Origin of the sequence: Paenarthrobacter sp. AR 02, assembly GCF_021538675.1 — a bacterium.
In the GTDB taxonomy this organism is placed as follows: domain Bacteria; phylum Actinomycetota; class Actinomycetes; order Actinomycetales; family Micrococcaceae; genus Arthrobacter.
In genome coordinates this window covers 282,141-339,811 of the sequence record NZ_JAJUKH010000001.1, presented here as the reverse complement: position 1 = coordinate 339,811, position 57,671 = coordinate 282,141, and the positions used below count along the sequence as shown (strand labels likewise).

Below are 57,671 nucleotides of genomic sequence, written 5' to 3'. Positions count from 1 at the left end.
CCATGACCACGGTGACAAAACCGCGGCTCCGGGCGACGTCGTCTGCACCGCCAATGATGTTGCCATCGAAGGGGCTGACCACCACCTCGTCGGACAGGATGCCGATGACCCGGGACCGCTGGTTGCGCAGGCTCAGCGCGATGGCGTTGGGGGAGTAGTTGAGTTCCTGGGCCGCCTGGCGGATCCGGTCCTGGCTGTCCTTGGCCACATTGCCGTCGCCGCGGCCGTTCAGTACCAGCGAGACCGCGCTCCGGGAAACTCCCGCCCTCTTGGCGACGTCCAGGGCGGTGGCCTTGCGGTTCATGGGAACGTCCTTCCGTGCTCTGTTCCCTGAAGTCTATCTAACGCGTGTGAGGCTTCGGTTCTGCGGGACAGGCTCCGTTGATAGGGGGTACAGGTTGTGGCCCCCATAGTGAGGCGGGCCAGCGATACTGTAAATCCATGAACAACCTGCCTGACAACCGTGCCGACATCAAGGACTTCCTCGCTACGCGCCGCGCGAAACTCCTCCCGGAACAGGTTGGGCTTCCATCGGGCAGCAGGCGTCGGGTGCCGGGCCTTCGGCGCGAGGAAGTAGCCGTGTTGGCAGGCGTCAGCCCGGAGTGGTACGCCCGCTTGGAAAAGGGGAACATCAGTGGTGTTTCGGATGACGTCCTCTACGCCGTGGCCAGGGCGTTGCAACTGAACGAAGAGGAGCGGACGTACCTGTTCGAGCTCGCCAAAGCGGCCAGGACCACGAATCGCTCCGCTCCCAGGCGCAAGGACACGGAAGTGGCCGCACCCGTCCAATGGATGGTGGACTCCATCACCATGTCCGCGGCGTTCATCAGGAATGGCCGCCTGGACATCGTCGCATCCAACGCCTTGGGACGGGCGCTGCACGCTCAGATGTTCGCCAGCGAAACCACCACGGCGAATGGCCGCCCCAATTTTGCCCGCTTCCATTTCCTCGATCCGGCGTCACGGGACTTCTACATCGACTGGGAAGCCGGCGCCGCTGCCACGGCGGCTCTTCTACGCGCAGAAGCCGGACGGGAGCCCCACGACCGGGCCTTGCGCGAACTGGTGGGCGAGCTCTCCACCCTGAGCCCCGAATTCAGGGAGCTTTGGGGATCACACGATATCCGGTTCCGCCACGAGGGCATGAAGCGGTTGCAGCACCCCGTGGTGGGGTATCTGGAACTCACTTACCAGTCCCTCGCCCTGCCCACCCTGCCTCGGGCCGTCAACGAACTCAGCGTCTACACAGCGGAGCCAGGCACCGTCCACGAGGAACACATCAAGCTCCTGAGCAGCTGGGCGGCCACCACGGCTACGTTGTGAGCTGCGGGTGAGCTACGTGGTGACCGAGTAGCCGAGCTGGTTGTACATGGACTGCATCATGTTGGACGTCCAAATACCTGCAACCACCATGGTGAGCACGAACACGGCGATGGTGACCCAGATCGGCCACAGCCCCCGTTTCGGGGCAACCTTGTTGACGATCACCGAGCGGCCAATCACGTACACAGCGGCGTTGAGGAACGCCCACGCCCAATGGAACGGACGCTCGACGCCGGACTTCAGCAGGCGCTGACGGTCCAGATAGGCGAAAAACACCGAGAGGCCATAGGCGATGAAACCCGATCCCAGGCTGAGGAAATACGCCGGGGTATACATCGAGAACGGGTCCACAGTGGTCGCGCCACTGCGGGTGGTGATCATCCGGAACTCCGGCTGCCAGAACAGCAGGAAGATGACCGAGACCAGCGGCAACAGCGTGATAGCCCAGATGAAGGGGTTGTAAACAGATGTCCCCTCACTGATCCGCGGGCGTTGCGGCGTGAAGGCTGGCTGGTACTGCCCCTGGCGCGGGGCCTGGTTGGCTGTCCACGCGTGGCCGTCCCACCACCGGACAAACCTGGGGTCCGAAGGGTCCGGATACCAGCCGGCAGGTGTTGGTGAACCGGGCATTGATTGAGTCATGTTTCCCCCGCATTGAGTCGTGACTTTGAGAATATCGCGGTTGCCGTCCCTTAGTTGCCAGATGGCCCTCCCCAGGCGCCGCGTGGCGGTGTAAGCATGGAATATGAGCTTCTTCGACGACGTCCCGGAATTGCCGGAACGGCCACGCCAACCGCAGCCCATCCGGCCCGGATGGTTCGGCCCGCCGTCGGACGAGCTGCCGGGCATCCTGCCCATCGGAGCTTTTGTGTACCAAAGCGCCCACGTGGTGGTGGCGTTGAAGATGGCGGAGGTGTACTCCACTGGCTGTTTGCTGGACCTCAAGTGGTCCGTGCGACGCGTAGATGAGTCGGCCCAGGAATGGCGGGACATTCTGGAGCAAAGCTTCAGCCGTCCGGGACTGCCGGGAATCAAGGTCGGAGTCTCGCTCGCCGATGGGAGCAAGGCGATTGCCTCGCATCCCACGCCGGCAATGTTGGAGGACACCGAAGACGTCTCAGGGCCGGTCCTCACCCACCGGGGCGGCGGCGGAGGCAGTGCCGGGGATGAGCAAGTGGAGGGATCTGCGCAGTTCTGGCTATGGCCCCTGCCCGTGGAGGGTGATATCCGCATCGTGGCCAAATGGGACGAACTGGGGGTACCCGAAAGCTCTGTGGTCCTTTCCGGAGCCCGGTTGGTTGATGTCCTTGGAACTGTCCAAAACTACTGGGCCGTTTGAGATGTCCACATAGACCAACTGCCGCCGTGTGGCCCGCAAAGCCGCCGGTACAGTGGCACTATGCCTGCAAGCCTTCCTGCCCTCGAAGAACTCCTGGACTCCGCCCACGTTGTGTCGCTGCCCATGCGCGTGAAGTTCCGGGGCATCATGCAGCGCGAAACCCTGCTGCTTCAGGGACCTCGCGGCTGGGGCGAGTTCTGCCCGTTCCCCGAGTACGACGACGAAGAGTCCTCCCGCTGGCTCGCTGCCGCCGTGGAGGCAGGCTGGGTGGGGTTTCCTTCGCCATTGCGGCATGTGATTCCGGTTAACGCCACAGTTCCGGCAGTTCGGGCGGAGCAGGTACCGGACGTCCTGGCCCGCTTTGGCCGGGTCGATGCTGTCAAGATCAAGGTCGCCGAGAAGGGACAGGAACTGGCCGACGACTTCGCGCGGGTAGCAGCAGTACGCCGGGCCCTTCCCGAGGCCGCCATCAGGGTGGATGCGAACGGTGGATGGAACGTTAACCAAGCTGTGGAGGCGCTTGGGGCGCTGTCATCGCAGGGCCTCGAGTACGCCGAGCAACCCGTTCCCACCATCGAAGGTTTGGCCGAGGTCCGCCGTCGTCTTGCCGACGCAGGTACGCCGGTCTTGATCGCCGCCGACGAAAGTGTTCGCAAAGAGGATGACCCCCTCCGTGTAGCCAAGACGGGGGCTGCGGACCTCATTGTCGTCAAGGTAGCACCGCTCGGGGGAGTCAGGCGGGCGTTGGACATCGTCGGGCAAGCCGGGCTGCCTGCCGTCGTCAGTTCCGCGCTGGACACCTCGGTGGGAATCCGGGCCGGGCTCGCGCTCGCAGCTTCCCTTCCGTCCCTTCCCTACGCCTGCGGCCTGGGAACGGTGTCCCTGTTTGCCTCAGACGTCACCTTGGATCCGTTGGTTGCCGACGACGGCGCCATACCGTTGCGTGACACGCACCCCGATCCCGGACTGCTGGAGCAGTACGCGGCTTTGGCCGACCGCCGGGATTGGTGGCTGGACCGGCTCCGACGGGTGCACGACGTCCTGGCGCGCGACCACCACCCTTTGTTCACCCAGCCTTAACCCGAGCGACCTCCCGGATTCGGATTCCGCTGAAAAGCTCAACGGGAATCCCGTACACCCTCTGGAAGGTCATCCCCATGTCTGAAACCACCGGACGCACGTTCCCGCTGCTCCCCATGCTCGGCCACACCAAAGGCAAGCGCAGCCCAGTCACGTGTGCTCTGAAATGCGACAACGCCTGCTCTGGCGATGTCTGCAACACCAGCACCAACGGCTACTTCAGGGACATCGCCTCCACGGCCATGTCACGCCGCGCGGCTCTTGGCCTCGGCGCTGCGGGTGCACTCGCCGTCGTTCTTGGCAGCGCAGTGACCGGCACCGATGCCGCAGTCGCCGACTCCGGGAACGGACTCTCCGACGCTGCCAAGAAGGGCTTCGACAAGTCCAAGCTCAAGTTCACCGCGATCAAGCCGGTCGACGCCGCCGTCGACGAATTCACCGTCCCTGAGGGGTTCGGCTGGAACCCGATCATCCGCTGGGGTGATCCGCTGTTCAGCGACTCGCCGGCCTTCGACATCACCAAGCAGACTGCGGCCGCCCAGGCCCGCCAGTTTGGCTACAACAACGACTACACGGACATCCTTCCGATCCCCGATTCCAAGGATCGCCGCGCTGTCCTGTTCACCAACCACGAGTACACCAACGAAAACATCATGCTGCCGGTCGGCTTCGATGCTGCCGAGGGTCGTGCCATCGGTCGCGCCGCCCACGGACTCGCAGTGGTGGAGCTTGAGCGCAAGAACAAGAACAAGCCGTGGAGCTACGTCCAAGGCGCACCCCTGAACCGCCGCTTCCTCACCAACACCGTCTACGAGCTGACCGGCCCGGCTGCCGGTACAAACCTGGTCAAGACCATTGATGACCCAGCCGGCCGCTGGATCAAGGGCACGCTCGGAAACTGCTCCGGCGGCACCACCCCGTGGGGCACCATCCTCTCCGGCGAAGAAAACTTCAACGGATACTTCGTTGCGCCCGGTACGAGCGACTCGGACAAGCGCTACGGCCTCTCTGCCAAGCCCACCGCGCGGCAGTGGGAGCTGGACGAGCCCCGCTTCGACACCCGCAACGCCGGATACGCGAACGAGACCAACCGCTTTGGCTGGATCGTGGAAGTGGACCCGTTCGATCCCACATCCACTCCGAGGAAGCACTCGGCCATGGGTCGGTTCAAGCACGAGGGCGCCAACGTGATCGTTGCCCCCGACGGCCACGTAGTTGCCTACATGGGTGATGACGAGCGTTTCGACTACCTTTACAAGTTCGTCTCCAAGGGCAAGTACCAGCCCGGTGATTCGAAGGCTGCCCGCCAGAACAACATGAACCTTCTCTCAGAAGGCGACCTGTATGTGGCCCGCTTCACGGGTGACTCGCCCGCCGCCGAGATCGACGGTACCGGCAAGCTCCCGGCCGACGGCACTTTCGACGGTTCGGGCGAATGGCTGCCCTTGGTGGTTGGTGGCGTCTCCGCGGTTCCGGGTATGTCCGTGGCCGAGGTTCTTGTGTATACCCGCCTGGCCGCTGACAAGGTCGGACCCACCAAGATGGACCGTTGCGAAGACGTCCAGCCCAGCCTGCTCACGGGCAAGATCTACGTGGCCTGCACCAACAACTCCGACCGCGGCAAGGCCGGCAAGGAAGGCGCGACGGAGGTCAACCCCCGTACCCAGAACCGTGACGGCCACATCGTGGAGATCACCGAGGCGCCGGGGCAGACGGGCACCAAGTTCAACTGGACCCTCCTGCTTGTTGCGGGCGATCCGGCCAAGAACAAGTCCGCTTACTTCTCCGGCTTCCCGGCGGATAAGGTGTCGCCCATCTCCTGCCCCGACAATGTGGCCTTCGACTCGGTGGGCAACCTCTGGATCTCCACCGACGGTGCCCCGTCCACCATCGGCTACAACGACGGTCTGTTCAAGGTGACGTTGGAAGGCCCGGAGCGCGGCAAGGTGGAGCAGTTCCTGGCCGTACCGCGCGACGCCGAAACCTGTGGCCCGATCGTCCACGACGAAGAGCGCACGGTGTTTGTCGCCGTCCAGCACCCGGGCGAGGAAGGCACGTTCGACGCGCCGCACTCGTACTTCCCGGACTACGTTGCTGCAGGCGCCCCCGCTCCGGCCGGTGCCGTGCGGGCCCCGCGCCCCGCGATCGTGCAGGTCTTCCGCAAGTAGCACTGACCTTTCCGAACACCACGAATGCTCTCCCGCCCGGCCTCCGGGTGGGGGAGCATTCCCACACGGACGCTCTCTCACGTCCCGCCCCCTTCCGGCGGACGCTCTCTCACGTCCCGCCCGGTTCCGGCGGACGCTCTCTCACCGCCCCAATAGACTGGAGCGGTGACTTCCCAGGACTCTCTGACATCCATCGCCGCCGCACGGATCGCCGTAACTACGCTGCTCGACGGCGGTGTGCGGCATGTGGTGGTGGCGCCGGGTTCGCGGTCGGCCCCCATGGCCTACGCCCTCGCGGAAGCCGAAGCTGCGGGACGGGTCCGGCTCCACGTGCGGATCGACGAACGCGACGCCGGATTCACGGCCCTGGGGTTGGCGCTCTCAACGGAAGCTCCCGTCGCTGTCGTCACCACCTCCGGGACGGCCGTGGGCAACCTTCTTCCGGCCGTGATGGAGGCCAACCATTCGGCCGTGCCCGTGGTTGTCATTTCAGCGGACCGGCCCGAAGAACTCCACGGGACCGGGGCCAACCAGACCACGATCCAACTGGACCTTTTCGGCGAGCACGTGCGATTCGCCGTCGACGTCCCCGCTGGGGACGATCCGCAGAAGGCTGTTGCCACTGCACTTTATGCCGCGACGGGCGCGCTGGAAGACACCCCGCCCGGCCCCGTCCAGCTGAACCTTGCGTTCCGTGATCCTTTGGTTCCAGCCGCCAACGACGCCCTCCCGGAAACGCAGGGACACGGCGTGTTCCATTACGACGCCGGTCCTCAGGCACTGGACCTGCCGGCGGCGTCCAGCGAACTCCCCGAGCGACGCACCGTGGTCCTCGCCGGTCACGATGCCGGGCCCGTGGCCGAGGCTTTCGCGAGGGCGCATGGCTTGCCGTTGCTTGCAGAGCCATCATCCAACGCGCGCTTCGGCCCTAATGCAGTGGGCCCGTATCGCGTGCTGCTTCAGCACTTCGGGCCCGAATCTTCAATCCCGATCGACCGTGTGGTCCTGTTCGGCCGGGCAACGCTCTCGCGTCCCGTCGCGTCCCTGCTGGCGCGTGAGTCCGTACAGTCCGCGATCTACCAGCCGGTCCCGGTTGCCTGGTACGAGGCGGGACGGCGACGCGAAACGCCCATTGAAACACTCCCGGAGCTCGCGGATTTCGCGGGCCGTGGCTCCGCGGAGTGGCTCGACTCCTGGCTCCTCGCCGCCGCCGCAGCCCAGCATGGCTTGGACAGTGTGTTGGCGGGGGAGAGTGCTGCCAATGGCCCGTCCGTCGGGGCAGCGGTTTGGGAACACGCCCGCGGCCAGCTGGTCCTCGGCTCCTCCAACGGCATCCGCGACGTCGACCTCGCGGGGCAACCACACACCGCGCCTATCGCAACGGTTTACGCCAACCGCGGCTTGGCCGGAATCGACGGCACCATCGCCACAGCCACGGGAATCGCACTGGGCAGCGGCCGCGAAACTACTGCGCTCCTGGGCGATGTCACGTTCCTCCACGACGCCGGCGGATTGCTCATCGGCCACGGCGAACCAGTTCCGGATCTTCGCATCGTGGTCCTCAACGATTCCGGCGGAGCCATCTTCAGCCTCCTGGAACACGGCGCCGTTGAAGACTCGGGAGCGTACGGCACCGCCGTCGAACGCCTTTTCGGTACCCCGCACTCAGTGGACATCGCGGCACTCGCGGCCGCTTACGGCGTCGGACACCGAGCGGTAAGCACGACGGCGGAACTTGCCGAAGCGCTGAAGTCGCCGCTGAAGGGGCGCACCATTGTGGAGGTGCGCGTGGACCGGGTGGGCTTGCGTGGACTCCATGCCCGGATCAAGGAAGCCATCAACGCCGCCGTGGGCCACTGAAACTGACGAGAGCCACCGAAACTGACCAAGGCTACCCACATTCGGGTGTCGTCAGTCCGTTTTCCGGGCACCGGGCAGTTCGCGTGGCGATCGGGTGGTTATCCACATAGGACAACTCTTCCCTCGAAGTGCAACAGCGTCCGACGAAGACTGTTGGAATGCGAAGGCTACCCAAACTCATCCTTGCCAAGGATCTGACCATGCTCAGAGGCGATGCCAGGCCACTTTCCGTCGATGCGAGGGCCGGAAAGCTCGTTCGTATCAGGCACGGTGTCTACGTCGATGCCAGGCAATGGCAGAAGCTGGAGAGCTGGGAAAGGTACGCCCTGAACGTAGAAGCGGCAGCGGAGTGCTTGGCTGCTCCGACTATCTTCTCGCATCACTCGGCGGCGTCGATCCATGGAATCCCAACCATCCTGCGCCAGCAGCCTGTCCATGCCCTGACCACTTATGCCGGAGGTGGCCGTTCGCGTGCAGGGGTGAGACGGCACTTAGTAGTCGAAGGAAGCGAGCAGGTCCAGGAGGTCAACGGGTTCCTGGTCACGGACCGGGTTCGGACGGTATTGGACATCGCTGCGTCGGTTCCCTTTGCCGAGGCCGTTGTTCCGGTGGATTTCCTGCTGAACAGAAATCGAAACTCCCAGCCTGTAACCAAGGAGCAACTCTTGGACGGCATCAAGGGGACATACTCCAAAGCAGCGGACAGGCGAGTCACGGCGGCGGTGGAGTTCGGTGCCGGAGACTCTGGTTCGCCCGGAGAGTCCTATGCCCGGGCCTTGATACACGTCCTCGGATTCGAGGTGCCTCTGCTGCAGTATGCGGTGAAAACCATGAGGGGAACGGTGTACACGGACTACTACTGGAAGAGCGTTGGCTTGGTTGGAGAATTCGATGGCCGCGAAAAGTACATGAAGCCGGAGTACTTGAAGGGACGTACGCCTTCCCAGGTTGTGATCGAAGAGAAGGCCCGTGAAGACGCCATACGCGCCACCGGCCGAAGAGTGTTCCGGCTGGTGTGGAGCGACCTGTCGGTGAGCAAGCTGGAACGCGCACTTGAGGCAGCCGGGGTTCCCCGCCGCCGTCGTGCTTCTGCAGGCCACCCAAATTCGTAGCTGAACCAGAAACGGGAGGGCGACACCCAAATGTGGGTGTCGCCCTCCCGTTTCTGTGGCACCAATCAGTATGCGTGGAGCCAGCGTATATGCGTGGGCAGAAAGTTACGCTTCCTCGACGCCGATGTGTGTCGGATCCAGTACGCGGCGCAGGAATTCCTTGGTGCGCGGCTGGGTAGGAGCACTGATAACGTGCTCGGCCGGGCCTTCTTCCACCACGACGCCGGCGTCCATGAAGACCACGCGGTCGGCGACTTCGCGGGCGAAGCCCATCTCGTGCGTGACCACCAACATGGTCATGCCTTCCTGCGCGAGTTTGCGCATGACTGCCAGGACATCGCCGACGGTCTCGGGGTCCAACGCAGAGGTGGGCTCATCGAAGAGCATCAGTTGCGGGTCCATGGACAGTGCCCTGGCGATTGCGACACGCTGCTGCTGGCCGCCGGAGAGCTGGTCCGGGAAACGGTCGGCCAAGTGGCCCAGCCCCACGCGCTCCAGGTTGTGGCGGGCCACGTTGGCGGCCTCGGACTTGGAGCGCTTGAGGACCTTCATCTGTGAGATGGTGCAGTTGTCCAGCACGCTGAGGTGCGGGAACAGGTTGAAGTGCTGGAACACCATGCCCACGCTTTGGCGCATCTTGTTCAGGTCAACATCGGGATCCGTTGCTTCGAACTTGCCCACGTTGATGGTGCCCGCGTTGGGCTGCTCCAACAGGTTGACGCAGCGCAGGAGCGTGGACTTGCCCGAGCCGGAAGGTCCGATCAGGCAAACCACCTGGCCCGGTTCCACGGTCAGCGAGATGCCCTTGAGGACCTCGTTGCTGCCGTAGGACTTGCGCAGGTCCTTGATGTCCACGCCAGCGGCGCGAACGGTGCTGTTTACGACGTCGTTCATGACTGTCCTGCCTATCGCTTCGTCCGCGCGGAGCGGCTTTCGAACTTCCGTGCCAGGAGGCTCAAGGGGATGGTGATGACCAGGTAGAAGGCGCCGGCCACGAGCAGCGGGGTCAGGCCCGCGCCGAGGCTGGAGATGCCATCGCGGCCGAACTTGGTGAGCTCGTACTGGGAAGCTGTGAGGCCCAGGACGTAGATCAGCGAGGAGTCCTTGGTGAGCAGGATGATCTCGTTGGTCAGCGGGGGCAGGACGATCTTGAACGCCTGGGGAATCACGATCGAAACCATGGCGCGCCAGTGCGGCATGCCCAGTGAACGGGCAGCTTCCATCTGGCCCTTCGGCACGGCCTGAAGACCAGCGCGGAGGGTTTCAGCGATGTACGCGGATGCCACCATGCCCAGCGAAACCATGACCACGATGTTGACGTCCCACTGGACACCGAAGGCCAGGGGAACGCCGTAGCCGAAGGCGATGAAGACCAGCAGCGCAGGGACACCGCGGAAGAACTCGATGTAGCCCGTTGCGAGCCAGCGGTACAGCGGGAAGGAGGAGAGCTTCATCAGGGCAAGCAGAAGGCCGCCTGACAAACCCACTACGAAGGCCAACGCCGTGTAGATAAGGGTGTTCTTGAGGCCCACCAGGAAAATGTCCGGGAACATCGGCCCGATCTTGGCGAAGTTGAAGACGCTGTTCCCAACAGTCTTCCAGTCGACGGCAAGGATCACCGCGGCCAGGACCACTACGAAGATTCCGGCTTGGACGTACAGGCTGACTTTGGCTCGTTGACGTGCAGTCATTGCCATGGTGTTCTCACATTCGTGTTGCGCAGGTGGGCCCCGAAACAGCGTGTAGTTTCGGGGCCCACCTGTGTGGATGTCGGGAGCTACTTGGAGGTTTCGCCGAACCAGGTGCTCTGGAACTTCTTCATGGAGCCATCGTCCGTGAGGCGCTTGAGCGTGGCGTTTACGGCATCTGCCATGGCCGTGTTGCCCTTCTTGATGGAGATGCCCAGCTTCTCACCCGTTGCGTAGTCTTCAACGCGCTTGAGGTTGGAGTCATCCTTGATGGCGTAGCCGAGGACGGACTGGTTGCCAACAGCGGCGTCAATGGTACCGGCCTTGAGTGCCTGGACCAGGAGGCCGGAATCTTCGAACTGCTGGGCGTCGATTCCCTTGTCCTTGGCGTACTGGGCGCCGGTGGTGGCCTGCTGCACGCCAACCTTCTTGCCCTTTGCGCCGTCGATGTTGCTGATGCCCGAGGAGGACGTGGCAACTAGGGTCAGGTCGTCATCCAGGTACGGGTTGGAGAAGTCCATGACATTCTTGCGGACGTCGGTGATGGAGATAGAGGAGATGGAGACGTCGCAACCGGTCAGTGCGGTGCCGGTCTCGATGGCCTCGAAGGAGCTGTCCACCACGTTGAGCTCGGTCTTGGTGTCCTTGGCAATCTCGGCCGCGATGTCCATGTCGAAGCCAACGATCTTGCCGTTCTTCTGGAATTCAAACGGCTCGTAGGGAACATCCGAGCACACCGTGAGCTTGCCGGCGTTGATGAACTTGAGGCCGGAGTCGTTGGAGGCTGCCGGAGTGGACGAGCCGCCACAAGCGGTCAAGGCCAAGGCGCCGGCAGCGAGCACGGCGGCCATCTTGGTGCCGGACAGAACCGAACGGGAGATCTGCATGTTGTTTACCTTTTGTTGCGGTGGATGCTGAACTGAGTCGGTTTTAGTGTAGCGCCGAACATGAGATGTGCATCACAGGAAACGAAGTTTCACTATTAGATAACTAGTTTACGCACTTATCAACCGCCAAAAGGGAGTAGCTGTCCGGGATCCCAGATTCAGCGACGGATACCCAGCGCCTCAAGCATGGGTCGGAATTTGGCCCACGTTTCCGCCAGTTCCGCCTCCGGTTGCGAACCCTCCACAATGCCGCAGCCTGCGTACAGGCGGACCGTGTTGGCATCCTCAATGACTGCCCCGCGAAGCGCGATGCCCCATTCACCGTTTCCCGCAGCATCCAGCCACCCGACGGGCCCGGCATACGGGCCCCGGTCCAGGTGCTCAAGCTTGCGGATCAATGCCCCTGCTACCAGCGTCGGCGTTCCGCACACAGCCGCCGTTGGATGCAGCGCGTTGATCAAGGCCAGGCACGTGGGGACGTGTCCCTCGATATCGGCCAATTCCGCTTTTACGTCGGAGGCCAAATGCCACACATTGGGCAGCTCCAGGATGAACGGCTCGCTATGCGAATTCATTGCCTCGGAGAACGGGGCCAACTGTCGCGTCAGGGAGTCGATCGCAATCTCGTGTTCGTGCCGCTGCTTCTCCGAACCGGCCAGCACCCGCTCGGCGTACTCCATCGGAGAACCGTCCATGCCGTCAGCGTCGCGACGGTCCAAAGTTCCGGCCAGCACGCGCGCCTGCGCCGTGCGGCCTTCCACCTGAATGAGCATTTCCGGAGTGGCGCCCACCAGGCCATCAACTCCGTACGTCCAGCATTCCCGGTACCTGGCTGCGAGCTGGCGAAGAACCTCGGCGGCGTTGACGCCGTCAGGAAGGGTGGCTACGACGTCGCGGGCCAGCACAAGCTTCTCCAACTTGCCGGCGCGGATCTCCTCCACGCCATCGGCCACCGCCTGCATCCAGGCTTCTTCGCTGAGCGAACCGTGGCTCAGGTAACCGTCCGCGGCAACAGTGTCCGGTGAGAGTCCGACGCCGGACCCTCCTGCCGCTGAATCCTCGCCGTTCGGCTCGCCGCCGCTCAGCCAGTGGTCAACGGAGGCGAGGACACCGGCCTCGGTGAGGTCGCCGTCGTCGAACGTTAATTGGGTGGCCCAGGCGCGGCCGTCGCGGATGCCAACCACCAGCTCTGGCAGGATCAGGCGCGAGACGTGCGGGGACGTTTTGGAGAAGGCGAACGAGCCGAAAGCGACCGGCCCGGTGCCTGGCAGCTCCACCTGGTCAGTGATTTCGGCCTCAAGAATGAGGTGCCGCCACCACATATCGGCCTCAAGGAAACGCTCGGGACCGGTGGCGCTGAAGCGGGTCAGCTCACCGAAGCCCACCAGGCCGGCCTCGCGGCGGGACCAGCAGAGAACGTCATCCCGCACCAGAAACGACGGCAGCCCCCCGGAGGATGATTCAACATCGAGGGGGACTGTCAAGGTGCGCAGCGTGCTGGTCATGATGGAACAACAGTACTCCCGCCTGCAGCCAGAATCTGAGCCGACTTCTACAGCGCAGCAAAGTCGGCGGAATGTCTGAGACAATTACAGGGTGAACCGAGCATCCTTGGAAAAGCGTCCGGACGAAGTTGCGACGATGTTTGATGATGTCGCCCCAAAATACGACGTCGTCAATGACGTCCTGTCCATGGGGCAGACCCGGCGGTGGCGCCGGATCGTGGTGGACGCCATGGACGTCAAGGTCGGCCAGAAGGTCCTGGACCTCGCCGCTGGAACCGGTACCTCCAGCGAACCCTACGCAGACGCCGGCGTTGACGTCGTAGCCTGCGACTTCTCCTTGGGCATGCTCAAAGTCGGCAAGCGCCGCCGTCCGGACATCGACTTCATTGCCGGTGACGCCACCAACCTGCCGTTCGCGGACAACAGTTTTGATGCCTCCACCATCTCCTTCGGCCTGCGCAACGTCGTTGAACCGCGCAAGGCCCTCGAGGAAATGCTGCGCGTCACCAAACCCGGCGGCCGGCTGGTCATTGCCGAGTTCTCGCACCCGGTCGTGCCGCTGTGGCGCAACCTCTATACGGAGTACTTGATGCGCGCGCTTCCGGCAATCGCCACCAAGGTTTCCTCCAACCCCGATGCCTACGTCTACCTCGCCGAGTCCATCCGTGCCTGGCCGGACCAGGACCACTTGGCCCAGTGGCTCAGTGACGCCGGCTGGACTGACGTTACTTACCGCAACCTCAGCGGCGGCATCGTTGCCGTGCACCGCGCGCAGAAGCCCGCCGAGCACCGCGAAAGTGTCCCCGTAGCCAAGCTTCGCCGCCAGATAAAGCCGCGCCACCAGGCCGGCTAGCTCGTACTGCCTGCTGATTTAGGACGACGTGAAAGTACTGATTGTTGGCGCGGGCCCGGCCGGGTCCACCGCCGCGTATTACCTCGCCCAGGCGGGCATTGACGTCACGGTGCTGGAAAAGACCTCCTTCCCCCGTGAAAAGGTCTGCGGCGACGGACTCACCCCTCGGGCTGTCCGGGAAATCCAGAAGCTCGGCCTCCCGCACGCAGTCGAGGAAGGGTGGCGCCGGAACAAGGGCCTCCGCCTCATTGCGGGCGGCCGCACCATCGAGCTGCCCTGGCCCGAGGTCGCCGACTTTCCCACGTACGGCCTGATCCGGACGCGTCTCGGTTTCGACGAAGACCTGGCCCGTCACGCGCAGGCCGCGGGCGCCGTCGTGCTTGAACACCACAGTGTCACGTCGGCCCTGAAATCGGACGACGGCCGAGTCGTCGGCGTACGTGCCGCCATCCTTGACGAGTCCGGACGCAAGACGGGCGAAACGCGCGACTTCCATGCCGACGTCGTTCTTGCCGCAGACGGTAACTCCACGCGGACCGCCGTGTCGCTGGGTATGCACAAGCGGGACGACCGGCCGCTGGGTGTTGCCGTGCGCACCTATTTCACGTCGCCGCGGCACGAGGACGACTGGATGGAAGGCTGGCTTGAACTGCCGGATAAGTCAGGCAAGCCGCTGCCCGGTTACGGCTGGGTTTTTGGTGTTGGTGACGGCACCTCCAACGTTGGCCTTGGCATCCTGAACTCCTCCAAGCAATTCGGCAAGCTCGACTACAAGCAGGTCCTGCGCGAATGGACCGCCGGCATGCCCGCGGACTGGGGCTTCACTCCGGAGAACCAGGTGGGGGAGATCCGTGGTGCCGCGCTGCCCATGGGCTTCAACCGCACCCCGCACTACTCGCCCGGGCTGCTCCTGCTGGGCGACGCCGGCGGCATGGTGTCCCCCTTCAATGGCGAGGGCATTTCCTACGCCATGGAGTCGGCCCGCTTCGCGGCCGAGTTCATCATTGATGCGTCCTCCCGCTCCGCTTCGGCCGGCTGGAACACGCACGACGCCGATGCGCACCTTGCGCGGTACGCGGACTATGTGCGGGACCAGTGGGGATCGCACTTCACGCTGGGACGGCTCTTCGCTTCCTTGATTGGCAAGCCGGCTGTCATGAAGCTGGCACTGCGCACGGGAATGCCGATTCCGGTGCTGATGCGGTTCGTGGTCCGCATGCTCGCGAACCTCACCGATCCGTCAGCGAAAGGCTTCGAGGACCGCGTGATCCGGGTCCTCGAAATGCTGGTTCCGGCGACGTCCAACACTTCTTCGTCCGGCGCGCTCACCGCAGCCGGCTCCGACACCGCGGTTTCCGCAACAACTAGTTAGGGTTAACCCGTGACGAACTCTGCCGAACATAGTTGGACGCATGCCGGGCACGGCCTGCCTGACTCCAACGAGCCTTCCCTGAACACCACAGCGATTGCTACGGGACTGCAACTGCCCGCCGGTTTCGCTGCCATCGCAGGGGACGCCGAACTCGGCCCCGCCATCACCAACAACCTTGCCCGGGTGGAGAAGAAGCTTCGCGAAGCCATTTCCAACTCTGACCCCTTGGCTGACGCGACGTCGCGCCACCTGGTGGAAGCCGGTGGCAAGCGCATCCGACCGCTGCTCACACTGCTGTGTGCACACCTCGGTGATGCTTCGCGCCCGGAGGTTGTCCAGGCTGCCGTGGTTGTTGAGCTCACGCACCTGGCCACGCTCTACCACGACGACGTCATGGACTCGGCTCCGTTCCGTCGCGGGGCTCCCACAGCACACGAGGTCTGGGGCAACTCCGTGGCCATCCTCACCGGCGACCTCATCTTCGCCCGCGCCTCCATCCTTGTCTCCGAACTCGGCTCTCGTGCCCTCGGTATCCAGGCCCGGACTTTCGAACGCCTCTGCCTGGGCCAATTGCACGAAACCGTGGGGCCACGCGAGGACGAGGACCCCGTGGAGCACTACCTTTCCGTCATCGCGGACAAGACCGGATCCCTGGTTGCGGCCTCCGGGCAGCTCGGCGCGATCTTCGCCGGTGCCGATGAATCCTTTGAGGATTTGCTGGTTGAGTACGGTGAAAAGGTTGGCGTCGCGTTCCAGCTTGCCGACGACGTCATCGACGTCACCGGGGTAAAGGTCAAGTCCGGAAAATCCCCCGGCACCGACCTCCGCGAAGGCGTACCCACCCTTCCGGTGCTGTTGCTGCGCCGCGATGCTGCCGCAGGGGACACCTCTGCTGCCGAACTCCTTGAACTGATCGACGGCGACTTGTCCTCCGATTCGGCTTTGGCTGAGGCCGTTGCAGGTCTGCGCGAACACCCCGTCACCAGTGAGTCCTGGAAGATCGCGCGCCAATGGTCTGCCGAGGCCGTTGCTGCACTCGCTCCGTTGCCGGAAGGCGTGGTGAAGGCGTCGCTGACGAACTTCGCCCACGCTGTAGTGGACCGCAGCAGCTAAGTTCTTCCGTGCTGTGGCTTCCTGACCCGCTTTAGGCGCTTGACGGCCGCTTTGCACCCTTTTCGGGTTGCAAAGCGGCCGTTTTCGTTCCAAAGAAGCTTGGATCGCCACGGCAGACGGTCGAATCACGACGCCGGCACCCACTTTGGTGTCCACCGCGACGGTCCGAAGTGCCCGGCTTCCCTGTTACCCAGCACGATGAGCACTTCAGCCACCATCTTCCCCGGATGGTGGACGTGGGTACCGCCGTCCAGCTCGATCACCAGGCAATCGTTGATCAGGCAGTCGACTTCACCAACCCCGGGTAGCTGCACGTGCATCTTCACCCTGAGTCCTGCCCTGGTGAAGTGGACATGAGCCAGGACTTCCAGCAAAGAATCTGCCCTGGGAAGGACCAACCCCACAACAGCCCGCGCCCGGCCATTGCGGGGACCCGCCAGTTTGGACCTTAGGTAATCCGGACTGAGCAGCGCCTGGCTCACAGCACTCTGGACCATGACCAGCGACTCCAGCTCCGGCCGGCAACGAAGGGCGTGAATGAGAACGTCAGCCACGCCTGCAACAGGTAGATAGGGATGCGGGGGATGGGCCATGCAGGCGTGGTCAACAACCTGCGGCTTGGGCAGACCGTTGCCGCAGCTTAAGTGCGAAGTTTCTGGTTCGCGAAGTATCCAAAGTCCGTAGAACCTCGCTGCCGAGATACAGGTCAGGCGGCCATTCGCGCGAAAGGCGGCTACGACGTCGGGGTCTGCTCCTTTGGTGACGTAGACGCCTCGCTGCAATCGGGTGATCACCCCGTTGTTCAACGCCGATGCCAGTGTTCGTTCAGAGAACCCGGCCCGCTTCAAGTCTGCGGTTCTGGCCGCGCCGAGTCTGGATCGGAGGAATTGGGTGAGGTCCATCAGGCTATGGTTGCGGCGTTGGAGACTCTCCAAAGCCTGCTTTTCGGCCTATGTGGATAACTACACCGGGCCGTAAAAACGCAACGGCATCTTTGAATTTACGTTGACGCTAAGAGTTGCGCTTGTGACAGGCTTGTCATAAGCTATTCACGGATCCACTAAATGCCTCCGGTGGGTCTGATGCGAACGGAGATTGTGGTCCCGGTTCGGTGCAGCGTATGACTCGTAACGTTGCAGCGAGCCGGGGCCATTCCGTTTAAGCCCGGAAACCCGTGGCTTTGTGACCTTCTTTCAATGCAAAACAGCCCCCATGCAATCAATCAAGGTTGCATAGGGGCTGCGTGTCGTTCAAACAGGGTCAGGAAGCCACGGGGGCGCCCTGAAAAAGGACCTAGTCTTCGTCGTTGAACGCCCACTCGAACATGTCGAAGACGAACTCGGAGAACGTTCCTTCTTCGCTCTTCCACTGTCCGCGGGCGTTGTTGCGCCGCCAGACAATGGGATCGGGGATGCCAAGATCAGCGGTGCGGAAGCCCCAGGTGAATTGCTCGTCCTCGTCCTCCAGGAACATGAGGAAACCTTCGTCGTCGACTTCGAGTTCCTCGGGATCCCAGAAGTAGTGGTAGGCCTCCATGAGGTCTTCGCAACCGCCGATGGCGAGGTAGAACTCGCGGAGAACCAGCGGGATGGTGAAGGAGTGGTCGGCAAGGGCCTCGTCCAGTTCGGAGGGTGTGAGGCCATCCTCTTCCTGCCATTCATCCTCGAGATACTTTGGGACCAGCGCGCGGAACTTCTCGAGGAACATGTCAGTCATGCTCTTATCCTAGCTAATCCCGGGCACCCGAAATTGCGCCCGTTCCGCGGCCGGGCCGGTGCCATCCACGGACCGCGAGCGGCACGCGCCAGCTGCGTCGCCAGGCAGTGACGCGGAAAGCGAAAACGACGGCGGCTACGACGCAGGCAGAGAGCCCGGTGAACAGCCCCAAATGCCACAGCAACGTGGTTAAGCCGGCACCAACAAAGGCCGGAAGGGCATAGAGGTCGCGGGCGTTGAAGAGTGTGGGGACCTCGTTCGCCGTAATGTCGCGCAGCAGTCCGCCACCCACGGCAGTGGTCACACCCAGCAGGATTGCGGCAACAGGATTTACGCCCGCGGTCAGGGCCTTGAGCGTCCCGGTGATGCAGAAGAGAGCCAGGCCGCCGGCGTCGAAGAGCGTTAAAAGGGAGGTGAAGCGCTGAACCGAGGAGAACAGGAAGTACACCAGCATTGCCGCCAGCAGGGGCGGGACCAGATAGGCGGGGTTGGTGAACGCGATCGGGGGACCGGCGTTGATGATGATGTCGCGGATCACGCCGCCGCCCAGCGCCACAATCGAGGCCAGGAGCACGGAACCCACAATGTCGAACTGTTTGCGGGCCGCCAACAGTGACCCGGAGACCGCGAAGAAAAACACGCCGAACAGGTCAAGCCACAGAAGAAGGATGTCGATGGAAATCAAGTGGACGGTTTCTTTCTGGGTACGGCTCTCAACAGATGCTGGCTCAACGTTACGCTAGCTCCCATGAACAGCCCCGTTTTGATCGCGTGCGCCCACGGAACCCGCAACGCCGAAGGCCAGGCAGCCATCCGCCAGGTCATGGCCGACATCGAGGCCCTTCGCCCCGGCTTGCGGGTGCTCGAGGCCTACGTGGACGTGCAGGAACCTGAGTTGGGGGGAGTGGTGGAGGGCCTGCCCGAGGGGACTGCCGCCGTCGTCGTCCCGCTTTTGCTGTCCACTGGCTTCCACATCAAAGTGGACGTACCCAAGGCGATCAAGAGTCGGCCCGAAGTGATCGCGGCCAGGCCGCTCGGCCCGGATCCGCGGCTGGCTGAGCTGCTTGCCGTGCATCTGCGGGCGGCAGGCCTGGAGGAGAACGACGGCGTGCTGGTGGCTGCCGCCGGCTCCTCGCTTCCGGACGGTTCGGTGGACTCGGAAGAGCAAGCGCGCCTGCTCGCTGAGCTGCTCCCCAACAAGGTCCGGGTCGCCTATGGCGCCAGTGCCAAGCCGACAGTGCCCGACGGCGTCGCCTCCTTGCGTGCCGAGCTCGCCGCCGATGGTGGGACGGGACGGGTGTTCATCGCGTCGTACCTCTTGGCGACCGGCTATTTCCACGATCAGCTGGCCAAGGCTGGAGCTGACGTTGTGGCGGCTCCGCTGCTGCCTTCACCGGTGCTCGCCGAGATCGCGTTGGAACGCTACGACGCGGTGCTGGCGAGCTGATTGCCTCCACATCCGCCTGCATATGTGGCGCCGCCGGACAAGGCCGTCGGCGTGTTCGTGACGAAATGTTTCCCTAGGTGACTCAACATTTCCAGACCTTTGCTGGCTAAATCTGGCCAGACCTACCCTCGATATATGACAGATACAGCTGTAGCCGGCGCGTCCGCGGAGACCGCCAAGCGCCCGGCGCGCACCCGCCCTGCCGCCAAGCCCCACGGCCAGTGGAAGGTTGACGGCACCGCCCCGCTCAACGCCAACGAAACCTGGAAGCAGGAAGACAACGGGCTGAACGTCCGTGAGCGCATTGAGTCTGTCTACTCAAAAGAAGGCTTCGACTCGATCGACGGCACGGACCTGCACGGACGCTTCCGTTGGTGGGGCCTCTACACGCAGCGCAAGCCCGGGATCGACGGCGGCAAGACGGCAACGCTTGAACCGCACGAACTCGAAGACAAGTACTTCATGCTGCGCGTGCGCATCGACGGCGGTGCGCTGACCACCGAGCAGCTGCGTGTCATCGGTCAGATCTCCGTTGACTTTGCCCGGGGATCGGCCGACCTGACGGACCGCCAGAACATCCAGCTGCACTGGATCCGCGTTGAGGATGTTCCGGAGATCTGGCGTCGCCTTGAAGGTATCGGCCTGTCCACCACCGAGGCCTGCGGCGACGTTCCCCGCGTCATCCTGGGCTCCCCGGTCGCCGGCATCGCCAAGGACGAGATCATCGATCCCACGCCGCTGATCCACGAGCTGGCCGAGCGGTTCATCGGCGACCCGGAGCTGGCCAACCTGCCGCGCAAGTACAAGACGGCGATCACCGGACACCCGTCCCAGGACGTGGTCCACGAAATCAACGACTTCGCCCTGGTTGGCGTTGTCCACCCTGAGCTTGGTGCCGGCTACGACCTCTGGGTGGGCGGTGGCCTGTCCACCAACCCGCGCCTGGCCGAACGCCTGGGTGTGTTCGTCTCCGCCGATGTTGCCGCTGAAGTATGGCTGGGAGTCACCAGCATCTTCCGCGACTACGGCTACCGCCGCATGCGCACCAAGGCCCGACTGAAATTCCTCATGAACGACTGGGGTCCGGCCAAGTTCCGCCAGATCCTCGAAGATGAATACCTGGGCTTCAAGCTTCCCGACGGCCCTGCGGCCCCGAAGCCGAACGCGCCGGGCGACCACATTGGCGTGCACGAGCAGAAGGACGGCAAGTTCTTCATCGGCGTCACACCCACTGTGGGCCGCACGTCCGGCGAAGCACTGGTCACCTTGGCCGACACGTTGGAGAAGCACGGTTCCTACCGGCTGCGCACTACTCCTCACCAGAAGCTGGTGATTCTGGATGTTGCCAAGGAACAGGTGGAGCCGCTCATCGCCGAGCTGGACCCCATGGGCTTTTCCGCCCGGCCGTCAGTGTTCCGTCGCGGCACCATCGCCTGCACCGGTATCGAATTCTGCAAGCTGGCCATCGTGGAAACCAAGGTTACGGCCGCCACGGCCATTGCCGAGCTGGAGCGCCGTCTGGCCGACCTCGTGGAGACCAAGCAGCTGCCGTCGGCACTGTCCCTCCACATCAATGGCTGCCCGAACTCCTGCGCACGTATCCAGACGGCCGATATCGGCCTGAAGGGCATGATGCTGCCAACGCCCGACGGCGACCCCACCCCGGGTTTCCAGGTCCACCTCGGTGGCGGGCTGGCCAATAACGAGCGCGAGGAAGCCGGCCTGGGACGTACCGTCCGCGGCCTCAAGGTCACGGTGGAAGACCTGCCCGATTACGTGGAGCGTGTGGTCCGTAAGTTCGTCGCCGTTGGCGCCGAGGGCCAGACCTTCGCTGAGTGGGCACACACCGCCGACGAAGGAGACTTACAGTGACCGTAGCTGTAGCACTCAAGCGCTCCAACGAGGAGCTCAAGGCCCTGGCTGAAGCCGGCGCCGCTGAGCTGGGTTGGAACGCCAGCGCCACCGAAGCGATCGCCTGGGTGGCCCGCAACTTCGAACTGCCCGCGGTGACGGTGGCCTGCTCCATGGCCGACGCCGTCCTGCCGGCTTTGGTGGCGGACCAGCTTCCCGGCGTCGACGTCTTGTTCCTGGAGACCGGCTACCACTTCAAGGAAACGCACCAGACCCGCGACGAAGTCGCGGCGAACCTGCGCGTCAACGTCGTGGACGTCCTTCCGGAAACCACCGTGGAACAGCAGGACCGCCTGCTGGGCAAAGACCTGTTCGCCCGCGACCCCGCCCAGTGCTGCGCGCTGCGCAAGGTCCAGCCGTTGCGCCGCTCCTTGGCTGGCTACGAGGTCTGGTTCACCGGTGTCCGCCGCGACGAGGCACCCACCCGCACCAACACGCCGATCATCACCTGGGATGAAGGCTTCGGGTTGGTCAAGGTGAACCCGATGGTCGACTGGACCTTCGATCAGCTGATCGAGTACTCCGAAGACAACATCCTTCCCGTCAACCCCCTCCTGAGCCAGGGTTACCCGTCCATCGGCTGCCAGCCCTGCACACGCCAGGTTGCCCCGGGAGAAGACCCCCGCGCCGGTCGCTGGGCAGGATCCGACAAGACAGAATGCGGACTACACACATGAGCAACTTCAGCACGACGACGGAAGCCTACGCCTCCGCAACAGATGCCGCCCCCGCCCCTTCGCTGGACGGCAATGCTGCAAGCAGCATTGCGTCCAGCTACGACAGGCCCGATGCCACTCCCGGGGCGGCATCCGCTGCTTCGGCTCTGGAATCGACTCGCCTTTCGTCGCTGGACACACTCGAGTCCGAGGCCATTCACATCATCCGTGAGGTTGTTGCCGAGTTTGAGAAGCCTGCGTTGCTGTTCTCCGGTGGCAAGGACTCCGTGGTCATGCTGCACCTGGCCACCAAGGCGTTCTGGCCTGGCAAGGTTCCTTTCCCCGTGCTGCACGTGGACACGGGCCACAACTTCCCGGAGGTCATCGATTTCCGTGACCGTACGGTGGAGCGACTGGGCCTGAAGCTGGTTGTCGGCTCGGTGCAGGAGTTCATCGACCGCGGTGAGCTTGCTGAGCGTGCCGATGGCACCCGTAACCCGTTGCAGACTGTGCCGCTGTTGGACGCGATCCAGCGCAACAAGTTCGACGCCGTTTTCGGTGGCGGCCGTCGCGACGAGGACAAGGCCCGCGCCAAGGAGCGCATCCTGAGCCTCCGCGACGAGTTCGGCCAGTGGGACCCGCGCAACCAGCGCCCCGAGCTGTGGAACCTGTACAACGGCCGCCACACGGTGGGCCAGCACGTCCGTGCGTTCCCCATCAGCAACTGGACCGAGCTGGATATCTGGCGGTACATCGAGCGCGAGAACATTGAGCTCCCCAGCCTGTACTACGCCCACGACCGCGAGGTCTTTGCCCGCGATGGCATGTGGCGTGCAGTGGGCGAGGTTTCCCAGCCGCTGCCGCACGAGGAAGTCATCACCAAGCTGGTCCGCTACCGCACGGTGGGGGACATGTCCTGCACCGGTGCTGTCGAGTCCGATGCCCGCACCGTGGCCGACGTCGTGGTTGAAGTCGCTGCCTCCACCCTGACCGAACGTGGCGCCACCCGAGCAGATGACCGCATCTCCGAGGCAGCCATGGAAGACCGCAAGAAGGACGGCTACTTCTAAATGAGCACCGAAACATTGGCTGCCGGGCTGGAGACAGCCCTGCCCACTACTCTTTTCCGTTTCGCTACTGCCGGATCGGTCGACGACGGCAAGTCCACTTTGGTGGGCCGCCTCCTTCACGACTCCCAGGCGATTCTTGCTGACACGCTCGACGCCGTTGCCCGCACCTCCGCGGACCGTGGCTTCGGCGGCGAAAAGGGCGGGATTGACCTCGCCCTCCTGACCGACGGCCTGCGTGCCGAGCGTGAACAGGGCATCACCATCGACGTGGCATACCGCTACTTCGCCACCGACCGCCGCAGCTTCATCCTGGCGGACTGCCCCGGCCACGTTCAGTACACCAAAAACACGGTGACGGGCGCGTCCACTGCGGATGCCGTCGTCGTGCTTATTGACGCCCGCAAGGGTGTCCTGGAGCAGACGCGTCGTCACCTTTCTGTGCTGCAGTTGCTGCGGGTTGCCCACGTGATCGTCGCGGTCAATAAGATCGACCTGGTGGATTTCAGCGAGCAGGTGTTCCGTGACATCGAAGCTGATGTGCAGAAGGTTGCCCGTGAGCTCGGTTTGGGTTCGGACGGTGTCGCTGACCTGCTGGTGGTGCCGGTGTCGGCCCTTGATGGCGACAACGTGGTGGACCGCTCGGAGCGCACCCCTTGGTACACTGGTCCTGCGCTGTTGGAAGTCCTCGAGACCCTCCCGGCCGCTGACGAGCTCGAGGCCGAACTGGAGAGCTTCCGCTTCCCGGTCCAGCTGGTGATCCGTCCGCAGGGTGCTCTTGCTCCTGACGCTGTTGCTGCCGGGCTCGATGTGGAGGCGTACCGCGATTACCGTGCCTACGCCGGCCAGATCACCGAAGGGTCGGTCAAGGTTGGCGACGAAGTGAGTGTCATCAGCCCGGGCCACGAACCGCGCACCACCACGGTGATCGGCATCGACTTCGCCGGCCAGTCCTTGGAAGAAGCAGCCGCTCCGCAGTCTGTGGCTGTGCGCTTGGCTGACGAGATCGACATCGCCCGCGGTGACACCATTGCCGCTGCCGGTACGGTCCGTGAAAGCACGGCTGACCTATACGCGTCGTTGGCTTGGCTCTCGCCGAAACCGCTCCGCGAAGGCCAGAAGGTCCTGGTGAAGCACGGTACGCGCACTGTCCAGGCGTTGGTCCGCAACGTCACAGGCAAGCTGGACCTGGCCACGTTCAACGTGGAGCCGGCGTCCACTCTGGAGCTTAACGACATCGGACACGCACAGCTCCGGCTCTCTGCTCCGCTGCCGTTGGAGAACTACCTGCACCACCGCCGCACGGGCGCGTTCCTGGTGATCGATCCCATCGACGGCAACACCCTTGCCGCGGGCTTGGTCAAGGACCACCCGGGCGACCACGAGGACGAACGTTACGTCATCTAGGGTCACACGTAGTCACAAAACCGCAGCTTGTTCGCGACTCCTCACGCTGTACGGCGGGATTTTCGAACAAGCTGCGGTTTTCTTTTGGGGAAGGACCCATGCCACAGAACACCACGCTCAGCACGCATTTGGCCGCCGGCAAGGACCTGGTTCTGGACGGCGCGTTAGCCACGGAATTGGAAGCCCACGGCTGCGACCTGGAAGACGCCTTGTGGTCCGCCAAGGTCCTGCTGGAACAGCCGTACCTGATCAAGCAGGTCCACCGCGACTATTTCGACGCCGGTGCGTCCGTGGCCATTACAGCCAGCTACCAGGCCACTCCGCAGGGCTTTGCGCGGCGTGGGCTGTCCGTGGAGGAATCGTTGGAGCTGGTGGCGTTGAGTGTCCGGCTGGCCGACGAAGCCCGTCAGGAATACCTCGCAGCCAACCCCGGGTCCCGCCCGTTGCTGGTGGCCGGATCTGTTGGCCCCTACGGCGCGTACCTTGCCGATGGCTCCGAGTACCGCGGCGATTACACGCTTTCTGCCGCGGAATTCCGGGACTTCCACCGCCCCCGCATCGCCGCCCTCGTGGAAGCTGGCGCGGACTTCCTGGCCTGCGAAACACTGCCGTCGTTCGCCGAAGCTGAGGCGCTGTTGGCGCTCGTGGCGGAGTTCGGCGTCGAATCCTGGTTCACTTTTACGCTGCGGGACAGCGGACATATAAGTGATGGGACGCCGGTTGCAGACGTGGCTGCGCTGCTCCGCGCGGAACCGCGGGTCGCCGCCGTCGGGGTCAATTGCGTGCCGTTGGAGCTGGTGACCCCAGCACTGGAGTCCCTCCAGGCTGTGAGCGACAAAGCCCTGGTGGCCTACCCGAATTCGGGGGAGACCTACGACGCCGTGACCAAAACATGGGGTCCGGCTGTGGGTGTTCAGGGGAGCGGAACACTGGCCGGCGCCGCTGCAGATTGGCACGACAGGGGAGCCCGTCTCATAGGTGGATGCTGCCGCACAACTCCGCGTGACATTGAAGGCCTCGTGGCCAATATGACGCCACGTGAACCTGCGTGAACCTTGATTTCTACGGGATTGAAGCCGAAATATGACAGTCCCTACTGTGAAGGCATGACCTCTCCGGAATGGTCCTTGCTTGCCCTCGACGGGCGATGTCACGGGGCCTGATCTTCGCCCCACTCGCATCCCGAATCTCCGAAGGACCCCTCATGTCGAACAACCCCGAGTCACCCAACACCGGTACCACCCGCATCGTCGCGGGTGAGACCGCCAAGCCCAAGCGCCGCCGCACCGTTGAGATCGCACTGGCCGTCGGCCTGGTGCTGCTCATCGGCGCAGGCGCCGCAGTTGCTTCCGCTGTTTCGCAGAACAACAACCAAGCCGCCCCGGCCCCCGCCACGACGCCCGCCGCCGAACTCAAGCTCGGCTACTTCAGCAACGTCACCCACGGTCCGGCCCTGGTGGGAATCAGCAAGGGCATCATCGCCAAGGAACTGGGCGATACCAAGCTCAGCACCCAGGTCTTCAACGCCGGTCCCGCCGCTATCGAAGCCCTGAACGCCGGCGCCATCGACGCCACGTACATCGGCCCGAACCCGGCCATCAACTCCTTCGTCAAGAGCAAGGGTGAGTCCATCAGCATCATCGCCGGGGCGGCTTCCGGCGGTGCCCAGCTGGTGGTCAAGCCGGAGATCAACTCCGCTGCCGACCTCAAGGGCAAAATCCTCAGCTCGCCGCAGCTCGGCGGCACGCAGGACGTAGCACTCCGCGCCTGGCTGGGCGCGCAGGGTTTCAAGACCAACGTTGACGGCAGCGGTGATGTGAACATCAACCCCACCGAAAACGCCCAGTCGCTGAAGCTCTTCCAGGACGGAAAGCTCGACGGCGCGTGGTTGCCTGAGCCGTGGGCGTCCCGCTTGGTCCTCGAAGCCGGAGCGAAGGTCCTCGTTGACGAAAAGGACCTGTGGGAGAAGGGCGACTTCACCACGACCATCCTGATCGTGAACAAGAAGTTCGCTGCAGAACACCCTGAAACTGTGAAGGCACTGCTCAAGGGCCACGTGGAATCCGTGAACTGGCTCAACTCCGCCTCAGCGGCAGACAAGGCAACCACCATCAACGCTGTCCTGAAGGACACGGCCGGCAAACCGCTTCCGGCCAACGTGATTGAGCGGGCGCTGCAGAACATCAAGTTCACCACCGACCCGCTGGCCGGAACGTACAAGAAGCTCCTGGATGACGGCGTGAAGGCCGGAACCACCAAGCAGGCCGACATTAACGGCATCTTCGACCTCCGCACCTTGAACGAGGTTGAAGGCAAGAAGACCTCGGCTGCAGGTCTCGGCCAGGACTAAGCAGTAACAGGCTGGTCCGCTTCCCTCCCCTTGGGCGGGAAGCGGGCCGGCCTTCAGCCACATCAGCTCTACCAATCAACATGAAGGACGGGACCATGCCAGTCGTACTCGAGAACTTGGGCAAGCGCTTCGGCGACGGCGCTCCGGTGCTGGACGACGTCAACGCCACCATCGCCCAAGGCGAGTTCGTGGCCCTCCTCGGCGCTTCCGGCTGCGGCAAGTCCACCCTGCTGAACATCATGGCGGGACTGGAAAAGCCGACGTCGGGCGCCCTCGAAGTCCCCAGCGACGGCGCCGCCTTCATGTTCCAGGACGCGTCCCTCTTTCCGTGGTTGACCGCCCGCGGCAACATCGAACTCGCGCTGCAACTGGCCGACAAGTCCAGCACCAAGGCGAGCCGGCGTGCCCGCGCCACGGAGCTGCTCGACCTGGTTCACCTGGGCGGCGCCGGCGACAAGCGCCCGCACGAACTTTCCGGTGGCATGAGGCAGCGCGTGGCGTTGGCCCGTTCCCTGGCCCAGGACCGGCAGCTGCTGCTGATGGACGAGCCCTTTGCTGCCCTCGATGCCATCACCCGCGACCTCCTGCACGATGAGCTGGAACGGATCTGGAAGGAAACCGGCCGGACCATCGTGTTCGTGACGCACAACGTCCGCGAAGCCGTGCGACTGGGCCAGCGCGTGCTGCTTTTGTCCTCCCGCCCCGGCCGTGTGGTGGCCGAGTGGGAGGTCACCGAGGAACACCGTACCGATGCCGGTCGCGCTGGGGAACTGACCGGAGTAATTACCCGCCGCCTTCGCGAGGAGATCCGCCGCCATGCCAAGTAACCCCCTCACCACCGAAGAGCGCACCCTTCCCGTGACCGAATCCAAAGAGCACATCACTTCGCCACTGCTGAAAGGCAACGCCTCGGAGCTCCGCGACCTTGAAGCCGGTCTGGACAATCTGCAGTCGGACAATGGCCGGAAGCGGGGCATCGAGTGGAAGCGGGTGTTGCTGCCCGTCGCCGCGTTGGTGGTCCTGATCCTGGCGTGGCAGCTCTACGTTTCCTTGGAGTTCAAGCGGCGCGACCTCGTGCCCGGGCCCCTTGACGTACTCACCCAGTTCGTGACGATGTGGGGAGAAGGCAAAGTCCAGGAAGCGGTGTGGACTTCGCTGCAGCGTGGTGTCATCGGCTTCCTGATCTCGGTGGTCATCGCGACCCCCGTTGGTCTTTTGCTCGCCCAGGTAGCTCCTTTGCGCCGCGCGTTCGGGCCGCTCATTTCCGGGTTGCAGGTCCTCCCGTCCGTGGCGTGGGTTCCGGCCGCCATCATCTGGTTCGGCCTGACCGATGCCACCGTCTACTTCGTGGTGTTCATGGGTGCCATCCCGTCCATCATCAACGGCCTCATCTCCGGTGTGGACCAGATCCCGCCCCAGTACCGGAGCGTCGGAACGGTGCTTGGCGCCAACCGGCTCCAGATGGCGTTGCAGATTGTGCTGCCCGCAGCACTTCCCGGCTACATCAGTGGTCTGAAGCAGGGCTGGGCTTTCTCCTGGCGCTCCCTCATGGCCGCCGAGATCATCGCGGTGGGCGGCACCATTGGCTTCGGGCTGGGCTCACTGTTGGATCAGGGCCGGCTGTTGTCTGACATGACCATCGTGATGTCCGCGATCCTGCTCATTCTGTTCGTAGGCATCCTGATTGAGCTCCTGGTGTTCGGGCCGATCGAGAAGCGCCTCCTGCAGCGCCGGGGTTTGCTGGCGGGCAGTTCCCGCTAGGGTTCCTTTGGTCGGCGCACCCGGCCTGAACGCAAGGGCCCGACGGCGACCTACCGCCGTCGGGCCCTTGCGTTACGTTGGCGTGAGGCTAGAGTCCAGCCAGGAGATCCTTCATTTCCTGGATCTCGTCCTCCTGCGAGGCCACAATATCCTTGCTGAGCTGGACGGCCTCAGGATTCTGACCCTGGCTGGTTTCGGTTTTGGCCATGGTCACGGCACCTTCGTGATGCGCAATCATCTGCGTCAGGAAAAGTTTGGCAGCTTCTGTGCCCTGTGCCGCTTCGAGTTTTTGCAGGTCGGCGTCGCTCATCATGCCGTCCATGCTGTGGGAGCTGTGATCGCCGGCTGCCATGGTGGCCGATTCATTCCAGCTTGCAAGCCACCCGGTCATTTTCTCGATCTCGGGGGCCTGCGCGGCCCTGATCCTGGTTGCCAGCTCCGTTACGGCCGCCGGGATGTCCTGCTTGGACAGCATCGCGTCGGACATTTCCACGGCTTGGGCATGATGGGGAATCATCATCTGCGCGAACATCGTATCCGCCGCGTTGTGGACCGGATCCGTGCTGCCCGCCGACGGGTTTGCCGATGCACTGGAGGTGCCGTGATCCATGCCCGGCATCGAGCCCGAGCCGGAATTGGATCCGCAGCCGGCCAGTGCGAGCAGGGTTGCCAAAGCGGTTCCCGTGACAATGTAGCGTGTTTTGTTCATCAGTGATTGGTCCTTTGCCAATTCAGGCGGCACCATCGTCTGCCGCCAAGGGTAAGCAGTTGGGCGCCCGGAGCCATAGGGGTCCGGGATGTGGCGAAGGGCTCGCATGTCGGCGGCCCGTTCCAGTGCTTACGTCCTGCTGATGCTGAGTTGCCCGGGCGTGGGCTGGACTGGTCGGTAGGACCAGGATGGCAATGGATCTTGGTACCCGGTGGCAGTGAGAGTGTACGTAGCCGCGCTTGCTGGGAGAGGCGCAACCAAGGAACCGGTTTTTAGCGACGGTGTGCAGGTGGCACCTACCGCCTCAGCGCAGGAACAGCTTCCGGACGTGCACTGTTCGACTTCCGCAGGATGACCTGCAGGGAGGGGTTTCGAAGTGTCGTGCACATGATGGGAAGTGACCTGCCCGTGAAGGGTGATCGTGTCAGTGGCTATAGGCGTAGCCGAATGTTCCCCATGGGATCCGCTGATCACATGCATTCCGAACAAGCCCGCAATGATCGCAGCTACGAGCATCAAGAGCGATCCTCGTCTGAGAAGGGGCGATGAAACCCGCGACGGTGACCCGCTCACGCGCACTCCTCCTTTGCGGTCCATACGCGACACTATACCCCTGGAGGGTATCGGCCTTTGCAACGCAAGGACAAGCACACTACTGCGGCAATTCCGCTGCGCTAACGCCGGCAACGGCCTAGAATCGGCGAATGGGCCTTCTCACGTTCAGCATCAACGTCACTCTGGATGGCTGCGTCGACCACCGGGAGGGGATCGCAGATGATGAGACCCACGCCCACTTCACACGCCTTTTGGATCAGAGCGGTGCGATGCTCTGGGGACGCACCACTTACGAAATGATGGAGGAGTACTGGCCCTTGGTGGCCCGGGGCGAGGTAGAAGCGCCGCCAGCCCTTCGTGAGTGGGCGATTACCTTGGAGGGGAAACCTAAGTACGTCGTTTCCACAACGCGGAGCGACTTCCCCTGGACCAACAGTCATCGGCTGGTGGGCGAACTGGGTACGGCCGTTCAGGAACTCAAGGACAGGACTCCCAAGGGGGTACTTATCGGCAGCGGGAAACTAGCAACAGAGCTGGACCGACTGGGCTTGATCGACGAGTACAAATTTCTCATCCACCCCATGATCACCGGCCACGGACCAACGCTGTACCAAGGCGGGCTGCCCAGCACCCGGCATCTTGAGCTGATTTCGGCCGAGCCGCTCAGTAACGGCGCGGTAGCCACGCATTATCGCCGGGCTGCTTGACGATTGTGGAGGCAACGTGAAAACGCCGAACCACTCTCATGAGCTCTGGTTTAGAAGTCCCCGCCCGGGTAGATGCCCTCGGGCAAAGTGAAGCACGGCGAGCCCGAATCGATGTCAATCTGGTTTGGGGCTAGGCCTTCGGCGACAATGTAGTTCTCCCCGCCTCCGCTGCGAGCGATTATTTGGACTTCATAGGAACCCCTGATGTCAAGCCTGTTCCTGACTCCAAAGAGGCCGCTCTGATAGTGGGCTTCTATGTCCTTCACGATCGGCTCAATGTTCGTTCCTTCGGCAACCGTGATGGTCGTGGAACCATTCCAGTTGTGTTGGGTTTTGTTGCAAGACAGAAGCATGCCCTTCTTCTTCTGATCGATCGAGATAACAGCGTCTTTTGGGATCAGAGCGGCAAGCTCCAGTTCCATTGCTTGGGCCTGGGTCTTAGCTTCCTGCCAGGTCAGTTCAGCTTTCATCGGTTCCTCCTGTGTTTTGGTCGCAGTTGGCACAGGTAACTCTGTCGAACCCGCGTTGGGTAGCCCGGCGCAACCCGCGAGCCCGATCGAACCCGTCAATAGCAACAACGCCATGGCACCGTGTCGCGCCCTCATCGAGCCACAATTCCGCGCATGTCTTTGAGTACTTGCTTGTTGTCCTCGCTGTTGGTGGCGATGAGGTTGTGATTTTCCATGAGGATGTTCCCTTCTTCGAGGGTGTTGATCGCACCGTTGATTTTGTCGTCGTCGGGGCCGCGGTAGTAGTGCTGTTCGAACTCATCGCGATAGATCGGGTTGTTTCCATCCCACACCAGCCCTTTATTCGTGATGAGGTTGGGAACTACCTGACCTTGGACGAGCAGATCATAGTAGTACAGGTTCGAATATTCCGTGGTCGGCTGTGGTTTCCAGTCCGGGAGCATGCCGGCCCCGGCGAGGGAGACCACCTTGTCGTATCGGGCCCCGGCGACTTCGGAGCTGGTGAGGTTTGCCAGGCCCCAGCTGTGCCCGATGCCGGTTTGTTCGGCACCGTTCAGGTAGGGATCAGTGCGCATCCCGGCCTCGAACGATGCCAGTTGCTGGCCGGACGTGCGTGCGAGTTTTTCATCGTTCGCCTCACCGATTCTCGCCATGTTGGGACCGCCGGCGGTGTCCTCCTCTCCGGGGAACCGCCCATCCTTATACACGAACGCCACCGTCCCCGGCACTTTGCTAGTGAGATATGTCGAGACCTGCTGTACCCCGCCTTCGTAGAAGATGTCCATCCCGGTGAAGGTTCCTGGGACGTAGGTGATCACGTGCCGTGTGTCGGAACCCGGAGTGCCGATCATTTCCACAATCCTGGACCGGTCCCGGTCATAGAGGTAAAGCTGTACCTCCCCGGCTACCACCTGCTTAAGATATGCCACCTCATTTTGCAGCATCTTTGTTCGGTTCGGGTCGTGGTGGCTTTGCCCGACCTCGGACAACTTCCGGGCTGTTTCCAGGTCTTTCTCTGCCGCGCGAAGCACGCTTGGCGCGTTCAACTGGTTCGCGCGGACCCTGGCCAGTGCGGGCATCCCGTCCAAAGCGCCGAACACGGACGGAGCAGCAGCCAACAGCAACTCCTGCACCCGCGAAAACCCGGGCACGCCCATGACGGTGCCGGCCCGAGGGTTCATTCCGGCCCACCAAGTCCCGATTTTCGATGGCTCGATGCCTTGCAGGGCCTGCTTCCATCCAGGCATTGTGGCCAACGCCTTCACGTCCGCCTCGGTGGCACTGGACAAGTAGCTCAGCAGCGCCGCGCCCGACAACGACATCGGTGCCGTGGCAAGCACAAGAAGGCCGTTCGATACCGTCACCTGGCCAACGTCCCCGCCGCCACCGGCAGCGCGGAACGTCGACGCGATGTCGGAAAGCCGGCTCGCGTCCTGATGGTTGTCTTCGAGGAACCGTCGTAGCCCGCCACGGACAGCGTGGAGGTCAGAGTGCACCCACGAGCACTTCTCCTCGAAATCGGACACAGCTGCACTGACTTTGTCAGCGGAAGCTCGGTCTGAGTCGTCGTGGATCCTGAAGGTCGACACTGCCGAGTCCAAGGTTTCCGGATCAGCGGAACTCGCCCCAGCAGTGCTTCCGCTCGCCCAGATACGCAACCCTTGCCGGGCCGTCTCCACGCTCACCACCGGGCGGTCAGTTTCCGCCGTCGACGGGCGGGGCCCTACATCCACCCCAAAACCGCCGCCAGCACGAGCCCAGCCGGAGGCGAGCGCCCACTCGGTCACGTCATCCAAGCGACGCTGCTCAACCTCGGCCGCGTTCTTCGCGTCCTGGACCTGACGGGCAACATCTTCCAACATATGGACCAGCTCGGACCGGGCCGCCCTTTCAGAGGCAACGTTTTCCCGGAAGCAGTCTGCGAACACGCCCCGAAATTCCGTGAGAGCAGCAGTCGAGGCCGATTCCCGTCCGCCACGTTGATCCTGCAACGCACGCGCTGCGTCCCGACATGCGGCGATCAGGCGATCAGCAGCATGAGCATCGAATTCCATAAAAACTCCATCGAATAGATAAAGCGTCCCCGACGCCTACTCTACCTAATCCCGCGGATCTATTTGCACAGGTAACGCGAAGTGACGGACTCGGGACCATGAGGGCGCGTACACCGTGCCAGTGGAATTTCCCCGGACCGTGAAGAGTTGTCCCGAACATGCACAACAAACGGATCGGTTTCCTCTCCTTCGGACACTGGGCCCGCGTCCCGGGTTCCCTCGTGCCAACGGCTGGGGAAGCCCTGAAACAGGGCATTGAACTCGCTGTGGCCGCTGAGGAACTGGGCATCGACGGAGCCTTTTTCCGGGTGCACCACTTCGCGAGGCAGCAAGCATCGCCCTTTCCACTGCTGAGCGCTATTGCGGCGCGGACCAGCCGGATCGAGATGGGCACCGGCGTCATCGATATGCGCTACGAAAACCCGCTCTACATGGCTGAGGAGGCAGCAGCCACAGACCTCATCAGTGACGGCAGGCTGCAACTCGGCGTGAGCCGTGGTTCACCCGAACCCGCGCGGAACGGTGCAGCGAACTTCGGCTACGTTCCCGGAGACGGCGAGGACGGTGGTGACATGGCCCGCCGCCACACTGCCCTGTTCCGGAAAGCAATCACCGGGCACGGCGTGGCCGAAGCGGACCCACAGTACGCTGGCGGGGCCACAGGTCTGCTTCCCATCCAGCCCCAGTCACCCGGCCTTCCGCAGCGGATCTGGTGGGGTGCAGGAACCCGGAAGACCGCTGTCTGGGCGGCTGAGCAGGGGATGAACCTCATGAGTTCCACCCTCCTTACCGAGGACACAGGTGTTCCCTTCGATGAACTGCAGGCCGAGCAGATCAGCCTTTTCCGCGAAGCCTGGGCGGCCGCCGGGCACGACTTTGAGCCACGGATCTCCGTTAGCCGAAGCGTGATTCCGATCGTCGACAGCCAAGACAACCACTATTTCGGCCTCCGCGCCCAAGCGGACAGCCAGGACCAAGTAGGAATTCTCGACGGCGCGTTGTCCCGTTTCGGAAAGAGCTACATCGGCGAGCCCGATCAATTGGCAGACGAACTGGCGAAGGACGCAGCCGTGCAAGCAGCCGACACGGTCCTGCTCACAGTTCCCAACCAGCTTGGCGTCAACTACAACGCCAAGCTGCTGGGCAACGTGGCCAGGTACATCGCCCCCGCGTTCGGATGGAGTGCCAACAAGCCGGTGTAACGTGGCCGCGGGTGGAGGGCCAGAAAAGTGAAAGGCCGGTACTCTTGCTAGCTGTGCCCAATTGCGCCAACAGCGCAGCAGCACGTGCTTGCCCCTTCAACGGCGAAGGGGCAAGGCAGAGAGCAAAGGTTGCCCATGGACATTCAGAACCTCCTCGACGACATCGTCGGAGCAGTTCAACCGCATATCGGCCAAGGAAATGTGGCTGACTACATCCCCCAACTCGGTGCTGTTGACCCGTATCAATTCGGGATCTCGGTAGTTACCCGCGACGGTGAAGTCTTCTCGGCGGGTGATGCGCACGTGGAGTTCTCCATTCAAAGCATCTCCAAAGTGTTCGCCCTCGCCCTTGTGCTGGCTTCCGACGGTGACCACATCTGGAAGAGGGTCTTCCGCGAACCGTCGGGCAATCCGTTCAACTCCTTGGTTCAGCTGGAGAGCGAGGAAGGCATTCCCCGCAACCCCTTCATCAACGCCGGTGCAATAGTGGTGACGGACCGGCTCCTGAGCCTGACCGGCAATGCAGCGCACGCCGTGCGGGACCTGATGCGGCAGGAAACCACCAAGGAAAGTATCGACACCGATGAGCGTGTTGCCGGCTCGGAACTGGCCAATAGCCACCGCAACGCTTCCTTGGCCCACTTCCTTGCGAGCTGCGGAAACCTGGAGAATCCAGTCGAGGATGTCCTGGACTCGTACGCAAAGCAATGCGCGCTTGCCATGACCTGCGAGGATTTGGCGCTCGCCACCCGTTTCCTTGCCTCGAATGGCCTGGGCTCGGACGGAAACCTGCTGCTGTCTCCAGCCCAGACCAAGCGCATCAATGCCGTCATGCTGACCTGCGGAACCTACGACGCCGCGGGTGAGTTCGCCTACCGGGTCGGACTGCCAGGCAAGAGCGGGGTGGGCGGCGGAATCGTTGCCGTGGTTCCCAACAAGTGCTCCATCAGCGTGTGGAGTCCCGGCTTGGGAAGGTCCGGGAATTCGGTCGCGGGAGTAGCGGCACTGGACGAATTCACCACCCGCACTGGCTGGTCCGTGTTTTAGGCGCATGATGGAGGCATGACCCCCAAGGACGGAAAGGCCCCTAGAGACGGAAAGGCGCCCAAAGACGGAAAGGCCCGCAAGCCTGCCGCGCCCGCGCCGGGAACGCAGCCCACCGCCGTCGCGTTCTTGGAACGCCTGAAAATCCGTCAGTCGGACGTGGAGCAAGCTAAATACCAGCGGTATTTCAAGACCGGCAAGGGCGACTATGCCGAGGGCGATTTCTTCATGGGCGTGCGCATGGGTGAGGTTTTCACCCTGGCGAAGGAGTTCGCAGCCATGTCAATGGAGGACATCGAGCAGCTTCTGGAGCAGGATATCCACGAGGCCCGCGCCGGCGCCGTTAAAATTATGGCCCTGCAAACGCAGAAAAAGAAGACCACCGAAGAGCAGCGCCAACGCCTCTACGAGCTCTACTTACGGAAGCATGACCGGATCAATAACTGGGACCTGGTGGACCTTGGGGCAGGACGCGTGGTGGGTGGCTGGCTGATGGACAAGCCTCGTGACCCGCTCTACCAAATGGCTCGCTCGGAGAGCATGTGGGAGCGCAGGACGGCAATCGTAGCGACGTCTGCGTTCATCCGCGAGGGCCAGCTGGATGACACGTTCGCCATCGCCGAGGTCCTGCTGCACGACCCGGAGGACCTGATCCAGAAAGCCGTGGGCGGATGGATCCGTGACGCGGGTCGGAGCAGCCGCGAACGTCTTCTGGCTTTCCTAGACGAGCACGCAGCCACCATGCCGCGGACTACGCTTCGTTACGCGATCGAGCACCTCGGCAAGGAGCAACGGGCCTATTACCTGACCCTGAAAGACAGGGTTTTTCCGAACTAGAGCGGTAGATATGTGACGCCGGATTACCCAGCGTTACCGGGTGTTTCCGAGCCTTTGAAGCATATTACGAGCCCGCCCTACAGTTTTTTCATGGCAATACAGGACATTTACCCCACCGCGCTGCGGCTGCTCGGGCGCCCGGTGCTGGTGGTGGGCGGCGGACCCGTGGCTGAGCGCCGCGCCAAGGGACTGCTCGACGCCGGTGCAAAAGTCACCGTCGTCGCCCCCGTTGCCACCGAAAACCTTCACGGCCTGGCCGCTTCAGGGCTGCTCACCTTGGAGCAGCGCGAGTACGTAACGTCAGACCTCGACGGCGTCTGGTTCGTCCAGACGGCCACTGGCACTTCCGCTGTGGACACCCAAGTAGCGTCCGACGCCGAAGCGCAGCGCATCTGGTGCGTCAACGCCTCCGACCACGAAGCCTCAGCAGCGTGGACCCCCGCCGTAGCCGTGGTGGACGACGTCAAGATCGCCATCAACGCCGGGGGAGACCCGCGCCGCGCCATGGCTCTTCGAAATGCCGTTGCCACCGCCCTGGAAACAGGTGACCTTCCGCTGCGCCGTCACCGCAAACCGGACGCCTCCGGCACGGCTCCGGTTGGCTCCGTCGCCCTGGTGGGCGGCGGTCCCGGCGACTCCGGCCTCATCACAGTCCGTGGTCGGCGCCTCCTGGGCCAGGCCGACGTCGTGGTTGCCGACCGTCTTGGCCCACGCGAGCTGCTGAACGAACTGGCGCCGGATGTCCGTGTGATTGAGGTCGGCAAGACACCCGGCCACCATCCCGTCCCGCAGCTTGAGATCAACCGCATCCTCGTTGAGGAAGCCCTCAAGGGCAACCGAGTGGTCCGTCTTAAAGGCGGTGACCCCTACGTGCTGGGCCGAGGTGGCGAGGAAGCAGAATTCTGCCGGCAGAACGGCGTCGAGGTTGAAGTGGTGTCCGGCGTGACGTCGGCCATCTCGGTCCCGGCCGCAGCGGGCATTCCTGTCACGCACCGCGGACTGGCCAAAGGCTTCAGCGTGGTGACCGGCCACGAAGAGCTGTCCGAAGTCCCCGCACGCCCTGACCACACTGTGGTGTTGCTCATGGGAGTAGCACAATTGCGCGATTCCGCGGCTGCCCTGGCAGGCTCGGGTCTGCCTTTGGACACGCCAGTAGGTATCGTAGAGAACGGGTATTTGCCGGATCAGCGCGTCACCATCGGCACCTTGGGTACCATCGCGGACCAGGCGGAAGCCGTTGGCGTGGCCAACCCGGCAGTCATCGTGATCGGCGATGTTGTCCGTGTCAGCCCCTTTGCGCCGCAGCTTTTCAAGACCGCTGACTACAGCACCATCACCCCCAACCGTCCCCGCGTCCGCAGTAACTGAGAAGAAGAAGGAACACAGCCGTGTCAATTAGCACCCCCGTAGGTTCTGCGGACCGTCCGCTCCGCGTCGCCGTTATCGGTTCCGGCCCGGCCGGCGTGTACGCAGCGGACATCCTGACCAAGAGCGAAGCTGTCAAGAGCGGCGAACTCACCGTCAGCATCGATCTCTTTGACCGCTACCCGGCACCGTACGGCCTGATCCGCTACGGCGTCGCACCGGACCATCCCCGCATCAAGGGCATCGTCAACGCCCTGCACAAGGTGCTGGACCGCGGCGACATCCGTTTCTTCGGCAACGTGGACTACGGCACGGACATCTCCATCGAGGACCTCCGCAAGCACTACGACGCCATCATCTTCGCCACCGGCGCCATCAAGGACGCCGACCTCAACATTCCGGGCATCGAACTCGAGGGCTCCTTCGGCGGCGCCGACTTCGTGTCCTGGTTCGACGGACACCCGGACGTTCCCCGCGAATGGCCGCTGGAAGCCAAGGAAATTGCTGTCCTCGGCAACGGCAACGTGGCCCTGGACGTGGCCCGTGTCCTGTCCAAGCACGCCGATGACCTGCTGGTCACCGAAATCCCGGACAACGTTTACGCCGGCCTGAAGGCCTCCCCGGTCACCGACGTGCATGTCTTCGGCCGCCGCGGTCCGGCGCAGGTGAAGTTCACCCCTCTGGAACTGCGCGAACTCTCGCACTCCAAGGACGTTGACATCATCCTCTACGCCGAGGACTTCGAATTCGACGAAGAATCCGACCGCCAGATCCAGAGCAACAACCAGATCAAGACCATGGTTGGCACGCTCACCAACTGGATCGCCGAGCAGCCCGAGGACCTTTCCGAGCTCACGGCGTCCCGTCGCCTGCACCTGCACTTCCTGCACAGCCCGGTTGAGATCGTTGACTCCACCGAAACTCCGGGCAAGGTTGCCGGCATTAAGTTCGAGCGCACCGAGCTGGACGGCACGGGCAACGCCCGCGGCACCGGCGAGTTCATCGACTACCCCGTCCAGGCCGTCTACCGTGCCATCGGCTACTTCGGTTCCGCACTGCCGGACGTCGAGTTCGACCACAAGAAGGGCGTGATCACGAATGACGGCGGTCGTGTCCTGGACGCCGACGGCCAGCACGTCCCGGGCCTTTACGCTACGGGTTGGATCAAGCGCGGTCCGGTTGGCCTCATCGGCCACACCAAGGGCGATGCCCTGGAAACCGTCACCTATTTGCTGGAGGACCGCGAAAACCTGCCCGTCGCCGAGGTTCCTGCGGCAGACGCCGTCGTGGAACTGCTCGACGCCCGCGGCGTGAAGTTCACCAGCTGGGAAGGCTGGCTTGCGCTCGACGCGCACGAGCTCGCCCTCGGCGCCGCGGCTACCGAAGCCGGCGGTTCGCACGGTGTTGAGGTCAAGCGTGAGCGCATCAAGGTTGTGCCGCGCGAGGACATGGTCAACATCTCCCGCGACGGCGTCTCCGTAGACGTCTAAAGAACAACGCGGGGTCACTTAGGGCCGGTCCGGGGCTTCCGGATGGGCCCTAAGTGACCCCGCGTTGTTTTATGGTGGGGTATGGACGTCGTGGTCATCGAGACACCCCAGCTGGGGGACCGGAGCTACCTGGTGCATGATGGCACCGTGGCGTTGGTGATCGACCCCCAACGGGACATTGACCGGGTGGAAGCCGCCGCCACAGCTGCGGGCGTGCGGATCACGCATGTGGCCGAAACCCACCTCCACAATGACTACGTCACCGGCGGTTTGGTACTGGCTTTGAAACACGGCGCTGACTACCTGGTAAACGCCGAGGACCACGTCTCTTTCTTCCGCGTCCCGGTCACTGACGGCCAGGTCCTGCACATTGGCCGTTTGTCGGTAAGGGTCGTGGCGACCCCGGGCCACACCCACACGCACCTTTCGTACGTGGTGCGGGATGAAACGCACGACGGCGGCACGGAGGCCGTGTTTTCCGGCGGCAGCCTGCTCTACGGTTCAGTGGGGCGGACGGACCTGGTCTCGCCCCACGACACCGCTGCGTTGGCGCATGAGCAGTACGCATCGGTCCGGCGCCTGGCCTCCCAAACCAGCCCCGACGCGGCGTTGTACCCGACACACGGCTTCGGATCGTTTTGTTCCATAGGGCCCGCCAGCCACCAGGAAACGTCCACCATCTCCGAGCAAGCAGCGTCCAACCACGCGCTGACGGACGCCAATGAGGACCACTTCGTCGCAGAGCTGTTGGCAAACATCACGGCCTACCCGTCCTATTACGCCCACATGAGCCCACTGAATGCTGCCGGGGTAGGACCTGCGTCATTGGATGTGCCGGAGTCCGTGGACGCCGACGAGCTGGGGCGGCGCCTCAAGGCAGGGGAGTGGGTAGTAGACCTCAGGCATCGGGTGGCCTTCGCGGACAACCATCTTGAGGGCAGCGTGAGCTTCGAATACGGTCGCGGGGACAACTTCACCAGCTACATCGGCTGGGTGATCCCGTGGAACCAGCCGCTCACTTTACTGGGGCCGGGGGACGAGGTGGAACAGGCGATCCGTGATCTGGCGAGGATCGGCATCGAAAGTCCGGATGCCGCCGTCGGGCCTGAACCGGGCGCTTCGGCGCCTGACTCTCCGCAAGCCGCCTACCCCCACGGTAACTGGGATTTGATGCTCCGGGAGAGATTGGAGGACGACGTCGTATTGGACGTTCGGCGGCCCGAAGAATTCGCTGCGTCACATGTCGAAGGTGCCCTCAACATCCCCGTCTACGAGCTGCTTGGACAGCTGGCCGGGATTCCGGTGGCGAGGACCTGGGTGCATTGCGCCACGGGTTACCGCGCAAGTATTGCGGCCAGCCTGTTGGACCGGGCGGGCCGGAACGTGGTGCTGATTGATGCCAGGTTCAAGGACGCGGCCGGGGCGGGAATCGAAACGGTGCCTTAAGACTTACGGCTGGGCCTGGTCAGCGCAGAAGTCCAGGTTCCGATACACACTGCTCACCGCAGCGTCGGGATCGTGGGCTTCCAACGCATCCACCAACTCGTCATGCCCTTCCCGGGGAATGCCATTGAAGCCGCCCTTGCGCTGCTGGCGGAGGAGGTCGTTGTGGAAGACACCGCCGAACGAGACGTACAACTGGTGAAGCAGGGGGTTTCCGGAGGCCACGGCCACACGTTCGTGGAATTCCCAGTCGGCCGAGGCCCACGCGGGGTAGTCCTCGGCGAGCCACGCATCGTGACGACGGGCGAGGAGGCGGCGCATCTCTGCGATGTCCTCCGGTGTGGCATGCTTCGTGGCCAAACGGGCTGCCTGCGTGTCCAGGCCGAGCCGGACCTCCACAATGTGCTCTTGCGTGTGCTCCAAATACATCCGCTGGGCGGCGCCGGACATCTCGCTATTGGCCCGGACGTACGTGCCGTCGCCGCGACGGACTTCCAACATCCCGGAGTGCGCCAGGGCTTTGATGGCTTCACGAAGGGTGCCGCGGGAAACGCCCAGCGAGGCCATCAGCTCCGGTTCTGCAGGAATGCGTTCCTGCAGGGGCCACTCTCCGGACTTGATCATGTCACGCAGCTTGGCCGTGATTTCCTCGGCCAAGGCTGGGCGATGCGAAGGGGTCAGGGTCATGCTGTCCTCGGTCCGGTCTTGGTGGCAGTGCGCTTGCTGGTGAGCATGTGGCAGGTAACCATGAGTGCCACTGCCACGATCGACAGCAGGCTCAGAGGCAGCACCCAGCCGCCGGTGGCGCTGTGGAGGAGTCCCATGCCAAAGGGGCCAACTGCCGCAATCAAGTATCCCAGCGATTGGGCGATGGTGGAGAGGGCGGTGGTTTCCGCCGTCGAACGTCCGCTGCGGCTGATGATCACCAGGACCAACGGGAAGATGCCCAGGCCGAAACCGAACAGCACAGCCGGCACGACTGCCAAGGATGTGGGCAACCAGATCATGGCGGCGATGGCCAACAGCGTGGAGCTGCTGGCGAGGTACAGTGCGGGGCGCAGCATGCCCGGCCGGGAGCCGAACGCGAGCAGGATCATGCCAGCAGCGACGGAGACGAGCTGCATGACGCCGAACTGCAGGCCGCTTTCGGAAGCGCTGAGGCCCTGTGAGGTCAGGATGTAGGCGAACCAGCTCATCACGGCGTAGGCAAGGAAGGCCTGGAACGTGAAGATCGCGGTGATCAGGATACCGAGGCGGGTGCGCAGGAGCGGCCACATGGAGACGCGGGCGCGCTCGGTCCTGGTGCTGTTGCGGTGCGTGTGCAGGACCATGGGCAGGAAGCCCAGGAGCGCGGCAACGCCCAGCAGGCCCCAAGCGGCCAGGCCCATCGAGGGAGAGCCGAGCTGTTGGGACAGGGGGACGCTGACCGCTGCGGCGAAGGTGGCCCCGCCTGACATGGTGAAGGTGTAGAGGCCGGTCATCATGGAGGTGCGCTCGGAGTAGTGCTCCCGGATGAACGACGGCATGGCCACGTTGCAGACGGCCAGGCCGGACATTGCCAGCACCGTTCCACCCAGCAGGGCCCCGGTCGCGGGAATACCCCGCACCAGCAAGCCAGCGGCGAGCAGTGCCAATGCGATGGCGATGGCCTTCTCGACACCTACGCGGCGCGTCAGCCACGATGTTCCCATTCCGGCGACAGCGAAGCAGAGCAACGGGATGGACGGCAGGATGGACGCCACCAGTGCGCCGTACCCCAGGACCTGCTGGAGATCGTGGAACAAGGCGGCGGCGCTGGTAATACCGGCGCGAAGGTTCAGGCCGATGAGCACCACGGCGATAATGCCGACGACGGCGACGACGCGCGTCTTAGGAACTGCCTGGCTCGCCGAACTCACCGAAGACACCGAACCAGCAGCGTCAGTGGGGCAGGTCGTAGGGATATTTCCTGTCGTGGGAGTCAAAGGGGTCGTCGCAGCCATATCTAAAGGTTAGACGTTTGACGTCTAATGTCCACACTTCTGTGGCGAACCTCTCCGCCCTGGTGCCTACCTGGGGTTTCGAGAGCCCAGACGCTGGACCGCCAGCGCCAGCCACAACTGCACGCGATCCTGCGTTTGGGAGGGGTCGTAGCCGGTGAGTTCAGTGATCTGGGCCAGCCGGTAGCGGACGGTGTTCCGGTGCAGCGTCAGGGCTTCGGCGACGGCTGCGACCGAGCCGTTGTGGTTGAGGTAGCTCTCCAACGTGGCCACCAGCTCGGCTCCGTGGGCGGCATCGAACTTCCGGAGGGGAGTCAACGATTCGCTCGCCATATCGGCAAGGGGCACATCCTCGCTGGCGAGCAACAACGACGTCAGACTCAGCCGCTCGGGTTCGTTGACCGGCAAGCCGTGCGCCACGGCGTCGCGCGCCTCAAAGTAGCTCCAGCGCAAGCCGTTCGGCTTCGTGTAGGCGCCACCGATTCCAATCACTGCGTGGATGCCGGCTTCCTGCAGGTGATCGCTGAGGCTCTTGGCCAAGGCGGTGGCCGAACTGCCGTCGTCGCTGATGACCGTGACCAGGTCCTTCCCGACGACGGCGCTGACGCCGGCTTCCAGCGCTTGGGGGAGCGAGATGCTGACCAGTTGTTTGTGGTGCGCCGTGGACTCGGCAACCAGCACCACGTTCTTCCGTGTGCTGTTGATGCCTACCCCGGCCAAGCGCCGGGCCGCTTCAATGGTTTCCAAGGTGCCGTGAATGACGTCGTCCAGCACTTGACCCGCCATGGCCCGCTGCGACTGCCGCTGCTTGACCATGTTGTTGAGTTCCACGCTGATCAGGTTCTGCGCGTAACTCACAATCCCGGAGTCCACGAAAGGCTGCCGCAACCACAGCGTGCAGGCGTCCCTGCGGCCGGTGGGAATCGGGTACGACGCCCAGCCATCCGCCGTCGGCGCCGGTTTCCCAACCACGCTGTTGTAAAGCTGGGCACTGAACTGGGTGAGCACAACATCGGTGCGGAGCATGCTGCCCAACTGTTTGAGGAGTTCGTTGAGCCCGCCTCCGGTGAGGAGCGAGCGGGCCAGGATCTGGTGCCCGGCCAGGAGGCGTTCGAGGTTGGCATAGTGGTCGGCGGAGTGCGACTCGGCCACGAGTTTGCCGATGGCTATGAACGGGATCTCGTAGGGCACCTCCACCAGTGGCAGACCCCAACGGTTGGCCTCTGCGACCAGGGCCTCCGGGACGGACTCGTGGGTCAGGCCGATGCCGAAACCGATCCCGACGGCACCGGCGCGTTGGGCCTGCCGGACGAAACGACGTTGGTCCGCGGCGCTCTTGAGGCGCAATCCCGTGGTGAGGACCAGCTCGCCACCGCTCAGGAAGCGCTGTGGATCCTCGAGCTCCGTTACGGCGACCCAGCTGATGTCCTGGTTAATCGTGGTCTCTGCGAGGCCCGCCTGGCGGAGTTTGAGGGAGGGGACAGCGACGAGCGAAGCGAGGGACATTGCCATGGTTTAAGGGTAACCCGGCGCTGGGCAAGCGCACTAAGGGGAGGGTTCGTCTGTGTGCAGCTGACTATTCCTTGGACCCCCTGCCTGGCATAGGCTCTGATCAGCTAAATCCATGCCCAGACAGCGAAAGAGGGTTGCACGCCGTGGTTCAAACCTTGCAGAACTTCATCAATGGCGAATTCGTTACGCCGGCAGGTACGGGTCTCCTGGACATCGTCAATCCTGCCACCGGCGACATCGTTGCCAAGTCGCCCATTTCGGTCCAGGCCGACGTGGACGCCGCCATGACCGCAGCCAACGAAGCGTTCAAGTCCTGGAAGAAGGCCACCCCGGGCCAGCGCCAGCTCATGCTCCTCAAGCTCGCGGACGCAGTAGAGGCACACAGCGACGAACTCGTCGAAGCGCAGCACCGCAACACCGGCCAGGTCCGCTCCCTGATCGCCTCCGAGGAAATCGCGGCAGGCGCAGACCAGCTCCGCTTCTTCGCCGGTGCTGCACGCATCATGGAAGGCAAGTCCGCGGGCGAGTACTTCGAAGGCCACACTTCCTACGTGCGCCGCGAACCCATCGGCGTCGTGGCCCAGGTTGCGCCCTGGAACTACCCGTTCCTGATGGCCATCTGGAAGATCGGCCCCGCGCTTGCCGCCGGCAACACCGTGGTCCTCAAGCCCTCCGACACCACGCCGGAATCCACCCTGGTGCTGGCCCGCCTCGCAGGCGAGATCTTCCCTGCCGGCGTCCTCAACGTCGTCCTCGGCACTGGCGAGACCGGCGCCATGATGGTTGACCACAAGGTCCCCGGCCTGGTGTCCATCACCGGTTCCGTCCGCGCCGGCATCGCCGTCGCCAGCGGCGCAGCCAAGGGCCTCAAGCGTGCCCACCTGGAACTTGGCGGCAAGGCCCCGGCCATCGTCTTCAAGGATGCCGACATCAAGAAGAGCGCAGCGGCCATCGCCGAGTTCGCTTTCTTCAACGCCGGCCAGGACTGCACCGCCATCACCCGCGTGCTGATCGAGGACTCGGTCCACGACGACGTTGTGGCAGCCATGGTGGAGCACACCAAGACCCTGCACACCGGCTCGCAGAACGACGAAGACAACTACTTCGGCCCGCTCAACAACGTGAACCACTTCAACGCCGTGACCTCCGTGGTGGAGCACCTCCCGGAGAACTGCAAGATCGAAACCGGTGGCCACCGTGCAGGCGAGAAGGGCTTCTTCTTCGAGCCCACCATCATCTCCGGCGCCAAGCAGAGCGACGACATCGTGCAGAAGGAAACCTTCGGACCGGTCATCACCGTCCAGAAGTTCAGCACCGAAGAAGAAGCAATTGAAATGGCCAACGACGTCGAGTACGCCCTGGCTTCCAGCGTCTGGACCACCGACCACGGCACGGCCATGCGCATGAGCCGCGACCTGGACTTCGGTGCAGTCTGGATCAACACCCACATCCTCCTCACGGCAGAGATGCCGCACGGTGGCTTCAAGCAGTCCGGCTACGGCAAGGACCTCTCCATGTACGGCGTGGAGGACTACACGCGCATCAAGCACGTGATGTCTGCATTGGATGCATGACACAGCCGCGTAGCGCGTCCGCCCCACCCGTACGAATTTCCCAGAAAGGCAAACCCATGACCACCACCGCGAACGAGCTCTCGTACCGCATCGAGCAGAAGCGCAACATCAACGGCACTTTCCCCGGCCCCAAGTCGCAGGCACTTGCCGAGCGTCGCGCCGCCGTCGTTGCTGCTGGCGTTGCTTCAGGCGTTCCCGTCTACGTTGAAGACGCCGACGGCGGCATCATCCGCGACGTCGACGGCAACTCCTTCATCGACCTCGGCTCCGGCATCGCCGTGACCAGCGTCGGCGCGTCAGATCCCGCCGTCGTCGCCGCCGTCCAGGAAGCTGCCGCACACTTCACGCACACCTGCTTCATGGTGACCCCGTACGAGGGTTACGTTGCAGTCGCCGAGCAGCTTAACCGCCTGACTCCGGGCGACCACGCCAAGCGCACCGTGCTGTTCAACTCCGGCGCTGAAGCTGTGGAGAACGCCGTCAAGGTTGCACGTCTGGCCACCGGCCGCGACGCTGTGGTTGCTTTCGACCACGCCTACCACGGCCGCACCAACCTGACCATGGCACTGACTGCCAAGGCCATGCCGTACAAGACCAACTTCGGCCCGTTCGCGCCCGAGGTCTACCGCATGCCCATGAGCTACCCGTTCCGTGAAGAGAACCCGGAGATCACCGGTGCCGAGGCTGCCAAGCGCGCCATCACCGCGATCGAGAAGCAGATCGGTGGCGACCAGGTTGCCGCGATCATCATCGAGCCCATCCAGGGCGAGGGCGGCTTCATTGTTCCGGCCGAAGGCTTCCTGCCGGCACTGTCCGCATGGGCCAAGGAAAAGGGCATCGTGTTCATCGCCGATGAGGTCCAGTCCGGCTTCTGCCGCACGGGCGAATGGTTCGCCGTTGACCACGAAGGTGTTGTCCCGGACATCATCACCATGGCCAAGGGCATCGCCGGCGGCCTTCCGCTCTCGGCCATCACCGGCCGCGCGGACCTGCTCGACGCCGTTCACCCGGGCGGCCTCGGCGGCACCTACGGTGGCAACCCGGTAGCTTGTGCAGCAGCGCTGGCAGCCATCGACACCATGGAGCAGCACGACCTCAACGGCCGTGCCCGCCACATCGAAGAGCTGGCCCTGGGCAAGCTCCGCGAGCTGGCAGCTGAAGTTTCCGTGGTTGGCGACGTCCGTGGTCGCGGCGCCATGCTGGCCATCGAGCTCGTTCAGGCCGGCTCCAAGGAACCCAACCCCGAGCTCACCAAGGCTGTTGCGGCTGCCTGCCTCCAGGAAGGCGTCGTCATCCTGACCTGCGGCACCTACGGCAACGTCATCCGCCTGCTCCCGCCGCTGGTCATCAGCGACGAGCTGCTCATCGACGGCCTCGAGGTCCTCGCCGCAGCCATCAAGGCCCACGCGTAAGGGCTGTTTTCCAGCGCAAGAGGCGGGCCGGGGTTTTACTTCCCCCGCCCGCCTCTTTTGCGTTGCCAGGTTTCCGCGAGTTCGTGGGAACCGCGCGAGTTCGCTGTCCGGCTCCGGACGGTTTGGCACTCTTCCCACGATTTCGGCGCGGATTCACGACGGCGGTGCTTGCCTAGCTGCCCAGCGTCAGGTTCTTCTGGTGGCCGTGTCCGTCGAGCTGGACCTCGATGGTGTTGCCGGCAGTGAGCACAGCACCGGCATCCGCCTGGACCACGGTGTTCCACGAGCCGGGAAGCGTCACACGCACCGAAGCCTGCGTCCGTGACGGGTCGGCGACGGACAGTGTGAGCTTGTCACCGATCCTGTGTGCGGACACCGTGCACGGCCCGGATGCTGTGTATCCGCCCCCGGATGCTGCAGCGAAGAAGTTGGCCATGACCAGGCTGTCTTTGCCGGATTCGACCATCTGCACATCCGCCGAGTTGGCAAGAACTTTCACATCGGGGTTCCCCGACTGGGAGAACGTGGTCGAATGGTCGGCGGCAGGCAGGATCATGTAGGCGTAGCCCGATCCCGCAGGGTCAACGCCGTGGCGGTGCGTGATGGTCACATAGTCCCTGGTGACGGGATCCGTGCTTCCACCGGTGTCTGCACCTGAGTTGATGTCGAACCAGGTCCCTGTCCGGCGCACCACCGCAACGTCGGGAGCCCCGGAAACGCCCGGAGCATCAAGGAAGACGTACCCGCCGTGGCCTTCAAGATGCACGGACCGTTTCAAGACCACGGGCGCTTCCCCGGGCGCCATCCGCCGGTTCCTGGAGTCCGTCCGGACCGCCGGGGCGGAATCTGTGGCGAAGGACCTGTTCTCAATGGTGGTCCGCACCGCAGCTCCGCCCGTTCCCGTGATGCCTGCGCCGAGGCAGACCACAGCGTCATCCAGGAAAAACCACGACTTACGGCCGGACAGGGTCTTGTCGTGGTTGAGGTGGTCCATGCCGATGACGCCCCAGCGGCCGTCCACGGTAAGCCCGCCGGCAAAGGCCTGGAAGGCGCGGGGGATTCCGGTTCCTGCGGCCCCCGCCCCAGTGGCACGAACTTGGTCGTTAACGGTGGTGCCAGGAAGGGCATAGGGGTCCACAGTGGGCCAGAAATCAGCACTGAACTGGGACGGATCCTGCCGCGTGTACAGGAACGTCATGCCATCGCCCTGGTACCAGCCGAGGTTGTTCTCGCTGTTGCCCCACTCATAGCGTCCAATCCGCTTGGAGGACAGGTTTACCGTGCAGCCCCAGTCCGGACGGTGGTGGACCAACCTGTCCTGGTCGGCGAACATCCGGCTGTAGACGGGAGCCGGTGCGGCAACCACTGCGGAATCAGAAAGCACTCCGAGGGACAGCAACGACTTTGCCAGGCTCTGGGTAGGATGCCCGACGAGTTTCTGGTCCGCGCAGCGTTCCAGCCAGCCTTTCGCCAGAGCCAGGAAGCGGGAACGGTACGGCTCGTCGCAACCAGGCGCCAGGAGAAGGACCGCTGAGATGAGACCGAAGCCGCTGACGTAGTCGGGTTCGCGCTGGCGGGAGACTGCGCGTCCGCGGATGGTGTCCATGATCCGCCCATCCCAGACGAAGGGTGCGTAGGTGTCCTCCACGGCATCAAGGAGCACCGAACGTTTGGGATCGTTGACGGCCCAGTTGCTTCCCCCGAGCATCGCGATGATCTCGGCGATCCCAGCCAAAGCCACCACACCGTAGGTTCCTGCGTAGGGCAAATAGGAGTGCTGGACATAGGAGCCGTCCGCGTAGAAGCCGTCTCCGCTGGTGACGTAGGTGAAGACACTGTTGGTTCCGCCGCGGACTGTGTCGCTCAGAGCGTCCCTGCCCAGGGCGATCTCGTCCGGTTTGTTATCCAAAATCCCGCGCATGCAGCAGGCCAGCGACTTGTCCACGCGGTTGGCCCCGGTCTCCGCCAGGGAGGTAGCGCGGCCGCGCCAGTTCGGGTTGGGTGCGAACCAGCGGACAGCTGCCAACAGGGACGTCCGCAATGCTTCGGGAACTTCGGCATGAAGAAGCGTCAGTATGTCGACGGCTTTGCGCGGGACGCCGATCTCCCAGAACCACCAGTTGCCCGCTGCCTTGATGGACGGCTTGTACGCAGTGTCATTCAGGAGTTGCAAGCCGGCAACGATGTCAGCGGCCAGGTTCGCGTTGCCGGCCCAGGGATTGCCTGGGACTGCGTATCCGAGGGCCATGTCGTAGAGGCGGTTGAAGTGCAGGCCCATGTTTCCGGTTGCGGCCGTGGACTGCCCGATGCCAGTCAGCGGAATGTCGGCCCACAATGCTGTCCGGGAGGATGCCTTGTCCATGGAGGACCACCATTTTTCGGTGGTCTGGCCCATGCCTTCAAGCTGCGAGGCCAATTCCGGAATGCCCGCTGCGCTCTGTCCACCCGTGAGGACCAGCCGCCGTCGGTCGATGAGTTCCTGCAGCCCGGAAGCCGCAAAAGAAGGTCCAGCCTGGGAAAGCATGACGCCAGCAAGTGCGGCCGCCCCTCCGGCGCGGAAAAGGGTCCTGCGGCTCACTGGGGGTCCATTGAAGTTCAAAACTGCTCCGTTCAAACTGCTGGGTGCGGGGAGTGGACATTGCGGTAAAAAGTCTCCGCAACTTTATGTCCGACTCCCGGGCCCCTCAGCAGAAATGAACAAAAGTGCTCATGGCTCCCGGATAGCGGAATCCCTTACGGGTGTGACGCCTCGAGCCGGGCTTTCTTCTTGAGCACGGAGTTTTTCCGCGTCGTCCGGAGCATGTCGATGGTCAGGAGAACCAGAGCGAGCCACACCACGCAGAAACCGATCCAGCGGGCCGTGGTCATGGTCTCGTTGAAGACTGTCAGGGCGACGATGAACTGGAGGACGGGGGCGAAGTATTGGAGCAGGCCGATGGTGGTCATGGGCAAACGGCGGGCCGAAGCACCAAAGAAGAGCAAGGGGACGGCCGTGATGACGCCCGATGCCACAAGCAACCAGAAGTGTCCGGCGCCGTGGGTGGTCAAGGTTGCGGCTCCCGATACGCCGAGGACCACCATGGTGATCGCGGCGAACGGGGCCAGCACCACCGTTTCAACCGACAGACTCGTGAGCGCGTCAACCTTGGGTCCTACGCGCTTTTTCACGAAGCCATACAAGCCGAAACTGAAGGCCAGGATCAGAGCGATCCAAGGAAGCTGTCCGTAGGAGAACGTCAGGACGCCAACTGCGACGAAGCCGATGCCCACCGCTGCCCACTGGAGGGGACGCAATTTTTCCTTCAGGACGAAGACGCCCAGCAGTACCGAGACCAGCGGGTTGATGAAGTACCCCAGGGACGTTTCGACGGCGTGTCCCGTGGTCACGCCGAAGGTGTAGGTGAGCCAGTTGATGGCGATCAGGCCGGCGGCCAACGCCAAAGGACCAAAGACGGACCGATCTTTGACTGCGGCACCGAAGACGCGCCACGCGCGGGTAATGGTGATGAGCAGCGCGCAGAAGATCAACGACCAGACAACCCGGTTGGCGACGATTTCCACGGCACTGGCCGGCATGAGAATGAAGAAGTAGAGGGGGAGCAGACCCCACAGCCCGTACGCGCCAATGCCGAACAGGACGCCCGCCGTCGATTCGCTCCTCACCGGTTTACCGGCGTTGCCGGTACCGCCGCCCTTGCCACCCGCCGTCGTTGACGTAGTTGTTGAGGAGCTTGGGATGATCTGTTCCGGAGTCGACACAATGTCGCCAACACCGTTCATGGGCGCAATATTCCGCAATCTTTATGAATTTCTGTGACTCCTGCCATATAAGCCTCCGGCCGCAGGGTCGACATCTAGAATTGAACCCTGCGCGCCCACCAACGGCGCGGCTCACTGCTTCGGAAGGGCTTACGGTGCCAAATTCAGCCGCAACCAATCGTCCGTTACGCGTTGCCATTGTTGGCGCTGGCCCGGCGGGTGTCTACGCCGCGGACATCCTTACCAAATCCAACGAGGTCAAGGACGGTGAGGTTGAGGTCAGCATCGATCTCTTCGAGGCATATCCGGCACCCTACGGCTTGATTCGCTACGGAGTTGCGCCGGATCACCCGCGGATCAAGGGCATCGTCAATGCCCTGCACAAGGTGTTGGACCGCGGCGACATCCGCTTCCTGGGCAACGTGACCTACGGCCGGGACCTGACTCTCCATGATTTCCGGGCGTTCTACGATGCCGTGATTTTCTCCACGGGTGCCATCAAGGATGCGGACCTGAACATCCCCGGAGTCCATCTGGAGGGTTCCTTCGGCGGCGCAGATTTCGTGTCCTGGTACGACGGACACCCCGATGTGCCCCGCGAGTGGCCCTTGGATGCCAAGGAGATCGCGGTCATCGGTAACGGCAACGTCGCCCTCGACGTTGCCCGCATGCTGGTCAAACACCCGGAAGAGCTGTTAGTCACCGAGATTCCGGACAATGTGTACGCCGGGCTCAAAAATTCACCCGTTACCGATGTCCACGTGTTCGGGCGCCGCGGTCCTGCGCAAGTGAAGTTCACCCCCTTGGAACTGCGGGAGCTTTCGCACTGCAAGGACGTGGACATCGTGCTCTACCCAGAGGATTTCGAATTCGACGAAGCCTCCGATGAAGCCATCCGCACCAACAACCAGATCAAGACCATGGTGAACACCATGACGAACTGGCTGGTGGAGGAGCACGCCGAGTCCGAGCAGCCCTCGTCCCGTCGCCTTCACCTTCACTTCCTGCACAGCCCCGTGGAAATCCTGGACTCACCTGAGACTCCTGGCAAGGTGTCCGAAATCAAGTTTGAGCGGATGGAACTTGATGGCACCGGCAACGTCAAGGGCACGGGGGAGTTCATCGAGTACCCGGTCCAGTCTGTCTACCGCGCCATCGGCTACCACGGCTCGCCGTTGGAGGAACTTGAGTACGACGCCCGCCGTGGTGTCATCCCGAACGACGGCGGTCGGGTCCTGGACGCGGACGGTAACCACGTCCCTGGTATCTACGCGACCGGCTGGATCAAACGCGGTCCTGTAGGCCTCATCGGCCACACCAAGGGCGATGCGCTGGAGACCATCGGCTTCCTCCTTGAAGACCGGCTCACGCTGCCGCCGGCGGAAAACCCGGATCCGCAGGCCATCATCGACCTCCTTGAAGAGCGCGGGATTGAATACACGACGTGGGAGGGCTGGAACCGCCTGGATGCCCATGAGGCCGCGTTGGGTGCGTCGTGGAGCGAAGCCGCAGCCGCGGCTGCCGGTGATGGTTCGGGCGACGGCGTGGTCCGCGAGCGCATCAAAGTGGTCCCGCGCGAGGAAATGGTCCGGATTTCGCGCGGCTGACCCTGGAGTTTTTGTCCACGTGGCCGCTCCGAGGGCGTTGGCTGTACAAAAACTCCGGCTCCCGAACTAGACTGCTGGGTACTGTGCCGCCCACCACATGCACGGTACCCAGGGGAGTTCGATGAGGAATCCAATCCATCCGCCGGTTCCAGGCGACACCGCGGAATTGGTGCAGAGGCGTGCGCTGGCAGGCCATGAGCGCCTGAATCACAGCGGCCTCCTGGACGATGAAGGCATCGTTGGCCTGCGTCGCCTGGTCCGTGAGTCCTGGCAGCGTTCTGCGACCCTGCAGGCCAATCCGGACGTCGCCGAGGCGCCCCTTGCGATGGACAGGGACGAACTCGAGGAGTATCGCAGGCAGCATCCGTTGGCTGCGATCATGCCGGTGATCAAGAAGCTCCTGGTCCAACCCAGCCATGACAGTGGTTTGTTGGTGGCGGTAGGAGACGATGTCGGGCGGCTCCTGTGGGTTGACGGCGACCCTGTGATGCAGCGGCGCGCCGAGGGCATGATGTTCGTGGCCGGCGCGGACTGGTCCGAAGCCTCCGTTGGGACCAGCGCCCCCGGAACTGCCTTGGCCCTGGACCGCAGCATCCAGATCTCCGGTGCCGAACATTTCAAACGGTCCGTTCACCCGTGGAGCTGTACAGCCGTGCCGTTCCATGACCCTGATTCGGGTGCCGTGCTGGGCGTCGTGGACATTACCGGCACGGAAACAGCAGTGGCGCCGCACACCCTGTCCCTGGTGGAGGCAACCGTTGCTGCGGCCCAGGCACAGTTGCGTATTGAGCGGCTCCAACTCGCCGCAGCCATTCGAGACAAACCACGACGGCGGAGCGCGCCTTCAACGTCGACCCAAACCACTGGTGCGCTGTACCGGAACAGCTTGCAATTGTTGGGTCGCGATCAGGCGTTGCTGAGCATTGATGGCCGAACCGTCTCCTTGTCAGCCCGGCACAGCGAAATCCTGGCGATCCTCGGTAACCACCCTTCCGGGTTGAGCGCCGATGACCTTTGCGCCCAGTTGTACCCAGGAGACGGTTCTGCCGTGACGCTGCGAGCCGAGATGGTGCGGCTCCGCAAGGTCATCCAGGGGCTCAGCCCCGATGCTGTTCCCGAGTCCCGGCCGTACCGTTTGCCCGTGGAATTGCTGCCCGACTCCGGACAGGTCCTGAACTGCCTGCAACGCGGCGCCCACCGCATCGCCTTGGAAATCTACAAAGGTGCTGTCCTTCCGCGGTCGGAGGCGCCCGGCGTCGTGCTGTTGCGTGAACGTGTCTCGCACTTGATGCGTGAGGCGTTGCTCAGCGACGGGAGCGTCGATTCACTCCTCAAGTATGCGGAGCTGCCGGAGGCGAGGTACGACGTCGACCTCCGTCTGGCGGTGCTGAAGCTGCTGCCGCCGCGCTCACCCAAGCGGGCCGCCGTCGTGGCCGACCTTGAACGGATCGAAGCGGACATGACTGCGTGAGCTGAATCACAGGGTTGCAACGTAACTGCAACCTCATCGCTCCTAGGCTCGGATCAATGGCGACAGCCACCGTGATTCGCAGCAAAGGAGCTAGCAATGACCGTTTACGCACAGCCGGGTGCCGAGGGTTCGAAGGTCACCTTCAAGGACCGCTACGAGAACTGGATTGGCGGAGAGTGGGTTGCCCCGGTCAAGGGCGCCTACTTCGAGAACATCACCCCGGTCACGGGCAAGGCCTTCTGCGAAGTTGCCCGCGGAACATCGGAAGACATCGAACTCGCACTGGACGCCGCCCACAAGGTTGCGCCGTCCTGGGGCAAGACCTCCGCCGCTGAGCGGGCAGCGATCCTGAACAAGATCGCCGACCGCATCGACGAGAATGTGGAGCTCCTTGCGGTTGCGGAGACCTGGGACAACGGCAAGCCCGTCCGCGAGACCCTCAACGCCGACATCCCCCTGGCCGCCGACCACTTCCGCTACTTCGCCTCTGCTGTGCGAGCACAGGAAGGCCACCTCTCCCAGCTGGATGAGGACACCACGGCTTACCACTTCAAGGAACCACTGGGCGTTGTTGGCCAGATCATCCCGTGGAACTTTCCCATCCTCATGGCTGTTTGGAAGCTGGCCCCGGCGCTCGCGGCCGGAAACGCCGTGGTGCTCAAGCCCGCCGAGCAGACGCCGACGTCAATCCTGGTTTTGATGGAGCTCATTGGTGATCTCCTTCCGGCGGGTGTGGTGAACGTGGTCAACGGCTTCGGCGTCGAGGCCGGCAAGCCGCTCGCTTCGAGTTCCCGTATCCGCAAGATCGCCTTCACGGGTGAGACCACCACAGGCAGGCTCATCAGCCAGTACGCGTCGAACAACCTCATCCCCGTCACCCTGGAACTTGGTGGCAAGAGCCCCAACATCTTCTTCGACGACGTCGCCGACCAGAACGACGCCTTCTACGACAAGGCGCAGGAGGGCTTCACCCTCTTCGCGTTCAACCAGGGAGAGGTCTGCACCTGCCCTTCCCGGGCCCTGGTCCAGGAAGGTATCTACGATTCCTTCATGGCCGACGTCACGGCCCGGACCAACAGAATCATCCAGGGCAACCCGTTGGATACCGATACCCAGGTTGGTGCCCAGGCCTCCAACGACCAGCTGGAGAAGATCCTGTCCTACATCGACATCGGAAAGCAGGAAGGCGCCAAGCTCCTCACCGGTGGCGCCCGAGCCGAACTGGACGGGGACTTCGCCGGGGGCTACTACGTCCAGCCCACCATTTTCGAAGGCCACAACCGGATGCGGATCTTCCAGGAGGAGATCTTCGGACCGGTGGTGTCCGTGACCAAGTTCAGCGATTACAACGACGCCATCGGAATTGCCAACGACACCCTTTACGGGCTTGGCGCCGGCGTCTGGTCGCGCAACGGAAATGTCGCCTACCGCGCAGGCCGGGAAATCCAGGCCGGCCGCGTGTGGGTCAACAATTACCACGCCTACCCGGCAGGTGCCGCTTTCGGCGGCTACAAGTCCTCAGGTATTGGCCGTGAGAACCACGCCATGATGCTGGACCACTACCAGCAGACCAAGAACCTCCTGGTCAGCTACAACGAGAACAAGCTCGGCTTCTTCTAAACCGTCTTGTCTACCGATCAAAGGAGATCGTCAATGACCACCATGCAAGCTGCAGTCGTCACCAAGTTCGGTACCGACCTCGAGATCAAGGAAATGGAAAGGCCGACGCCGGGTCCCGGCCAGGCGCTGGTCCGCCTCATCACATCGGGGGTATGTCACACCGACCTGCACGCCGCCGAAGGCGACTGGCCGATCAAACCGACTCCTCCTTTCGTGCCGGGGCACGAGGGCGTTGGCGAAGTAGTTGCCTTGGGTGAAGGAGTCACGGACGTGGCAATCGGGGACTTGGTGGGCAACGCCTGGCTCTGGTCCGCGTGCGGCGACTGCCAATATTGCCGCACCGGCTGGGAGACCTTGTGCGAGTCCCAGCAGAATGGCGGCTACAGCGTCGATGGCTCGTTTGGTGAGTACATGCTGGTGGACACCAGGTTCGCAGCGCGCATCCCGGAGGGTTCGGATCCGGTGGAAGTGGCGCCTGTACTGTGCGCCGGTGTCACTGTCTACAAGGGTTTGAAGATGACGGAGACCAGGCCCGGCCAGTGGGTCACCATCTCGGGCATTGGCGGTCTGGGGCATATCGCGGTGCAGTATGCGGTGGCGATGGGCCTTCGGGTGGCAGCGGTGGACATCGCAGACGACAAACTGGCGCTGGCGAAAGAACACGGTGCCGAGCTGACCGTCAATGCCCTCCATGAGGATCCGGCCGAGGTCATCCAGCGTGAGACCGGGGGTTGCCACGGCGTGCTGGTGACTGCCGTGCATCCATCCGCATTTGGGCAAGCCATTGGCATGGCCCGTCGCGGCGGAACAATTGTGTTCAACGGTCTTCCTCCGGGGGATTTCCCTGCCCCGATCTTTGACATTGTTCTCAAGGGCCTCACCGTACGCGGTTCCATCGTCGGTACCCGGCAGGACCTCGAGGAAGCACTGGAGTTCTATGCCCAGGGGAAGATCAAGCCGACGGTCTCCACCCGTGAGCTCTCCGAGGTCAACGCGGTCTTTGACGAAATGAAACACGCCAAGATCGACGGCCGAGTGGTGCTGAAGTTCTGATGAACAACACCAGCTTGGAAGCTGCGGTGACGCTGCCAGGGGAAGACTTTTCCCGGGTGGCGCTCACCGCAGCGTCCGTGGAACTGCTGCGGAAGCTATGGGAGCAGCATGGCCCGCTGATGTTCCATCAGTCCGGTGGTTGCTGCGACGGTTCCGCGCCCATGTGCTACCCGGCGGGGGAGTTCCTGACCAGCGATTCCGATGTTTTGCTGGGCCGGTTCGACCTTGGGTCCGACGGCCAAGCGCAACCGTTGGAGTTCTGGATGTCCAAGGAACAGTTCGCCTACTGGTCCCACACGCACCTCACCGTGGACGTGGTTCCGGGACGGGGCAGCGGTTTCTCGGTGGAGTCCCCGGAAGGGAAGAGATTCCTTATCCGTTCCACCCTGATGGACTGGGACGTACCGAGCACGTGAAAGGTGTGACGGAGGCTACCCGCCTTCGTCACACCAGCCACAGGAGTCACGGAGTCTCGGGGCGCGTCTCACTATTTGGGATAAATGTGGCCGTCCATTGGCCGGACACTATCCTTGATGAGTCCTATACCACTCCCATCCAGAATGTGGCATTTTTATGAACATTTTCAGGACCAAGTCGATCGAGCAGTCGATCGCTGATGCCGACGAACCCGGGCGCAAGCTGAAACGCAGCCTCAGCACCTGGGACCTCATGATCATGGGTGTCGCCGTAGCCGTCGGTGCCGGCATCTTCTCCGTTGGTGCGAAAGCCGCCGCAAACTTTGCAGGCCCGGCCGTCACCATCTCCTTTGCCATTGCCGCCGTCACCTGTGCGCTGGCCATCATGTGCTACGCAGAATTCGCTACGGCCATCCCGGTGGCAGGCTCAGCGTACGTGTTTACCTACGCCACCATGGGCGAAGTCCTCGCGTGGATCATCGGCTGGAACCTCATCCTTGAGCTGTTCACCGCCGCTGCCGTTATCGCGAAGTACTGGGGAATCTACCTCAGCACCGTCTTTGGCCTGATGGGCGTGGACATGCCGCCGTCAGTGAGCGTTGGCGGCGTTGACCTTTACTGGGGCGCTTTCCTTATTGTCGCGATCTTCACCGTGCTGCTGGTGCTGGGGACAAAGTTGTCCGCACGCGTCGGCAACGTCTTCACGCTGATCAAGATCGCAGTGGTGCTCTTCGTGATCGTTGTTGGCTTCAGCTATGTGAAGTTCTCCAACTACAC

50 protein-coding genes and 1 pseudogene (2 of these 51 cut by a window edge) are annotated in these 57,671 nt (G+C 63.3%); 33 read left to right on the top strand and 18 right to left on the bottom strand.

The window, feature by feature from the left end:
* A protein-coding gene (locus LRQ04_RS01650) for a LacI family DNA-binding transcriptional regulator (RefSeq protein WP_235517256.1) crosses the window boundary here: on the bottom strand, positions 1 to 304 show its 5' end (the start). The gene continues 749 nt to the left of window position 1, outside the view; 304 of the gene's 1,053 nt are visible here — the first part of the coding sequence; its start codon is at positions 302 to 304; its stop codon lies beyond the left edge, outside the window.
* 137 nt (positions 305 to 441) lie between these two features.
* On the opposite strand from LRQ04_RS01650, the gene LRQ04_RS01645 reads away from it, so the two are divergent.
* Positions 442 to 1,323 (top strand): helix-turn-helix transcriptional regulator, encoded by an 882-nt coding sequence (locus LRQ04_RS01645; RefSeq protein ID WP_235517255.1) that lies wholly within the window; start codon positions 442 to 444, stop codon positions 1,321 to 1,323.
* Positions 1,324 to 1,335: 12 nt separating this feature from the next.
* Here the strand turns inward: LRQ04_RS01645 and LRQ04_RS01640 are convergent, their stop codons facing one another.
* Complete coding sequence (locus LRQ04_RS01640; RefSeq protein WP_235517254.1) at positions 1,336 to 1,965, bottom strand: DUF2510 domain-containing protein; 630 nt, start codon at positions 1,963 to 1,965, stop codon at positions 1,336 to 1,338.
* 103 nt (positions 1,966 to 2,068) lie between these two features.
* On the opposite strand from LRQ04_RS01640, the gene LRQ04_RS01635 reads away from it, so the two are divergent.
* The 5 genes from LRQ04_RS01635 (at position 2,069) to LRQ04_RS01615 (ending at position 8,882) form a co-directional block, all read left to right on the top strand.
* Complete coding sequence (locus LRQ04_RS01635) at positions 2,069 to 2,662, top strand: hypothetical protein (RefSeq protein WP_235517253.1); 594 nt, start codon at positions 2,069 to 2,071, stop codon at positions 2,660 to 2,662.
* 60 nt (positions 2,663 to 2,722) lie between these two features.
* Positions 2,723 to 3,742 carry an o-succinylbenzoate synthase gene (locus tag LRQ04_RS01630; protein ID WP_235517252.1) on the top strand — a complete coding sequence of 340 codons (1,020 nt, stop codon included), beginning with the start codon at positions 2,723 to 2,725 and terminating at the stop codon, positions 3,740 to 3,742.
* Between the two features lie 77 nt (positions 3,743 to 3,819).
* Positions 3,820 to 5,910, top strand: coding sequence for a PhoX family phosphatase (locus tag LRQ04_RS01625; RefSeq protein ID WP_235517251.1), 2,091 nt, complete (start codon positions 3,820 to 3,822; stop codon positions 5,908 to 5,910).
* Positions 5,911 to 6,075: 165 nt separating this feature from the next.
* Positions 6,076 to 7,770, top strand: a complete 1,695-nt coding sequence (gene menD / locus LRQ04_RS01620; protein WP_235517250.1) for a 2-succinyl-5-enolpyruvyl-6-hydroxy-3-cyclohexene-1-carboxylic-acid synthase — start codon at positions 6,076 to 6,078, stop codon at positions 7,768 to 7,770.
* A 158-nt stretch (positions 7,771 to 7,928) separates the two neighbouring features.
* Positions 7,929 to 8,882 (top strand): hypothetical protein, encoded by a 954-nt coding sequence (locus tag LRQ04_RS01615; RefSeq protein ID WP_235517249.1) that lies wholly within the window; start codon positions 7,929 to 7,931, stop codon positions 8,880 to 8,882.
* 105 nt (positions 8,883 to 8,987) lie between these two features.
* Here LRQ04_RS01615 and LRQ04_RS01610 read toward each other — a convergent pair whose 3' ends face one another.
* From LRQ04_RS01610 to LRQ04_RS01595, 4 genes are all read right to left on the bottom strand, one after another.
* Positions 8,988 to 9,776, bottom strand: coding sequence for an amino acid ABC transporter ATP-binding protein (locus LRQ04_RS01610; protein WP_235517248.1), 789 nt, complete (start codon positions 9,774 to 9,776; stop codon positions 8,988 to 8,990).
* Positions 9,777 to 9,787: 11 nt separating this feature from the next.
* Positions 9,788 to 10,579: an amino acid ABC transporter permease gene (locus LRQ04_RS01605; RefSeq protein ID WP_211711986.1), complete on the bottom strand. Its 792-nt coding sequence runs from the start codon at positions 10,577 to 10,579 to the stop codon at positions 9,788 to 9,790.
* An 80-nt stretch (positions 10,580 to 10,659) separates the two neighbouring features.
* Positions 10,660 to 11,457 (bottom strand): ABC transporter substrate-binding protein, encoded by a 798-nt coding sequence (locus tag LRQ04_RS01600; protein WP_235517247.1) that lies wholly within the window; start codon positions 11,455 to 11,457, stop codon positions 10,660 to 10,662.
* A 158-nt stretch (positions 11,458 to 11,615) separates the two neighbouring features.
* Positions 11,616 to 12,962, bottom strand: coding sequence for an isochorismate synthase MenF (locus tag LRQ04_RS01595; RefSeq protein ID WP_235517246.1), 1,347 nt, complete (start codon positions 12,960 to 12,962; stop codon positions 11,616 to 11,618).
* A 91-nt stretch (positions 12,963 to 13,053) separates the two neighbouring features.
* Between LRQ04_RS01595 and LRQ04_RS01590 the strand changes: the two genes are divergently transcribed.
* From LRQ04_RS01590 to LRQ04_RS01580, 3 genes are read left to right on the top strand one after another with little or no spacing between them, the layout of a single operon-like run.
* Positions 13,054 to 13,815: a demethylmenaquinone methyltransferase gene (locus LRQ04_RS01590; protein ID WP_211711989.1), complete on the top strand. Its 762-nt coding sequence runs from the start codon at positions 13,054 to 13,056 to the stop codon at positions 13,813 to 13,815.
* A 28-nt stretch (positions 13,816 to 13,843) separates the two neighbouring features.
* On the top strand, positions 13,844 to 15,187 hold the full coding sequence (locus LRQ04_RS01585; RefSeq protein WP_235517245.1) for a geranylgeranyl reductase family protein: 1,344 nt from the start codon (positions 13,844 to 13,846) through the stop codon (positions 15,185 to 15,187).
* 9 nt (positions 15,188 to 15,196) lie between these two features.
* Positions 15,197 to 16,300, top strand: a complete 1,104-nt coding sequence (locus LRQ04_RS01580; protein ID WP_235517244.1) for a polyprenyl synthetase family protein — start codon at positions 15,197 to 15,199, stop codon at positions 16,298 to 16,300.
* Positions 16,301 to 16,425: 125 nt separating this feature from the next.
* Here the strand turns inward: LRQ04_RS01580 and LRQ04_RS20690 are convergent, their stop codons facing one another.
* The 4 genes and pseudogenes from LRQ04_RS20690 to LRQ04_RS01565 form a co-directional block, all read right to left on the bottom strand.
* Positions 16,426 to 16,854 carry a hypothetical protein gene (locus LRQ04_RS20690; RefSeq protein WP_308194885.1) on the bottom strand — a complete coding sequence of 143 codons (429 nt, stop codon included), beginning with the start codon at positions 16,852 to 16,854 and terminating at the stop codon, positions 16,426 to 16,428.
* 219 nt (positions 16,855 to 17,073) lie between these two features.
* Positions 17,074 to 17,202: pseudogene (locus tag LRQ04_RS20685) on the bottom strand (type IV toxin-antitoxin system AbiEi family antitoxin domain-containing protein); the annotation flags it as partial.
* A 391-nt stretch (positions 17,203 to 17,593) separates the two neighbouring features.
* Complete coding sequence (locus LRQ04_RS01570; RefSeq protein WP_235517242.1) at positions 17,594 to 18,016, bottom strand: hypothetical protein; 423 nt, start codon at positions 18,014 to 18,016, stop codon at positions 17,594 to 17,596.
* Between the two features lie 13 nt (positions 18,017 to 18,029).
* Positions 18,030 to 18,701, bottom strand: a complete 672-nt coding sequence (locus LRQ04_RS01565; RefSeq protein WP_235517241.1) for a trimeric intracellular cation channel family protein — start codon at positions 18,699 to 18,701, stop codon at positions 18,030 to 18,032.
* Between LRQ04_RS01565 and LRQ04_RS01560 the strand changes: the two genes are divergently transcribed.
* From LRQ04_RS01560 to LRQ04_RS01520, 9 genes are all read left to right on the top strand, one after another.
* Positions 18,702 to 19,463, top strand: a complete 762-nt coding sequence (locus LRQ04_RS01560) for a sirohydrochlorin chelatase (protein WP_235517240.1) — start codon at positions 18,702 to 18,704, stop codon at positions 19,461 to 19,463.
* A 135-nt stretch (positions 19,464 to 19,598) separates the two neighbouring features.
* On the top strand, positions 19,599 to 21,335 hold the full coding sequence (locus tag LRQ04_RS01555) for a nitrite/sulfite reductase (RefSeq protein WP_235517239.1): 1,737 nt from the start codon (positions 19,599 to 19,601) through the stop codon (positions 21,333 to 21,335).
* Positions 21,332 to 22,051 carry a phosphoadenylyl-sulfate reductase gene (locus tag LRQ04_RS01550; protein ID WP_235517238.1) on the top strand — a complete coding sequence of 240 codons (720 nt, stop codon included), beginning with the start codon at positions 21,332 to 21,334 and terminating at the stop codon, positions 22,049 to 22,051. Before LRQ04_RS01555 ends, LRQ04_RS01550 begins: the two co-directional genes overlap by 4 nt.
* Positions 22,048 to 23,100: a sulfate adenylyltransferase subunit CysD gene (gene cysD / locus LRQ04_RS01545; RefSeq protein ID WP_235517237.1), complete on the top strand. Its 1,053-nt coding sequence runs from the start codon at positions 22,048 to 22,050 to the stop codon at positions 23,098 to 23,100. Before LRQ04_RS01550 ends, cysD begins: the two co-directional genes overlap by 4 nt.
* Positions 23,101 to 24,504: a sulfate adenylyltransferase subunit 1 gene (locus LRQ04_RS01540; protein WP_235517236.1), complete on the top strand. Its 1,404-nt coding sequence runs from the start codon at positions 23,101 to 23,103 to the stop codon at positions 24,502 to 24,504.
* Between the two features lie 98 nt (positions 24,505 to 24,602).
* Entirely contained in the window at positions 24,603 to 25,556 is a 954-nt protein-coding gene (mmuM, locus tag LRQ04_RS01535) for a homocysteine S-methyltransferase (protein WP_235517235.1), read from the top strand.
* Positions 25,557 to 25,708: 152 nt separating this feature from the next.
* Positions 25,709 to 26,854, top strand: a complete 1,146-nt coding sequence (locus LRQ04_RS01530) for an ABC transporter substrate-binding protein (RefSeq protein ID WP_235517234.1) — start codon at positions 25,709 to 25,711, stop codon at positions 26,852 to 26,854.
* Positions 26,855 to 26,949: 95 nt separating this feature from the next.
* The gene (locus LRQ04_RS01525; RefSeq protein ID WP_211712002.1) at positions 26,950 to 27,681 is read left to right on the top strand and encodes an ABC transporter ATP-binding protein; all 732 of its coding nucleotides are present in this window, start codon (positions 26,950 to 26,952) and stop codon (positions 27,679 to 27,681) included.
* Positions 27,671 to 28,615: an ABC transporter permease gene (locus LRQ04_RS01520; RefSeq protein WP_211712003.1), complete on the top strand. Its 945-nt coding sequence runs from the start codon at positions 27,671 to 27,673 to the stop codon at positions 28,613 to 28,615. Before LRQ04_RS01525 ends, LRQ04_RS01520 begins: the two co-directional genes overlap by 11 nt.
* Positions 28,616 to 28,703: 88 nt before the next feature.
* Here LRQ04_RS01520 and LRQ04_RS01515 read toward each other — a convergent pair whose 3' ends face one another.
* A complete protein-coding gene (locus LRQ04_RS01515; RefSeq protein ID WP_235517233.1) occupies positions 28,704 to 29,324 on the bottom strand; it encodes a DUF305 domain-containing protein in 621 nt (206 codons plus the stop codon).
* A gap of 704 nt (positions 29,325 to 30,028) precedes the next feature.
* Here LRQ04_RS01515 and LRQ04_RS01510 point away from each other — a divergent pair.
* A complete protein-coding gene (locus LRQ04_RS01510; RefSeq protein ID WP_235517232.1) occupies positions 30,029 to 30,586 on the top strand; it encodes a dihydrofolate reductase family protein in 558 nt (185 codons plus the stop codon).
* 50 nt (positions 30,587 to 30,636) lie between these two features.
* On the opposite strand, the gene LRQ04_RS01505 is transcribed toward LRQ04_RS01510, so the two are convergent.
* Together LRQ04_RS01505 and LRQ04_RS01500 are read right to left on the bottom strand one after the other, a co-directional pair.
* Positions 30,637 to 31,056 (bottom strand): hypothetical protein, encoded by a 420-nt coding sequence (locus LRQ04_RS01505; RefSeq protein ID WP_235517231.1) that lies wholly within the window; start codon positions 31,054 to 31,056, stop codon positions 30,637 to 30,639.
* A 131-nt stretch (positions 31,057 to 31,187) separates the two neighbouring features.
* Positions 31,188 to 33,110 carry a hypothetical protein gene (locus tag LRQ04_RS01500; RefSeq protein ID WP_235517230.1) on the bottom strand — a complete coding sequence of 641 codons (1,923 nt, stop codon included), beginning with the start codon at positions 33,108 to 33,110 and terminating at the stop codon, positions 31,188 to 31,190.
* A 158-nt stretch (positions 33,111 to 33,268) separates the two neighbouring features.
* Between LRQ04_RS01500 and LRQ04_RS01495 the strand changes: the two genes are divergently transcribed.
* The 6 genes from LRQ04_RS01495 to LRQ04_RS01470 all read left to right on the top strand — a co-directional run bounded on the left by LRQ04_RS01495 (position 33,269) and on the right by LRQ04_RS01470 (position 40,494).
* Positions 33,269 to 34,312 carry an LLM class flavin-dependent oxidoreductase gene (locus LRQ04_RS01495; protein ID WP_235517229.1) on the top strand — a complete coding sequence of 348 codons (1,044 nt, stop codon included), beginning with the start codon at positions 33,269 to 33,271 and terminating at the stop codon, positions 34,310 to 34,312.
* A 135-nt stretch (positions 34,313 to 34,447) separates the two neighbouring features.
* A complete protein-coding gene (locus LRQ04_RS01490) occupies positions 34,448 to 35,359 on the top strand; it encodes a glutaminase (protein WP_235517228.1) in 912 nt (303 codons plus the stop codon).
* A gap of 15 nt (positions 35,360 to 35,374) precedes the next feature.
* Positions 35,375 to 36,193, top strand: a complete 819-nt coding sequence (locus LRQ04_RS01485; RefSeq protein WP_235517227.1) for a DNA alkylation repair protein — start codon at positions 35,375 to 35,377, stop codon at positions 36,191 to 36,193.
* A gap of 90 nt (positions 36,194 to 36,283) precedes the next feature.
* Positions 36,284 to 37,561: a uroporphyrinogen-III C-methyltransferase gene (cobA, locus tag LRQ04_RS01480; protein ID WP_235517226.1), complete on the top strand. Its 1,278-nt coding sequence runs from the start codon at positions 36,284 to 36,286 to the stop codon at positions 37,559 to 37,561.
* A gap of 20 nt (positions 37,562 to 37,581) precedes the next feature.
* The gene (locus LRQ04_RS01475; protein ID WP_235517225.1) at positions 37,582 to 39,048 is read left to right on the top strand and encodes an FAD-dependent oxidoreductase; all 1,467 of its coding nucleotides are present in this window, start codon (positions 37,582 to 37,584) and stop codon (positions 39,046 to 39,048) included.
* Between the two features lie 81 nt (positions 39,049 to 39,129).
* Positions 39,130 to 40,494, top strand: coding sequence for a rhodanese-like domain-containing protein (locus LRQ04_RS01470; RefSeq protein ID WP_235517224.1), 1,365 nt, complete (start codon positions 39,130 to 39,132; stop codon positions 40,492 to 40,494).
* A gap of 3 nt (positions 40,495 to 40,497) precedes the next feature.
* Here LRQ04_RS01470 and LRQ04_RS01465 read toward each other — a convergent pair whose 3' ends face one another.
* The 3 genes from LRQ04_RS01465 to LRQ04_RS01455 all read right to left on the bottom strand — a co-directional run bounded on the left by LRQ04_RS01465 (position 40,498) and on the right by LRQ04_RS01455 (position 43,982).
* Positions 40,498 to 41,178, bottom strand: coding sequence for a FadR/GntR family transcriptional regulator (locus LRQ04_RS01465; protein WP_235517223.1), 681 nt, complete (start codon positions 41,176 to 41,178; stop codon positions 40,498 to 40,500).
* Positions 41,175 to 42,473, bottom strand: a complete 1,299-nt coding sequence (locus LRQ04_RS01460; protein ID WP_235517222.1) for an MFS transporter — start codon at positions 42,471 to 42,473, stop codon at positions 41,175 to 41,177. The genes LRQ04_RS01465 and LRQ04_RS01460 overlap by 4 nt, the downstream gene beginning before the upstream one ends.
* 66 nt (positions 42,474 to 42,539) lie before the next feature.
* Complete coding sequence (locus tag LRQ04_RS01455) at positions 42,540 to 43,982, bottom strand: PucR family transcriptional regulator (protein ID WP_235517221.1); 1,443 nt, start codon at positions 43,980 to 43,982, stop codon at positions 42,540 to 42,542.
* A gap of 143 nt (positions 43,983 to 44,125) precedes the next feature.
* Between LRQ04_RS01455 and LRQ04_RS01450 the strand changes: the two genes are divergently transcribed.
* Both LRQ04_RS01450 and gabT read left to right on the top strand, forming a co-directional pair.
* Positions 44,126 to 45,556 carry a gamma-aminobutyraldehyde dehydrogenase gene (locus LRQ04_RS01450; protein WP_235517220.1) on the top strand — a complete coding sequence of 477 codons (1,431 nt, stop codon included), beginning with the start codon at positions 44,126 to 44,128 and terminating at the stop codon, positions 45,554 to 45,556.
* Positions 45,557 to 45,612: 56 nt separating this feature from the next.
* Entirely contained in the window at positions 45,613 to 46,968 is a 1,356-nt protein-coding gene (gabT, locus tag LRQ04_RS01445) for a 4-aminobutyrate--2-oxoglutarate transaminase (protein WP_235517219.1), read from the top strand.
* Positions 46,969 to 47,140: 172 nt separating this feature from the next.
* On the opposite strand, the gene LRQ04_RS01440 is transcribed toward gabT, so the two are convergent.
* Positions 47,141 to 49,546 carry a polysaccharide lyase 8 family protein gene (locus LRQ04_RS01440; RefSeq protein WP_235517218.1) on the bottom strand — a complete coding sequence of 802 codons (2,406 nt, stop codon included), beginning with the start codon at positions 49,544 to 49,546 and terminating at the stop codon, positions 47,141 to 47,143.
* Between the two features lie 155 nt (positions 49,547 to 49,701).
* Positions 49,702 to 50,766 carry an EamA family transporter RarD gene (gene rarD, locus LRQ04_RS01435; RefSeq protein ID WP_235517217.1) on the bottom strand — a complete coding sequence of 355 codons (1,065 nt, stop codon included), beginning with the start codon at positions 50,764 to 50,766 and terminating at the stop codon, positions 49,702 to 49,704.
* Positions 50,767 to 50,882: 116 nt separating this feature from the next.
* Here rarD and LRQ04_RS01430 point away from each other — a divergent pair, with 116 nt between their 5' ends.
* From LRQ04_RS01430 to LRQ04_RS01405, 6 genes are all read left to right on the top strand, one after another.
* A complete protein-coding gene (locus tag LRQ04_RS01430; protein ID WP_235517216.1) occupies positions 50,883 to 52,334 on the top strand; it encodes an FAD-dependent oxidoreductase in 1,452 nt (483 codons plus the stop codon).
* 121 nt (positions 52,335 to 52,455) lie between these two features.
* Positions 52,456 to 53,805, top strand: a complete 1,350-nt coding sequence (locus LRQ04_RS01425; RefSeq protein WP_235517215.1) for a GAF domain-containing protein — start codon at positions 52,456 to 52,458, stop codon at positions 53,803 to 53,805.
* Between the two features lie 96 nt (positions 53,806 to 53,901).
* Positions 53,902 to 55,425, top strand: a complete 1,524-nt coding sequence (locus tag LRQ04_RS01420) for an aldehyde dehydrogenase family protein (protein WP_235517214.1) — start codon at positions 53,902 to 53,904, stop codon at positions 55,423 to 55,425.
* Between the two features lie 42 nt (positions 55,426 to 55,467).
* Positions 55,468 to 56,478 carry an alcohol dehydrogenase AdhP gene (gene adhP / locus LRQ04_RS01415; RefSeq protein WP_235518613.1) on the top strand — a complete coding sequence of 337 codons (1,011 nt, stop codon included), beginning with the start codon at positions 55,468 to 55,470 and terminating at the stop codon, positions 56,476 to 56,478.
* Positions 56,478 to 56,894 (top strand): DUF779 domain-containing protein, encoded by a 417-nt coding sequence (locus LRQ04_RS01410; RefSeq protein ID WP_235517213.1) that lies wholly within the window; start codon positions 56,478 to 56,480, stop codon positions 56,892 to 56,894. Before adhP ends, LRQ04_RS01410 begins: the two co-directional genes overlap by 1 nt.
* A gap of 157 nt (positions 56,895 to 57,051) precedes the next feature.
* Positions 57,052 to 57,671 carry the start of an APC family permease gene (locus LRQ04_RS01405; RefSeq protein WP_235517212.1) on the top strand. Its footprint extends 934 nt past the window's final position, so only the first 620 of its 1,554 coding nucleotides appear in the window; its start codon is at positions 57,052 to 57,054; its stop codon lies off the right edge, out of view.

Coding starts and splice junctions, on each gene's coding strand:
- mmuM (WP_235517235.1), top strand. CDS start 24,603: ATGCCACAGAACACCACGCTCAGCACGCATTTGGCCGCCGGCAAGGAC.
- LRQ04_RS01470 (WP_235517224.1), top strand. CDS start 39,130: ATGGACGTCGTGGTCATCGAGACACCCCAGCTGGGGGACCGGAGCTAC.
- LRQ04_RS01505 (WP_235517231.1), bottom strand. CDS start 31,056: ATGAAAGCTGAACTGACCTGGCAGGAAGCTAAGACCCAGGCCCAAGCA.
- LRQ04_RS01625 (WP_235517251.1), top strand. CDS start 3,820: ATGTCTGAAACCACCGGACGCACGTTCCCGCTGCTCCCCATGCTCGGC.
- cysD (WP_235517237.1), top strand. CDS start 22,048: ATGAGCAACTTCAGCACGACGACGGAAGCCTACGCCTCCGCAACAGAT.
- LRQ04_RS01640 (WP_235517254.1), bottom strand. CDS start 1,965: ATGACTCAATCAATGCCCGGTTCACCAACACCTGCCGGCTGGTATCCG.
- LRQ04_RS01485 (WP_235517227.1), top strand. CDS start 35,375: ATGACCCCCAAGGACGGAAAGGCCCCTAGAGACGGAAAGGCGCCCAAA.
- LRQ04_RS01425 (WP_235517215.1), top strand. CDS start 52,456: ATGAGGAATCCAATCCATCCGCCGGTTCCAGGCGACACCGCGGAATTG.
- adhP (WP_235518613.1), top strand. CDS start 55,468: ATGCAAGCTGCAGTCGTCACCAAGTTCGGTACCGACCTCGAGATCAAG.
- gabT (WP_235517219.1), top strand. CDS start 45,613: ATGACCACCACCGCGAACGAGCTCTCGTACCGCATCGAGCAGAAGCGC.
- LRQ04_RS01420 (WP_235517214.1), top strand. CDS start 53,902: ATGACCGTTTACGCACAGCCGGGTGCCGAGGGTTCGAAGGTCACCTTC.
- LRQ04_RS01465 (WP_235517223.1), bottom strand. CDS start 41,178: ATGACCCTGACCCCTTCGCATCGCCCAGCCTTGGCCGAGGAAATCACG.
- LRQ04_RS01605 (WP_211711986.1), bottom strand. CDS start 10,579: ATGGCAATGACTGCACGTCAACGAGCCAAAGTCAGCCTGTACGTCCAA.
- LRQ04_RS01495 (WP_235517229.1), top strand. CDS start 33,269: ATGCACAACAAACGGATCGGTTTCCTCTCCTTCGGACACTGGGCCCGC.
- LRQ04_RS01540 (WP_235517236.1), top strand. CDS start 23,101: ATGAGCACCGAAACATTGGCTGCCGGGCTGGAGACAGCCCTGCCCACT.
- LRQ04_RS01455 (WP_235517221.1), bottom strand. CDS start 43,982: ATGGCAATGTCCCTCGCTTCGCTCGTCGCTGTCCCCTCCCTCAAACTC.
- LRQ04_RS01630 (WP_235517252.1), top strand. CDS start 2,723: ATGCCTGCAAGCCTTCCTGCCCTCGAAGAACTCCTGGACTCCGCCCAC.
- LRQ04_RS01615 (WP_235517249.1), top strand. CDS start 7,929: ATGCGAAGGCTACCCAAACTCATCCTTGCCAAGGATCTGACCATGCTC.
- LRQ04_RS01610 (WP_235517248.1), bottom strand. CDS start 9,776: ATGAACGACGTCGTAAACAGCACCGTTCGCGCCGCTGGCGTGGACATC.
- LRQ04_RS01645 (WP_235517255.1), top strand. CDS start 442: ATGAACAACCTGCCTGACAACCGTGCCGACATCAAGGACTTCCTCGCT.
- LRQ04_RS01530 (WP_235517234.1), top strand. CDS start 25,709: ATGTCGAACAACCCCGAGTCACCCAACACCGGTACCACCCGCATCGTC.
- LRQ04_RS01570 (WP_235517242.1), bottom strand. CDS start 18,016: ATGACTGACATGTTCCTCGAGAAGTTCCGCGCGCTGGTCCCAAAGTAT.
- LRQ04_RS01555 (WP_235517239.1), top strand. CDS start 19,599: ATGACAGATACAGCTGTAGCCGGCGCGTCCGCGGAGACCGCCAAGCGC.
- LRQ04_RS01520 (WP_211712003.1), top strand. CDS start 27,671: ATGCCAAGTAACCCCCTCACCACCGAAGAGCGCACCCTTCCCGTGACC.
- LRQ04_RS01595 (WP_235517246.1), bottom strand. CDS start 12,962: ATGACCAGCACGCTGCGCACCTTGACAGTCCCCCTCGATGTTGAATCA.
- LRQ04_RS01600 (WP_235517247.1), bottom strand. CDS start 11,457: ATGCAGATCTCCCGTTCGGTTCTGTCCGGCACCAAGATGGCCGCCGTG.
- LRQ04_RS01510 (WP_235517232.1), top strand. CDS start 30,029: ATGGGCCTTCTCACGTTCAGCATCAACGTCACTCTGGATGGCTGCGTC.
- LRQ04_RS01500 (WP_235517230.1), bottom strand. CDS start 33,110: ATGGAATTCGATGCTCATGCTGCTGATCGCCTGATCGCCGCATGTCGG.
- cobA (WP_235517226.1), top strand. CDS start 36,284: ATGGCAATACAGGACATTTACCCCACCGCGCTGCGGCTGCTCGGGCGC.
- LRQ04_RS01515 (WP_235517233.1), bottom strand. CDS start 29,324: ATGAACAAAACACGCTACATTGTCACGGGAACCGCTTTGGCAACCCTG.
- LRQ04_RS01635 (WP_235517253.1), top strand. CDS start 2,069: ATGAGCTTCTTCGACGACGTCCCGGAATTGCCGGAACGGCCACGCCAA.
- LRQ04_RS01460 (WP_235517222.1), bottom strand. CDS start 42,473: ATGGCTGCGACGACCCCTTTGACTCCCACGACAGGAAATATCCCTACG.
- LRQ04_RS01490 (WP_235517228.1), top strand. CDS start 34,448: ATGGACATTCAGAACCTCCTCGACGACATCGTCGGAGCAGTTCAACCG.
- LRQ04_RS01525 (WP_211712002.1), top strand. CDS start 26,950: ATGCCAGTCGTACTCGAGAACTTGGGCAAGCGCTTCGGCGACGGCGCT.
- LRQ04_RS01410 (WP_235517213.1), top strand. CDS start 56,478: ATGAACAACACCAGCTTGGAAGCTGCGGTGACGCTGCCAGGGGAAGAC.